This window comes from Pauljensenia sp. C0170B5 (genome assembly GCF_056590195.1).
Window position 1 is genome coordinate 1 of record NZ_JBWPVR010000013.1, and the last position, 45,967, is coordinate 45,967.

At 60.1% G+C, this 45,967-nt stretch carries 43 protein-coding genes; 17 read left to right on the forward strand and 26 right to left on the reverse strand.

Annotation, left to right across the window (positions count from 1 at the left end; all coding sequences use genetic code 11):
- From AC1EJZ_RS10470 to AC1EJZ_RS10515, 10 genes are all read left to right on the forward strand, one after another.
- The coding region (locus tag AC1EJZ_RS10470) for a hypothetical protein (RefSeq protein WP_480294858.1) at positions 1–630 on the forward strand (630 nt) is incomplete at its 5' end.
- Positions 631–712: 82 nt separating this feature from the next.
- Positions 713–1,636 carry a hypothetical protein gene (locus AC1EJZ_RS10475; protein ID WP_480294859.1) on the forward strand — a complete coding sequence of 308 codons (924 nt, stop codon included), beginning with the start codon at positions 713–715 and terminating at the stop codon, positions 1,634–1,636.
- Between the two features lie 71 nt (positions 1,637–1,707).
- On the forward strand, positions 1,708–2,139 hold the full coding sequence (locus AC1EJZ_RS10480) for a hypothetical protein (RefSeq protein WP_480294860.1): 432 nt from the start codon (positions 1,708–1,710) through the stop codon (positions 2,137–2,139).
- Positions 2,140–2,144: 5 nt separating this feature from the next.
- Positions 2,145–2,618, forward strand: coding sequence for a hypothetical protein (locus AC1EJZ_RS10485; RefSeq protein WP_480294861.1), 474 nt, complete (start codon positions 2,145–2,147; stop codon positions 2,616–2,618).
- Positions 2,619–2,641: 23 nt separating this feature from the next.
- Positions 2,642–6,247 carry a DNA polymerase III subunit alpha gene (locus tag AC1EJZ_RS10490; RefSeq protein WP_480294862.1) on the forward strand — a complete coding sequence of 1,202 codons (3,606 nt, stop codon included), beginning with the start codon at positions 2,642–2,644 and terminating at the stop codon, positions 6,245–6,247.
- Positions 6,248–6,274: 27 nt separating this feature from the next.
- Positions 6,275–6,637, forward strand: coding sequence for a hypothetical protein (locus tag AC1EJZ_RS10495; protein WP_480294863.1), 363 nt, complete (start codon positions 6,275–6,277; stop codon positions 6,635–6,637).
- Between the two features lie 255 nt (positions 6,638–6,892).
- Positions 6,893–8,179, forward strand: coding sequence for a hypothetical protein (locus AC1EJZ_RS10500; protein WP_480294864.1), 1,287 nt, complete (start codon positions 6,893–6,895; stop codon positions 8,177–8,179).
- A gap of 84 nt (positions 8,180–8,263) precedes the next feature.
- A complete protein-coding gene (locus AC1EJZ_RS10505) occupies positions 8,264–8,602 on the forward strand; it encodes a hypothetical protein (protein ID WP_480294865.1) in 339 nt (112 codons plus the stop codon).
- Between the two features lie 10 nt (positions 8,603–8,612).
- Positions 8,613–9,047, forward strand: a complete 435-nt coding sequence (locus AC1EJZ_RS10510; RefSeq protein WP_480294866.1) for a hypothetical protein — start codon at positions 8,613–8,615, stop codon at positions 9,045–9,047.
- Positions 9,040–12,189 (forward strand): hypothetical protein, encoded by a 3,150-nt coding sequence (locus AC1EJZ_RS10515; RefSeq protein WP_480294867.1) that lies wholly within the window; start codon positions 9,040–9,042, stop codon positions 12,187–12,189. The genes AC1EJZ_RS10510 and AC1EJZ_RS10515 overlap by 8 nt, the downstream gene beginning before the upstream one ends.
- On the opposite strand, the gene AC1EJZ_RS10520 is transcribed toward AC1EJZ_RS10515, so the two are convergent.
- The 3 genes from AC1EJZ_RS10520 to AC1EJZ_RS10530 all read right to left on the reverse strand — a co-directional run bounded on the left by AC1EJZ_RS10520 (position 12,186) and on the right by AC1EJZ_RS10530 (position 14,569).
- The gene (locus AC1EJZ_RS10520) at positions 12,186–13,028 is read right to left on the reverse strand and encodes a hypothetical protein (RefSeq protein ID WP_480294869.1); all 843 of its coding nucleotides are present in this window, start codon (positions 13,026–13,028) and stop codon (positions 12,186–12,188) included. The two genes, AC1EJZ_RS10515 and AC1EJZ_RS10520, sit on opposite strands and share 4 nt — an antisense overlap.
- 52 nt (positions 13,029–13,080) lie before the next feature.
- Positions 13,081–13,554, reverse strand: coding sequence for a single-stranded DNA-binding protein (gene ssb / locus AC1EJZ_RS10525; protein ID WP_480294871.1), 474 nt, complete (start codon positions 13,552–13,554; stop codon positions 13,081–13,083).
- A gap of 85 nt (positions 13,555–13,639) precedes the next feature.
- Complete coding sequence (locus tag AC1EJZ_RS10530) at positions 13,640–14,569, reverse strand: pentapeptide repeat-containing protein (RefSeq protein WP_480294872.1); 930 nt, start codon at positions 14,567–14,569, stop codon at positions 13,640–13,642.
- Between the two features lie 93 nt (positions 14,570–14,662).
- On the opposite strand from AC1EJZ_RS10530, the gene AC1EJZ_RS10535 reads away from it, so the two are divergent.
- Positions 14,663–15,196: a hypothetical protein gene (locus AC1EJZ_RS10535; protein WP_480294874.1), complete on the forward strand. Its 534-nt coding sequence runs from the start codon at positions 14,663–14,665 to the stop codon at positions 15,194–15,196.
- Positions 15,197–15,308: 112 nt separating this feature from the next.
- On the opposite strand, the gene AC1EJZ_RS10540 is transcribed toward AC1EJZ_RS10535, so the two are convergent.
- Complete coding sequence (locus tag AC1EJZ_RS10540; RefSeq protein WP_480294876.1) at positions 15,309–16,220, reverse strand: pentapeptide repeat-containing protein; 912 nt, start codon at positions 16,218–16,220, stop codon at positions 15,309–15,311.
- 105 nt (positions 16,221–16,325) lie between these two features.
- Positions 16,326–17,198, reverse strand: a complete 873-nt coding sequence (locus AC1EJZ_RS10545) for a pentapeptide repeat-containing protein (protein ID WP_480294878.1) — start codon at positions 17,196–17,198, stop codon at positions 16,326–16,328.
- 178 nt (positions 17,199–17,376) lie between these two features.
- Between AC1EJZ_RS10545 and AC1EJZ_RS10550 the strand changes: the two genes are divergently transcribed.
- From AC1EJZ_RS10550 to AC1EJZ_RS10565, 4 genes are all read left to right on the forward strand, one after another.
- Positions 17,377–18,816 (forward strand): RNA-guided endonuclease InsQ/TnpB family protein, encoded by a 1,440-nt coding sequence (locus AC1EJZ_RS10550; protein WP_480294880.1) that lies wholly within the window; start codon positions 17,377–17,379, stop codon positions 18,814–18,816.
- 72 nt (positions 18,817–18,888) lie between these two features.
- A complete protein-coding gene (locus tag AC1EJZ_RS10555; protein WP_480294882.1) occupies positions 18,889–19,164 on the forward strand; it encodes a hypothetical protein in 276 nt (91 codons plus the stop codon).
- A complete protein-coding gene (locus tag AC1EJZ_RS10560; RefSeq protein ID WP_480294884.1) occupies positions 19,161–19,922 on the forward strand; it encodes a Fic family protein in 762 nt (253 codons plus the stop codon). The genes AC1EJZ_RS10555 and AC1EJZ_RS10560 overlap by 4 nt, the downstream gene beginning before the upstream one ends.
- 20 nt (positions 19,923–19,942) lie before the next feature.
- Positions 19,943–20,248 (forward strand): hypothetical protein, encoded by a 306-nt coding sequence (locus AC1EJZ_RS10565; RefSeq protein ID WP_480294885.1) that lies wholly within the window; start codon positions 19,943–19,945, stop codon positions 20,246–20,248.
- Between the two features lie 28 nt (positions 20,249–20,276).
- Here AC1EJZ_RS10565 and AC1EJZ_RS10570 read toward each other — a convergent pair whose 3' ends face one another.
- The 3 genes from AC1EJZ_RS10570 to AC1EJZ_RS10580 all read right to left on the reverse strand — a co-directional run bounded on the left by AC1EJZ_RS10570 (position 20,277) and on the right by AC1EJZ_RS10580 (position 22,928).
- Complete coding sequence (locus tag AC1EJZ_RS10570; RefSeq protein ID WP_480294887.1) at positions 20,277–20,678, reverse strand: hypothetical protein; 402 nt, start codon at positions 20,676–20,678, stop codon at positions 20,277–20,279.
- A gap of 299 nt (positions 20,679–20,977) precedes the next feature.
- Positions 20,978–21,964, reverse strand: coding sequence for a hypothetical protein (locus AC1EJZ_RS10575; protein WP_480294888.1), 987 nt, complete (start codon positions 21,962–21,964; stop codon positions 20,978–20,980).
- Positions 21,965–22,406: 442 nt separating this feature from the next.
- Entirely contained in the window at positions 22,407–22,928 is a 522-nt protein-coding gene (locus tag AC1EJZ_RS10580) for a pentapeptide repeat-containing protein (RefSeq protein ID WP_480294889.1), read from the reverse strand.
- A 290-nt stretch (positions 22,929–23,218) separates the two neighbouring features.
- On the opposite strand from AC1EJZ_RS10580, the gene cas9 reads away from it, so the two are divergent.
- Positions 23,219–26,461 carry a type II CRISPR RNA-guided endonuclease Cas9 gene (gene cas9 / locus AC1EJZ_RS10585; protein ID WP_480294891.1) on the forward strand — a complete coding sequence of 1,081 codons (3,243 nt, stop codon included), beginning with the start codon at positions 23,219–23,221 and terminating at the stop codon, positions 26,459–26,461.
- Positions 26,462–26,597: 136 nt separating this feature from the next.
- On the opposite strand, the gene AC1EJZ_RS10590 is transcribed toward cas9, so the two are convergent.
- Positions 26,598–27,644 carry a pentapeptide repeat-containing protein gene (locus AC1EJZ_RS10590; RefSeq protein WP_480294893.1) on the reverse strand — a complete coding sequence of 349 codons (1,047 nt, stop codon included), beginning with the start codon at positions 27,642–27,644 and terminating at the stop codon, positions 26,598–26,600.
- Positions 27,645–28,228: 584 nt separating this feature from the next.
- On the reverse strand, positions 28,229–29,221 hold the full coding sequence (locus AC1EJZ_RS10595; RefSeq protein ID WP_480294894.1) for a hypothetical protein: 993 nt from the start codon (positions 29,219–29,221) through the stop codon (positions 28,229–28,231).
- Positions 29,222–29,672: 451 nt separating this feature from the next.
- Between AC1EJZ_RS10595 and AC1EJZ_RS10600 the strand changes: the two genes are divergently transcribed.
- Complete coding sequence (locus tag AC1EJZ_RS10600; RefSeq protein ID WP_480294897.1) at positions 29,673–30,257, forward strand: hypothetical protein; 585 nt, start codon at positions 29,673–29,675, stop codon at positions 30,255–30,257.
- A gap of 79 nt (positions 30,258–30,336) precedes the next feature.
- Here the strand turns inward: AC1EJZ_RS10600 and AC1EJZ_RS10605 are convergent, their stop codons facing one another.
- From AC1EJZ_RS10605 to AC1EJZ_RS10680, 16 genes are all read right to left on the reverse strand, one after another.
- Entirely contained in the window at positions 30,337–30,549 is a 213-nt protein-coding gene (locus tag AC1EJZ_RS10605) for a helix-turn-helix domain-containing protein (RefSeq protein WP_070726682.1), read from the reverse strand.
- Between the two features lie 28 nt (positions 30,550–30,577).
- Positions 30,578–31,492: a pentapeptide repeat-containing protein gene (locus AC1EJZ_RS10610; RefSeq protein WP_480294899.1), complete on the reverse strand. Its 915-nt coding sequence runs from the start codon at positions 31,490–31,492 to the stop codon at positions 30,578–30,580.
- Positions 31,493–31,913: 421 nt separating this feature from the next.
- On the reverse strand, positions 31,914–33,092 hold the full coding sequence (locus AC1EJZ_RS10615; RefSeq protein ID WP_480294901.1) for a tyrosine-type recombinase/integrase: 1,179 nt from the start codon (positions 33,090–33,092) through the stop codon (positions 31,914–31,916).
- Between the two features lie 683 nt (positions 33,093–33,775).
- Entirely contained in the window at positions 33,776–34,000 is a 225-nt protein-coding gene (locus tag AC1EJZ_RS10620; RefSeq protein ID WP_058236642.1) for a hypothetical protein, read from the reverse strand.
- A 280-nt stretch (positions 34,001–34,280) separates the two neighbouring features.
- Entirely contained in the window at positions 34,281–35,738 is a 1,458-nt protein-coding gene (gene pyk, locus AC1EJZ_RS10625) for a pyruvate kinase (RefSeq protein ID WP_092648555.1), read from the reverse strand.
- A gap of 9 nt (positions 35,739–35,747) precedes the next feature.
- Complete coding sequence (gene lgt, locus AC1EJZ_RS10630) at positions 35,748–36,782, reverse strand: prolipoprotein diacylglyceryl transferase (protein ID WP_285014121.1); 1,035 nt, start codon at positions 36,780–36,782, stop codon at positions 35,748–35,750.
- Positions 36,783–36,800: 18 nt separating this feature from the next.
- Positions 36,801–37,604 (reverse strand): tryptophan synthase subunit alpha, encoded by an 804-nt coding sequence (gene trpA / locus AC1EJZ_RS10635; protein WP_480294903.1) that lies wholly within the window; start codon positions 37,602–37,604, stop codon positions 36,801–36,803.
- Positions 37,601–38,878, reverse strand: a complete 1,278-nt coding sequence (gene trpB / locus AC1EJZ_RS10640; RefSeq protein WP_480294905.1) for a tryptophan synthase subunit beta — start codon at positions 38,876–38,878, stop codon at positions 37,601–37,603. The genes trpA and trpB overlap by 4 nt, the downstream gene beginning before the upstream one ends.
- A gap of 12 nt (positions 38,879–38,890) precedes the next feature.
- The gene (gene trpC, locus AC1EJZ_RS10645) at positions 38,891–39,745 is read right to left on the reverse strand and encodes an indole-3-glycerol phosphate synthase TrpC (protein ID WP_058236637.1); all 855 of its coding nucleotides are present in this window, start codon (positions 39,743–39,745) and stop codon (positions 38,891–38,893) included.
- 76 nt (positions 39,746–39,821) lie between these two features.
- Positions 39,822–41,375, reverse strand: coding sequence for a chorismate-binding protein (locus AC1EJZ_RS10650; RefSeq protein WP_058236636.1), 1,554 nt, complete (start codon positions 41,373–41,375; stop codon positions 39,822–39,824).
- On the reverse strand, positions 41,372–41,725 hold the full coding sequence (gene hisI / locus AC1EJZ_RS10655) for a phosphoribosyl-AMP cyclohydrolase (protein ID WP_092648551.1): 354 nt from the start codon (positions 41,723–41,725) through the stop codon (positions 41,372–41,374). Before hisI ends, AC1EJZ_RS10650 begins: the two co-directional genes overlap by 4 nt.
- Positions 41,722–42,495 carry an imidazole glycerol phosphate synthase subunit HisF gene (gene hisF / locus AC1EJZ_RS10660; RefSeq protein WP_480294907.1) on the reverse strand — a complete coding sequence of 258 codons (774 nt, stop codon included), beginning with the start codon at positions 42,493–42,495 and terminating at the stop codon, positions 41,722–41,724. The genes hisI and hisF overlap by 4 nt, the downstream gene beginning before the upstream one ends.
- Positions 42,496–42,537: 42 nt before the next feature.
- On the reverse strand, positions 42,538–43,485 hold the full coding sequence (locus tag AC1EJZ_RS10665) for an FKBP-type peptidyl-prolyl cis-trans isomerase (protein WP_480294909.1): 948 nt from the start codon (positions 43,483–43,485) through the stop codon (positions 42,538–42,540).
- 4 nt (positions 43,486–43,489) lie between these two features.
- Positions 43,490–44,878, reverse strand: a complete 1,389-nt coding sequence (gene pafA / locus AC1EJZ_RS10670) for a Pup--protein ligase (protein WP_480289202.1) — start codon at positions 44,876–44,878, stop codon at positions 43,490–43,492.
- 1 nt (position 44,879) lies between these two features.
- Positions 44,880–45,059, reverse strand: a complete 180-nt coding sequence (locus AC1EJZ_RS10675; RefSeq protein ID WP_058236631.1) for a ubiquitin-like protein Pup — start codon at positions 45,057–45,059, stop codon at positions 44,880–44,882.
- A 9-nt stretch (positions 45,060–45,068) separates the two neighbouring features.
- The coding region (locus AC1EJZ_RS10680) for a proteasome accessory factor PafA2 family protein (protein ID WP_480294910.1) at positions 45,069–45,967 on the reverse strand (899 nt) is incomplete at its 5' end.

Genomic DNA, 45,967 nt, shown 5'->3' on the forward strand with positions numbered 1-45,967 from the left:
CCTCCCACCCCACCCACTGCGCCTGTGGAAGGCGACGGAACAACACAGTTTTCAACCTCGTGGCCGACCACGATGAATCCTGATCGCCTGCCTGAAAACGGCGGGTTCGCGAGCCTGCGTCTTGTTCCCAACAATGGCGTGTATGCGGATGAGGATGTGTGGGAGGCTGCCGACGCGGCTGCGCATTTTCTGGATGCGGCCTGGAGGATTGACGAGGACTCCCCTACCCCGCTGGTGGGTGTGCAGGAGGCGTGCGCCGAGTACGGGACAGGGCGCACATGCTCGAACCTTCCCGAGCTGACTGACCTCCAGTTGGAGAACTGGCGTTACACACTGTCCATGAGCTCGAACATGTTGTATTCGGTGCGTATTTTGTACACGATTCCTGCTGTGGATGAGCAGAAAAATCCGGACAGAATCTGCTTGACGACCGCGTTTGAGATCAACGTGCGTGGCTGGGATGGCCAGGTCAATCCGCTTGGCGGTGTGAACGGGCAGGAGGCGTGCATGGTGCGCACGAGTGTGGGGTGGCGTGTGGATGAGATGCCGAAAATGATGCCGGAGGGTCCGGTGGAGTATTTTATGGAGTGGGCTCCTGACCGCGTGATTGAGGGTCAGCCTGAAGGCTGACGGTCGTGTCGCGCCAGTTGACGTATCGTCCCACAAGGAGGGTCAGCATGGGCGTGGAGCGCCCGTAACTGACTTGTAAAGGATGACTGCCATGACGGTGCGCCGCCAACTTATTACCAGCCCTGGGCAGGCTTTATTCCCCACGACTGACCCGATGTCCGTGTTGGACGCTCATAATTCGTTCGCTCAGCTGTCCGGCGTACCCGTCCCCCAGCTTGAGTACGACCCGTGCTGCGTTGTGCCCGTGCCCGTCACGCCCGCGCAGTGGCCGAACGGTCGCAAACGCTGGGAGGGTGTGAAACCGTCGTTCATGTGTCACCCGCTCATGTGGCTGCCGACAAACCTGTCGACGCTCGTGGTGGATGAGCGCTGTGGACTCAGTGAGGATCCTGCCGCGCACGTGGCTCGCGTGATGGTGGAGGTGACGCGTGCTGGACTGTACGACGTGGAGTCGGGAACGTGGGAAGACGTACTGGAACCCTACGGTTTTGACGTGCTGGACCCTGCCCACCAGGCGCGTATCGGCGTGTGGCTGGCGGGCGGTGAGGATAAGGTCCTGGACTCTGTTGACCTGACTGGCCGCTTTAATGAGGCTGACCCGTCGTGGGCGATGCGCGAACTCGTGGACTACCTGCCCTTGTTGTGGGCGTACTCCACGTATCATCATGCGGCGTATTTGGTCGATGAGACCCGGCTGATTGTCGGCGGGTTCGACGAGTATGGTGCTCGCGCGAACGCTGACGCTGTGGCGTCCCTGGCTGGCCTGGCCGACATTTGTCTGACTCACGCGTTTACTGGCGAGAATGCTCGCGACCTGTTTATTTACCCTGGCGGGTTTGACCAGATGGCCAAGGACGCACTCGTTTTGGCTGCAATGAGCGAGGTGGACATGGACGCGGTGAACACGCTTGCTGGTCAGGCGTTGCGCTCGTTCGTGGAGATCCGCAGCTTTTATGAGGATGCTGCCCGCATGGCGGAAGACTTGCTGTGGCCTGCGGCTCAGTGAGAGTGCTGGGGGTCGACCAGTCGCTGACGTGCAGCGGCCTGGCTCTGGTTTGCTCGGGCCGGGTGGAGCGCGTGTGGTCACTCAAGCCGAAGATGCGTGGCAATGAGCGTTTGCGCCTGATCGTGTCGAGCGTGCTGGAGGCGGCTCAGGGCGTGGATGTTGTGGTTGTTGAAGGCCCGTCCATGCATTCTCAGGGTCGTAGTCTCGTCCAGTTGTATGGGTTGTTCACGTTGTTGACGTACAGCTTGTGGGTTGCTGGGGTGCGTACGGTGGTGGTTCCGCCCACGGTTCGCGCCATGTATGCGACGGGGCGTGGGAACGCGAATAAGGATGCTGTTCTGCTCGCGGTTGCACGCCGCTACCCGAATGTGGACGTGCAGGACAATAATCAGGCGGACGCGTTGGCGATGGCTGCGTTGGTGTGCCGAGCGTTGGGTGAGCCGGTGGCTGGTGAGACCGTGCCGCAGGCTGCGCTTCGGGCTGTCGACCGGGTTGAGGTGTGAGCCTGGTGGACGGGTTCCATATTCCGGTTGGTAACACGCACGTTTTTGTCCCCACTGCGCACGTGATGGCTGACCTGGCGGTGGCGGACATGGTGCTCGCGTGGGTGGATGCGAACATGGATCTTCCGGTTGGTAACGCCGTGTACCTGGTGGACGCGCTGATGGGCGAACTGTCGGACGAGGTGGGTGACCTGGAGATTCAGGTGCGTGAGCCGGGCCGGTCGGAACCGAAGGTCGCGTTGGCGGACACGATGACGGGTGAGCGTGCGGGTTTTGTGGCGCGTCAGAGTTTTTTGGCGGGCGTCCTGGTGATTGCGAACGTGGCTCTCGATTTGGGGTATGGGGCTCGGTGTGTGGAGGCTGGCGCTGCCGAACTGGTGAGGTGTGCGCAGCCGTTGACAGTGTTGTCGCCTGTGCGTCGCGGGTGGTGGCGGCGCGTGTGGGATCACCGTCCCACAAGGAGGGGCAGAACGCATTAGAAACTACCGAGTAGTGAGGCGCCATGTTTGTTCATCTTCACACGCACACGGAGCATTCTCCTTTGGATGGGCTCACCCAGGTTGGTCAGTTGGCGGCGCACGAGGAGGCGGCTGGCGCTAGTGCCGTGGCTATCACGGATCACGGGTCGATCATGGGGTGGCGCGCGTTGCACCGGGCGTGCCGGGGGCGCAGCCTGTTCCCTATTTACGGTGTGGAAGCCTATCTGGCGATTGGTGGGCGTTTTGACCGTCAGGTGCTGGAGGTGCCGGGAGATTCGGGGAGTGTGGACCGTGAGGATGCGGGCACGAAAACGCGTCGCTACTACCACATCACTCTGCTCGCGGAAAACGAAGACGGGTATCGCAACATTATCCGCATGATGAACGCTGCGGAAGATTCCTACTGGTATCACCCGCAGGTTGACTATGACTTGCTTGAGCAGTTCGGGCGGGGCGTGATCGTCCTGTCGGGTTGTCTGGGCGGGCCGGTGGCAACCCACCTGTCGATGGGTGATGAGCAGGGTGCGCGCGACGCTTTGGACCGTATGATTCGCGCGGTCGGCAAGGACAACGTGTATGTGGAGGTCATGAGTCACGGTATTGCGGGCGAGGAGGAGACTGCCCCACTGTTGGCTGACTTGGCCGAGGAGTACGATCTGCCCCTGGTGGCCACGAATGACGCGCATTTTTTGGACGAGTCGCACGATGTGGCGCACGACGCGTGGCTGTGCCTGTCCACCCATAAGCGTGTGAAGGATAGTGACAGGTTCCGTTTTAACGGTCAGGGTTACCATGTGCGCAGTGAGGCTCAGATGCGGGCGCTGCGTAGTGAGGACTGGTGGGGTCGCGCGTGTGACGAGACGGTGAGGCTGGCACAGCGTATTGGGCGGGATGTGGCCCCCGAACCGTCGTCACTGTTGCCGCATTTTGACTTGCCGGACGGGTGGGAGTCGAGCGTTCGGTATTTCCACCACTTGGTCAAGCGGGGCGCGTTGGCAAAGTATGGGGAGGATGCTGCGCGACCTGGCCACCTGCCGAAAAGGGTGGCGGACCGGTTGCGTTGGGAGTCGACCGTTATTACTGGCGCGGACGTGGCGGACTACTTCCTGATCTTGCATGATCTGGTTCGGTGGTGTCATTCTACGGACCCTCTGCCTGGCGATGAGGGGGTGAAGAAGCCGATCCGTACGGGGCCGGGGCGTGGCAGTGCTGCCGGGTCGTGCGTGGCGTACTGCCTGGGGATCACGAATGTGGACCCGTTGGAGCATGGGCTGTTGTTTGAACGGTTTTTGAACCCTGAGCGCGTGGGGTTGCCGGATATTGACACGGATTTTGAGCGGGGTCGCCGCCTGGAAGTGTTGGAGTATTTGCAGCGCCGTTATGGGGTGGATCATGTGGCGCGCGTGGGGACGTTCGGTATTGACCGGTCGCGTCAGGCTCTCAAGGATGCTGCGCGCGTGTTGGACGTGCCGAGCGTGGGGGTTCAGTTGGCGGAGCAGGTTCCCGTGTTTGAGGGGGCTCCCCTGCCGATTGACGCGGTGGCTGTGGGTGATGATCCTGTGGGTGAGCCGTTCCGCCGCGTGATGAGAAAGCATGGTGAGGATGCTGCGCGCGTGTTGGATGTTGCTCGCGTGATGGAGGGGTCGGTCCGGTCGAATTCGATCCACGCGTGTGCAACGATCGTGGCGGATGCTCCGTTGGGTGAGCTGGTGCCGCTGCGTTATGAGCGCGTGAAAGGTGAGCCGGTGGAGGGCGCTCCCAGGGTTGCCGGTTGGGAGGGTGGCGACCTGGAGGAGATCGGCTTGTTGAAGCTGGATGTGCTCGGGTTGAAGACGTTGGATCTGATTGCGTTGGCGTGTGACATGGTGCGCGCGAATTATGGGGTGGATGTGGATTTCAGCGTGTTGCGTCCTGGGTCTGACACGTCTGAGGTGGGTCGTGAGCGTGATCGCCTCGCGTTTGAGTTGATTGCGCAGGGCAGGACGGCTGGCGTGTTCCAGTTGGGGTCGGATGGGATGAAGAAGTTGGCGCGTGAGGTGGGGCCGACGAACATTGCGGATGTGACTGCTCTGGTTGCCCTGTATCGTCCCGGCCCGATGGCGGCTGACATGCATCACACGTATGCGCGGCGGAAGAATGGGCGTGAGGCCGTGTCGTATGACGATTTGACGGGTCGGGCGGATGAACAGCGGGTGATTGCGTCCGTGTTGGATGAGACGTTTGGGACGTGTTGTTTCCAGGAGCAGTTGATGGCGTTGGGGTCGGCTGTTGGCGGGCTGGATGCGGCGTGGACGAACCGGTTGCGTAAGGCGTTTTCGAAGAAGAAGAAGGATTTGATGGATGAGGTGCGTGCCGTGTTTTTTGAGGGCGCGCAATCTGGGAAAGGGCCGGGGGGTGTGCGTTTTAGCCTGTCCACGTTGGAGGGGTTGTGGCGCGTGTTTGAGGGGTCGGCGTCGTATTTGTTTAACAAGTCTCACGCGGCGTGTTATGCGCATGTGGCGTGGCAGTGTGCCTATTTGAAGGCGTCGTGGCCTGCGGAGTTCGGTGCGGCGGTGTTGGCGATAACGGAGCGGTCGAAGGATCGTGAGCGTGCGGACATGTTGAGTTCTTTGACTGCTGAGGGCGTGCAGATTTGTGCGCCTGACGTGAATTCGTCTGCCGTGTCGACGACGGCGGTGGGCGGGAAAGTGTTGATGGGGTTGGGCGAGGTGAAGGGCGTGGGGAAGGCTGGTGAGGCGATTGTGGCGGAGCGGGAGGAGTCCGGGCCGTTTACGTCATTGGCGGATCTGATGCGTCGTATTGCGCCGAAAAAGATGACGATGGGGGCGGTTGAGGCGTTGGTGGATGCGGGCGCGTTGGATGCGTTTGGGTCTCGTTTGGGGGTGTTGATGGTGTGTCGGGCTGCGCGCGAGTGGGATGTGCCTGTCCCGAGGTTTTCGTTTGGCGTGTTGGAGGCGGATGCGCGTCAGCGTGCCCGTCTGGGTGCGGGCCTGGGTGTGTCCCCGTTGGTTCGTTTGTCTGGCGAGGTGGGTGAGTGGTGTGAGGCTCGCGGTTTTGATGTGGTGGACATTTCGGATGTTGGCGTGGGTGATGCGGGTGCTCGTGTGCGCGTGGTGGGCGTGTTGACGGGCTGGGATGTGCGCCAGGGGCGGAAGTCTCGGTATGTGCGCGTGGAGTTGGAAGGGTCGGATCGTCGTGTGGTGACGGGTGTGGGCTTTTCTCGCGTGGTGGAGTCTGTGGAGCGTAGTGAGGATGCGCCGCGTGTGGGTGATGTGGTGTGTGCGCTGGTGGATGTGGAGGTGACTGGTGGGGAGAGTGTGGATTCTGATGATGGTGAGGAACCGAGTGAGGCGTATGTGCAGGTGAAGGTGGCGAGCGTGGAGCGCGTGGGTGTGGTGGATTGTGGTCGCCGCCCGAATATGGGGTTGAGGGATCCTCGTCGTGTGCGCGTGGTGGAGTCGGTGTTGGATGTGACGGATCAGTGTGCTGCGTCGGCGTGGATTCACGATGATGTGCGGGATGTGAGGTTTTTTAATGCTCCCGAGGGGTGTGAGGAGCATGTGGTGGTTGTGGGTGCGGGTAACGTGTTGGCGTGGGCGAGTGCCCGGCCACGGTTTGGGTGGCGTTAGTCACATCCGCGTCCCACAAGTAGGGGCATGAATGATGCGAAAGTGGATGCCGGGTGGGTGTGGCTGGCTGTGAGTGTCCTGGTAGGCATGGCGTTGTCGTGGCTGGTAGGCGCTCATGGTGGCGGTTTTTTTGGCGTGCTAGTTGTTGTGTGCGCGGTGCCTGTCCCGTCGATGGTGGTGTTGGGTCGCTGCCTGGTTAGTGCGGGGAGTGTGGCGGACGCGTTGAGTGTGATCGCGATGCTGGTGGTGTGTGGCGCGGTGTGCCTGGTGGGGGCTGTGCTGGTGGTTCCCGTGTTGGTGGGGTTGTCGCGCGTGGGGGTGGCTGGCTGGTTGCTGTCGTGGGGCGCGGCGTTGTGGAATGCGCGTTCCCTGGTGGCGAGTTCCAACTGATGTCGATGCGGGCTGATTTTCGCTTGCTCGTGCGCTGACCCGCCCAACTTTCGCACCACTCCACTCAAGCGTGGTGATGGGGTGCGTGTTCGCTCAAGGTATCCCCCACACTCGACCAGCAACATGCGGGCAGAAGATAGGCAAATAGCTCCGGGGCTGTGCCTGACAAGGCGTGGCCGAGTCTTTGATGGGTGTCGCGGCAAGCTGGTGCGTACCTTGTGTGCCGGGTGACTTTGAGCCGCAACTAGGTCCCCCATGACTTCCTCGTTTCAGCCTCGCAAGCCTGCCGGGAGCCCTCAGGGCGGGCAGTTTGACAATAAGCCGCACGACCAGATCATGCCGGAACTGGACGAGCCGGTTCTCCAAGGGTCCATTTGGTCTCTCCCATCGTGGGACATGGTGGAGAAGGATCCGCGCGCGCTCCTGGAGTATTCGCGTGAAGCGGTGATTCGTACTCTTGGCAGATTCAACGTGTCCCGCTACCACACGCATTTTCGCGGTGAGGTTGACTTGTCGGAACTGGATGTTGAAGAACTGGCGTCTGAAGTGTGTGCCAAAGTGTATGAGCGTGAGGATAAGCAGGGCCTTCATGACGTGGGCCAGTTTGTGGGCGGTGTTGCCCGAAACGTGGTGCGTGACGCGCTCAGAGGGTCGCTGAACAGTGTGGACGTGAAGGCCGGTGCTATCTATTCGGTGGAGCGTGACAACCTGGAGCAGGTGAAAGGCCATAACTTGACGACCAGTGAGGAGGATGAGCTGGCCGAACAGATTCGTTCCACGTGGCGTGAAAAGTATGGCGGGAAGCGGAGTCCGATCAAGGGGTTCCACCGGAGGATGGCCCGTGAAATGTCGGATTCTGAGGGCGCGTTTAACACGATGGCTGCGGGTTCGGGCGCGATGGAAGACCTGATTCGTGAGCAGCAGCATTTTGAGAAGCGTGCTGAGCGCATTGTGAATGAGCGTGCGGCTGGGCAGCGGTGGCAGTCGGCTGTGCGCCAGTTGGAAAACAAGATGGGCAGGCCGTTGACTGATTCTGAGGAGGATATTGTGGCGCTGCGTGTGCGCCGGATTTTCCGTGAGTCGGATACTGCGCCGCGCGAGTTTTTCCACCGTGAACCCACGTCGTTTACGGACTCCCCGTGGGACGCGTGGTCGGCTGCTGCGGACAATTTGACGTCGAACAAGATGCGTGGCGGGGCGAGGGGTGCCCGGATGATTGCGTGGAATGCTGTTGCGGAGGCGCATGACGCTCCGATGGTGAAAGTGGGGTCGATGTCGAGCCGTGAGGCTGCTGGTGCCCGTAACGCGGTGTTGAGCAGTGAGGGTGGCGTGCTGGGTGTGGCGCGCGCGTGGGAGGACGGTGTGGACACTCCCCTTCAGGACGCGTTGTTTGCTCCGTTTGGCCGGTGTAGTACGCGACGCAAGCAGGCGATTGTGGATGAGCTGGTGCGCCTGGGTCCTACTGCGGACATGATGTGGGAGTCGAGCGTGGCGACCGCGAACAAGCGTAACGAGAAAAAGATTCATTCGTTTGGCTTGTGAGCCGCAACTGTGTGACGTAACGGTGCGATGGCGTGGTTTTGTCGCATTAGTAGAAGTGTATGGGTCGTAGAGAAAGGTACGGTCATGTTCGTGTCGAGGGTGCTGGTGAGTGCCGAAAAGGTGAATCTTGCTGGCGGGTGGAATGTGTTTTGGGCGCAGGTGAAAGGCCAGCTCGGAGGCATTACCACTCTTTTAACTGTTATTGGCGCGCTTTTGGTGGTCGTGGCGTTGGTCATGTGGCTGATGGAACGACGCCGCTCCGGTTCTGCTGGCATGGGTCAAGGCGCCCAGAAAGTCATGTGGGCCGGTATCGTGGGCGCTGTCCTGGCCGCGCCAGGGTTCATTCTGCCGATCATGCTGGGCATTATCGACTTGGTAATTAACTCGATCATGTCGGTCATGAGTATCGGCGGCGGCTCGTAGGCGCACAGGCGTGTACTGCTATGACCTGACGACCCTGATCGGTGATCGGCGTAACGAATTGCGTGAGATCACCGTGGCGACAGTAGACGTGAAGCCGAAAACGTTTGGTGTCGCTCTGGCTTCCAGTGTGGTCGGCTTGATAGTGATGGCGCTCGTGTGGCCCCTGATCGGCTACTATGCGGTTCTTGCCTTGCCGCTGGTCGTGGGGGCTGCGGAAGCGCTGTTCGTCATGCGCACGAACGATTCGCGCAGGCTCCCGCAGTACAGGGCGCTCATGGATTCGCGCAAGGCCCGCAAACAAATAGGGACGTTCGTGGTGGGCACACGCACAGTCGACCCGTCTGTCCGCACGAACGGCACACTGTCCCAACGCTGCCTCGTGGGGACGATGGGTGAGCCGGATGTGGACGTGTCGAACAAGATTGAGAGTCTGCTGAATGTATAAGACAGTGGTTCGTGAAGCGTGGTCGTACGTGCGCACCTCGTGGTGTGTCGTTCTGATTGCCGTTGTGGCGTTCATGGTGGCCGCAATGGCCGCCACCCCCGCGCAGGCTCAACCGGTTCAGCCACTCGCCTTGTCCACGGTTGAACCCACTGTTTTCCCCGCCGCCCCCGTCAAAGACCCGTACGCAGAGTTCAACTGCGAGGAGCGTTCCTGTCTGCCCCTGTACCGGTGGAAAGATGCGACAGCGCTTCTTCACCAGCGGCAGCCGTCCGGCCTGTTCAATATCCCCACCCAGATCCGCACCATCACTAAAGGCGCGTCCCACTCCATGTTCATGACGGTCGGTAACGCGTTGTGGTCGGTGACAATGGCGGTGACCGAGTGGGCGTCCAACCTGGATGTGCTCAAAGGTGCGGGCGCGAAGATTGACGGCGTGGTCGGCAAGCTGGGCAAACTGCTTCTGGACCCTTCCACGATCATTATTCCCGCGCTCATGGGGTGCGCCGTGATCTGGGTGCTGTGGCAGACGTATCGGCGTAATGCCGGAATGATGGCGTTCCGCAAGCTGGGAATGTCCATTGTGACGCTCAGCCTGATCGGCGCGATGGTGACGGGCGCCGCCCAAACCACGAAAGGCGGTGACGACGGGTTCAACCCAGGGTTCTTATCTCCCGGCTGGTTCGCCCAAACCACGTCAAACGTGATTGATGCGGGCGCGTCAAGTATCGCCCAGTTCTCTATCGTGTCGAACAGTAATGATCTGGCTGACACGAGTGGGCGCGGCAGCTTCGAGTGCGGCCAGTATGTCAACATGCTGCGTAACGCGTACACGAGCCAGACGACACGCGACAGCGGGTATAAGGGTAGTGCGACCGTTCCATTATTGTTGTCGAGCCTGTGGGAGAACACGGGGCTGAAAATCTGGCAGGACGAGCAGCTGGGGTCGAGCTATTTTGCCAGCAAGAATTACTGTCACCTGTTGGAGTGGCAGTCGAACATTCCGCCGTCCGAGCAGGCTGCGATCGCTAATCGTGGTATTGACGTGACTGAAAGTGTCAAGGCAAACGCTTCTGCCCCCGCGTGGGGTCCGGCGAACTACCCCGTGTTTGATGACAAGACACAGATCGACGTGACGAGCTACGTGATCGACCAGGCGATGGTCGGGTGGGCTGTGTGTGAGCCTGGTGGGAGCGTGAAGGCAGCGTTCGCTGAAGGAAAATGGAAACCGCTGCATGACGCGTCCGACCTGGAGGCGGGGTGCAACCTGTGGTGGAACGCGAACGGTCAAGACAAGAATGTCATGAAGCCGAACCAGAACTTCCTGTTTTTCGGCAAGAACGTGGAGGGGTCTGTCGCCAACTACGATGCGTTGGATGCTGGTGAAACACCATCGGACATCTACCACGTGACGAGTGGTGGAATGGACTCGTATCAGCGTGAAAGCATAGTGAACTACCTGGCGAAACTACATGGGGACGCTCCCGGTGGTGCGAACGCGTTCATGTACGTGCTGACCGCTTTCACAACAATGATCGTGTTTGCTGGCGCGTCACTGGTGATCGTGATTTCCAAGATTGCGATTCTGGTGTACATGCTGCTGATGCTGCTGGTCCTGGTAATTTCACTGTGGCCTGGCAAGTCGGACGACCACTTGGTGAAGAAGTTCTTCAAAGAGTTTGTGGGCGTGGTGATTGTCGGGTTCGGGTATTCACTGATCCTGGGTGCGCTCGTGTTCCTGACTATTTTGACGACGGACGGTTTGGCTGGCGTCGGGTCGACGGATGGCCCCCTGTCGATGGGTCAGATGGTGGTGGTTGCTGTCGCCCCGCTGGGTGCCGCCTTCATTTTGAAGATGTTCTTCAAGAACATGCTGCACATGCCTGACCCGCTCAGCGCGAAAGGTGCGCTCGGCTACGGCATGATGGGCGGTTTGATTGGTGCCGGTGGCATGGGCGCGATGCAGGGTGCCGCGCGTAATGGTGCGGGTGCTGCCAGAAGGCTGGCGTCAGCTGGCGCGAAGAAGCTGACGGGCGCGAAGGCTGGTGGCACGAGTACGGGTGAAAAGGTTGCGTCCAACTTGTCGAACTCGAAGATGGCGAAGAACGCTCCGTCGGGTTCGGAGCTCAAGCAGGCGCGCAGGAATCTACGCCGTGGTGGCGTGCCTGATTCTGTGGCCGTACAGTCGGACGGAACCCAGGATGTGCGTCTCGCGGATTCTCCGAAGCTTGTCGATCATGGCGGTCGCGTATCCAACCTGGCTGCTGACGTGGGTCGCGGGGCTGTGTCCAGTGCCGAAGGGTTGCGTGATAAGTGGGCTGGCGCGTCTGCCGGTGAGCGTGCACGCATGGTGGGTGGCAGCGTGGTGAAAGTGGCTGCTCTGGGTGGCGCAGGGGTTTTGGCTGCCGGGGCCCTGGGAACTCTCGCACCGTTGGCGTTACCCGCTTTGGCCGGATTCCCCGCCGTCCAGTCCGTCGCGTCGAACACGGTGAGGCATATTCGTGACCGCCGTCAGGCACCCCTGCTCGATGAGGTGAACCGGATGCGTCAGGAACGCGAGCTGGCGCAGAAGGCTGCCGATTTTGACAATAAGGTGAATGCTGAGCTGGAGCGTGACCGGGTGAAGGCTGCTGCTCAGGCTCGCCGCGAGGCGGCTACCTTGCAGGGTCAGCCTGCCGGTGGGGCTTTGTCCCCGCAGAGCCAGCCTGCCGGTGCGCCGACGGAGCCTGGTTTTGTGCGCGACGTGCCGCCCGAACCGGAGTACGTGCCCGAGGCGGAGGACCCGACGCAGTACGCTCCCCCGCCGGACTATGACGCGATGGAGGCGGAGGCTGTCAGACGCGAGGAGCGTTTCGAGCGCATCTTTGGGTCTCAGCAGGATCAGGCCGCACCCCCGCAGGCATCACGCACGGTTGACCCGCCAGCTCGCCAGGCAGAGCCCGTCGAACCACTGCCCCGCCAGGCAGAGCCCACCAGGCCGCGACACATGGCCTCCCCCAGCCAGGAGAGACGCGCAGACGTTCCAGCACCGAAACCCGTCACACCCGCGCCCGTGACTGGCACACCCGTGGAGCCGGGGAAAACGCCCGGTGAACGCCAGCAAACCCAGTCGATCGGGCGTGAAGAACGCGAACTTCGCTCCTAATAGCAGGTGGCTGCGTCGGACGACCAGGAGAACGAAATGTTCACCGACCCGTCCCCCTCGGCCACACCTGTGACCGTGCCGGACGTGGATACTGTCAGGGCTGCGAACCCGCTGCCGGACGTGGACTGTCCACCAGCACTGAGCGTGACTGTCCCGCCGCCACTCGCACTGAACGACACGCTGGCTGGTCCCGTGCACGTGACTGTGCTGGACGTGGACGCCCTGGATGGGGCAGGTGGAACGTACTCGGGTTCCGGCTCGGGGGCTGGGGCGGGCGCAGGTTCAGGCGCAGGCGCCGGTTCAGGGGCTGGGGCGGGAGCTGGCTCGGGCGCAGGTTCGGGATTCTTCGGCTTTTCCACCGGCTTTTTGAACGTGCGGACCTTCTCAATTTCGGCCTTCAAGTCGGCAAGAGTCGTGTCGTAATCGTCAATGACAGTCCCACCGAGCAGCGTGGTGGCGTCATTGACCAGCTGCGTCAGCCTCGCCGTGTCAGCCCCTTCAGGCGGTTTGGCGGCCAGGGTCGTCGCGTCGTCGATCAACAGGCGCAGCCGGGCTTTCTTTTCCAGCATCACTTCCGGTACGGACGGTTCGCGCACCACCACGGTGGACTGTGCGGATTGGGGTGCCCACGTGGGGGCGAGTTTCCACACGGCCAGGCCGACCGCGATGACAGTGAGCGTGATGAACGTGATGAGAATGGTGCGGGAGACGCGTTTGGACGACAGGTAGAACACTGCCCTGTCTTTTCGTGAGGCGCGCAGAGGTGTGGGCACCTTCTCGGGCTTCTTGCCGTGCAGCTGGTCGTACGCGTCCACCGTCGCATCCCTTTCTACGCGCACCGAACGGGGGTGCCACCACTGTGGGCGGTCACCCCCGTCAGGTCAGTGAATGTCACCACTCGTCGTCGAACTCGTCTTCTTCAACGACGGGCTCGGCTTTCGCCTTGCGGGCCGGGGCCTTGGAACGCTTACGCGGCGCATCGTCATCGTCACTGGCGCCCTTAGTGGTGCGGGTGACGTCGCACGTTGCGAAACGCAGTTCGGGGCCAATAGCGTCAGCGGTCAAAGCGAGCTTGTGACGCTTTTCGCCTTCCTTGGTTTCCCAGTTTTCCTGGCGGACGGTGCCGGTGGCGATCACGCGCATCCCCTTGCGCAGACTGTCGGCAACATTGTCGGCCAGTGGTGCCCACACGGTGACGTCCATGTACATGGTGTCCCCGTCAGCAAATTCGCCGGAATTCTTGTCGAAGTAGCGTGGTGTGGACGCGATGGTGAGGTTGCAGACGGACTTGCCGGACTTGACGGACCGCAGCTCCGGGTCGCTCGTCAGGTTTCCAACGATTGTCAGGGTGGGTTCTTGAGCCATGGTAGTAACCTAACCTTTCTTGGGAGGGGGCCTTTTCCCCTTCTAACGCCTCTTGTGGGACGCGCCTGGTGTTCGCGTACCGGGTTCAGTGCCACGAACAGTCAGTAGTATCAACACTGGTCAGGGCGCTTGTGGCGGACGTGTCGAGGCGGCAGCGAACCATGCGCACGGCAAGAAGATGCGCACCAACCCAGTCCACTCCACGCAGGTCACAGTCGGTCAGCGTCGAGTTCGCAATGGTGGCTCCCATCATGGTGGCGCCAGTTAAAGTGCAGTCGGTTATGGTGGCGTCGCGCGCAAGCATCCCGCTCAGGCAAACGTGGGTGAGGGTGGTGCCTGTCAGTGTCGCCCCGTCGAGAGTGGTTCCACTCATGAGCGCGTGTTCCAGGTTCGTGTCCGTGATGGTGGTGCCGGTCAGGTTGGATCCGTGGAGTGTGGCGCCTGGCAGGTCGCACTGGCCGACGTGCGCCCCGTTCAGGGCGGTGTGCGCCATGTCAGCGTCCTCCAGGGTGCAGTCGGCTATGACGGCACCTGACAGTGTGGCGGAGTGGGCTTTCACGTGTGTGAGGTGGCAGTGTTCGAGTATGGAGCGTGGGGCGTACAAAGTGGTGAGCGTGACGTTTGTGAGGCGCGCGCGTGTGAGAGTGCTTTCTGCCAGTGTTGAGCTGGTGAGTGTGACGCGTGTGCCTGTTACGTCGTCCAGCGTGATGCTGCCGTTGCAGTTGCGCAGGTGGAGTCCGCTGATGGTGGCGCTCGTGATGGTGAGCCCGTCCACGTTCACGCTTGTGAGTGTGCCTGTGGGTGCTGTGCCCCGATAGTGGGTGTGGGTGAGAGTGGTGCGCGAAGATGCGGGGCGGGCGTCGAGTGAGCTGGCTGGTATGAGCCACAGGGATTTCGCGGTGTTTCCGAGACGGTAAGCGCCAGGGTATCGGCCTTTTTTGAGACGCAAGTACACGGCTCCTGTGGTGATGTGTTGGCGTGCCGCGACTTGGCCGGGCGTCAGCATGGTGTCCATCGATGGCCTCCTGGTGTGGTGTTCCAGCCTTCCTTGTGGGACGGATTCAGCGTTCGCGGTGCGACTAGATGAGCAGCCGCAACTAGGTTACTCATGACTACTTCATTTCAACCTCGCAAGCCTGCCGGTTCACCCCAGGGCGGCCAGTTTGATTCCAAGCCCCACACCACGTTGCCCGACCCTGTGCCTGAAGGCATATTCGGCCCACGGGGTTTTGTTGCCGAGTGCGGTGCGGAAGACACTCTGAAGCCGTATATTGGCGAATCCTGGCAGGATCCTCGTTGTGATTTCGCACCATTTGAGAACGTGTCCTCTGAAGATGCGGGAACACTGCTGAATCAGCTGCCCCAGTCGGTGGCTGAAGTGCGGCAAAATGGTGCTCCTATGGCCGGTCAGCTCCTCGTGTTGGCTCACAAGTATGGTGGGCGTGTGGGCGGCTATGTGGTGCGACCCCCGCGCATGGACGAGCGGGTGAGCATTGACTCCGTGACCTTGCCAATGGATGGGGATTTTGACGACAGTAGTAGCGCGTTCAGTGCTGTGCGTGATCGTTACGACCTGGACGCTTTAGACGAGCCGGACGGAGTGTCGTGGGACGGGCACAACGTGGAATTGTGGTGGGACTAGACGTGAACAAGCCGCGTGGTGGCGCTTGCCAACGTACCCAGGGCGAGTGCGAGTGAGATGGCGGCGAGTGCCGCGTAGGTTCGTATCATGCTCCACCTTGTGGGACGTGCTTTCAGAACCAGCACCCGACCATGCTGCTGTTCCCCTTGCGGATCATCTGTTCCATGCTGGCCTGCATGTTTGCGGAAAAACGGCAGTTTTTGAACAGGCAGTCACGCACGTCAGCCTGCGTCAGGTCGGTTTTCGTGAAGTCACAGTCCTCAAAGTAGGAGTTGGTGACGGTGGCTCCGGTGAACTTACAGTCCTGGAACTTGCCCCCGCTCACATCCGCCATGTCCATCGTGGTGCCGCTGAAAATGCACTTGGTGAACGTCGTGTTGTCCACGTCAAGATGGTTGAGAGTGGAGTTGGTGAAGTTGGTGCGCGCGAACTTGGTTTTACTGACGGTCAGCTCGTCGGCCTCCACGTGTGTCATGTCAGTTTCAGTGAACGTGGAGTCGGTGATGGTGGCGTAGTTGGCTGTGGTGTTCCTGGCGTTGAGCTGGTTGTACAGGCCGTGCGTCGTGGTGGAAGAGGACAGGTTCGCTCCTCGAATGTCAGCAAAGTTGGACTCGCAGTGGGCGAATGTTGACGCGGTGAGAGTGGAATCCTCCAGCGAGGCATTGTCGAACGTGCAGTTCGTGAACTGGCTGTCTCGCATGTTGGCGCGCGCGGCACTGGCTGATCTGAAGGTGCAGTTGTCGAACGTGGAGAGGATGGATTGGACGCCGTCGAGTCGCGCGTTATTCAGGCTGGTTCCCGTCATGTGCGTGGTGCCGGTTGCGAGCGTGAGGTCAGCGTTGTCGAGGGTGGCGCCCAGGAAGCGTCTTTGGTGAATGTCTGCCCCTGCGAGGTTGGCGCCTCGCATGTCGGCGTGAGTGTAGTTTTCTCCGAGCGGGTCAATGTCGAGGGTGGTGTGTGGCTTGTTGTCGAATTGGCCGCCCTGGGGTGAACCGGCGGGTTTGCGGGGCTGGAATGTGCTCATGGGGGACTTAGTTGCGGCTAGCTGAGATTGCGAGAGACTGGCGGTGCTAAAGACACCGCCGATGAATCGCCCGTACTGCGTGGCCCCTCATAGTCGGCTGATCAACTACTCACGCCCACTAGGGGCGAGGATTCTTGCGCCAGACTTCATAAAGCGTTGACCCGCCTTCCGCAGCGATCGACAAGCCGTCGTGTCAGTGTCGCCGCGAAGCGAAACCAAGCCCGCATCCCGCAACCGCACAAGTGTGCGGAACGCGTCCAAGTCGAACGTGCAGGAGTCGAACACAACCCGCTTACAGTCAACCTTGTCCAACCGCCAGCCGGTAAAGTCACAGCCGGTGAACGTGGTGTCGCGAACAGTCATCCCGGTCGTATCACACGCGCGTAGCGTGAGCCGGTCTATCCACGACTTGCTGATTCGAGCCCAGTGCAGGTCGCAATTCTCCAGCAACACCCCGTCAGCGAACACGCCGTCCAGGGTTGAGCCTGTCAACTGCACGTCGCGGGCCTCCAAATCCTGGATACCATTGTCTGTCAGTTCCATCCGCCCCAGATCCACGCGGGCAAGCGTCACCTGGGTGAACGCAGCCCCCTTCGCCGTCAGTACACGCACCTGACAGTCCTCCAGACTGGTTTCACGCACGTTCGCCGATCCGAGGTCAACACGGTCGGCAGTGCAACCCCGCCACGTGGTCCTGTATATGCCCGTGTAAGACAGATCCGCGTCGGTCAGGTTCGTGTCGGCCACCTCACTGCCGTCGAATACACCTTCGACAAGACTGACACTACTCAGGTCACACTTTTTCAGTGTACTTTCACCGAAAAAGCTTTGGAACAGCGTCGCCCGGTGCAGGTCGGACTCCGTAAACGTGCACGCGTGGAACTGCGTGCAGTCCAGGATTGTTTCCCCCGCATAAGTCCTGTTGAATTCAACGTCCGTGTATTCTTTGCCGATTTTAAGCGTCATGTTCTCGTTCATACTCCTCCTTGTGGGACGGGAGGGGCAGCCAAGAACCGCACTGCGTGTTGCATTTATCGCAGCCACATGGGTTGACGTGGCCGCCACAATGCGCGCGCGGGGTGCCCCCGTCTTCAGGCGGGGTGGTGAATCGCGCAAGGCCTACCGTCATTACAGGCCAATGTGGTAAAATAGTTGCATGAGTCAGAAGGTCGTAATCACCAGGGTGAGCCTGCGCGGGGCCGCACCCTTCATCGGCCTGACCAACACCGGAACCCCCACTTACACTCGCCAGCCCGAACGCGTCATGGAATGGTTGTGCGACGGGTGGCGCTACAGGTTCAACGCCTTTCGATCACGACGCAAAAAATACGGCCCCGGAAAAGCCCTTATCCCATTGGGAACCCCCGACACGCGCACCCTCGCCCAGACACGCCAGGATGAACCCTTCATCGCTGCTATCCCTACACTCGTCGCAGAATCAGCAGAAAAAATCGAAAACACGCAGTGGTGGACGGCAATAGCGCGCCGGGAAACACTCCGCAAAAAAGGCGTCAAACCAGGAAAAACTCCAGGGTGGAAACGACGAAAAGACGGCCTCGGGTTCGTGTGCTGGTACAACGGCGGACGCAACGCTAGGCTCCACCGCACAGGCAGAAAATCAGGAATCGTCACCATCACCGGGCAAAACCCACCCCGCCACCGTGACACGGGAGTGCGCTTCACCATCCGCATCCACATCACACTCACCCAGGACATCCACCCCTACACGTCCGTCAACGTCAACTGGACCCGCCGCACACTCACCTTCACGTCACGCCCCACAGAATCCACGCGCACACCCACCGGACAGAAAACCGGAATTGACCGTGGAGCAATACACAACCTGGCCACCGCGCAAGGTGAATTTTACGACCTCCCTACATGCAGACTGGCAACAATTGACCGCAAAATCCGCACTCACCAAAAAGCAATGGCACGAGCCGTCAAAACAGCCGGATACCCTACCCAGCGCGAATACAGGAAAGCAGGAGTATCAAAACGGTTCGCCGCACACGACAAAGCCGTCCACAACCTCCACGCCAAAGCAGCCCGCATCGTCACTGACACCCAGCACAAAGCCACCACACAACTGGTCCGCACCTACGATGAAATCGCGGTAGAAGACCTGAACGTGACAGCAATGATGCGCCGACCACAGTCCATCCCCGACCCGCTTCACAAAGGCCGCTACCTCCCCAACGGCAGAGCACTCAAACGCGGACTGTCACGCTCCATCGCATCCGCACGGATCTCACAGGTCGCAACACTTCTTGAATACAAAGCCCACGCGGCGGGCGTGACCATCCATCACGTTCCCGCCTACTACACATCCCAGCGTTGCAGTGAATGTGGGGTGATCGACAGGCGAGCCCGCGAGAACCAAGCGTGCTACACGTGTCGCAACCCCCAGTGCGCCAATTACCGCGTCACTGTCAACGCTGACATTAACGCCGCCCGCAACATTGCATGGGTCGCGTTCCATAATCACGGGCGAGGACTATCGCCTGGCGTGGAGGGAATGTCAGACGGGACAGGCGAGCTATCGCACTGCCCGCAGTCCCCGCGAAGCGCAAACCTCGGGAAGCTGCCCCACTAGCAGCGCCCGGAATCCCCTCGCCTTCAGGCAGGGGAGGATGTCAACAACACGCCCTGGTTCGCTTCCGGTCCCATGGCCCTACATGCAGCCGGACTAAACGAAGTCGGCGGAGAGCACATTTTCTACACCACAAAAGTCGATCAGGTCGCAGGTGTACTGAGCGACAACGCCGAACACGGCGGACACGCCTGGGTTCTCCCCCTCACCCCACTGGCGGGAACCGGCACAACCATACTCGCCCCCCTGCAACGGTGGGTACGTCTAGGGTGGGCGCTCGTTGACACAATGGCGACCGAGTGGGGGCGCGACCATGTGGACACAATTCGAACATGGGAGGAAGCACAATGACGCGACACTCCAACTACCAGCGAGGCTCCAACCAGTACCGCAAAATCTCCAAACCGCAGCGCCAGCCAGCACAGATTAACGAGAGCCACATGGTGGGTGTTGACCGCGCCGTGTACCGTTTTCGCGCAACTTTTGACGAGCACGTGTGGACAGCGGCAAACAGGGAAGGCTCCACGTTCACCCTGTCCGAAGTGCGCACACTCATTTCCGGCATCAGTGTGGGTGGTAAAAGCACGCACGAAACGGAGGAAGTGCTGGGGCTCATCCGCGCCAACGAGTACCTGGCGAGCGTTGTCGAGAGTGGAGAGTTTCAGATGGGGCGCGAGCAGAGCGACCGCATAAATCTGATGGTCTCGCAGTATTCGGTTCTCGCTCCCGGTGTTTTCAGGGGCGAAGGCGATATTGGCGGCGACGGTGGACACGTTGCGCTTGCCCGTGGCGGCACGTACACGGCTCCACAGCCCAGCGAACTCCCCGCTGTCTACCACGAAATAGTCAAGAATTGTCAAAAAGTTCGCGACCCCGTGGAACGGGCGTGCCTGTATTTTTGCCTCGCATCCAGGGCGCAACTGTACTGGGACGGCAACAAGCGCACGAGCCTGACCATAGCGAACGGCACCCTGCTCAGCCACGGGTATGATGCGATACTCATCCCCGCCACAGACCGGCTCGAATACAACGAACTGCTCGACAGGCTGTTTGCCGATAACGACACGGACTCCATGATGGGCTTCCTGGCCGAACACGCCACATACTAGGCGGTCCCACAAGGAGGGGCATGGAACTGGAAATGATGCGCATGTTCGGGCTCAACCCGGACGACCCTTCAGACTGTGCTGCGGCACTCATGGCGGTCAACGCCTACGAGCTGTGGGACCGGCTGCGCGAAATCCGCCACACCCACCAGGTCAGCATCCAGCACGTGGCCAACACCCTAGGCTGGGACGTCGAACAGGTGGAGCTGCTGGAGAACGGCGGCATGGACGCCACACTCACCACCATCCAGCTGTATGCGTGCGCTGTGGGGGCGTGCGTACAGGCGTGGGCGGAACCTGTTGGCGACTCGGCAGCATCTCGCTCGTGATGTCCGTGCGCGGGCAGTTGGAGCACGCTTAACGTGTGCACAGCTCCCTGAAAATGAGGTCGAACCTCTTCAGGCACATCATGAATACCAGGGCGCAGTGCGTCCCTATCACGGCCACCAATACGCGGCCCCACCATACAGGCGGGACAACACTGGCCACACAGGCGCCGCATAGTGCGACCAGGACGCTGTACACCAGGTTGGCGAACAGTTCGTTGGTGTTCTTCACGATACGCTCGGGCATTACCCATTCGTCGCGCATTTTCAGTCGAAGCCAGAACACGAAGATTGCCGCCGCGAAAGACGCAAGCCCACCGTTTGACAGTCCTCCAGTCGCCCCCGCCCCCACCAGTGATGGTACGAACAGGCCAAGCGGGACGCCCACGACAACAGGCACGACGTAGAAGATGAGAATGTCTGTGGGGCTCATTCGTGAGGTTCTCGCGTCTGTGAGCGTTGCAAGGTGCTTTCGGATAATTGCCGTCATTGAGATTTTCAACTGTGCCTCCTCATCTGTCCTTGTGGGACGAGCACCCAGAACTGGCACCCGACTACAGAGTTCTTCCCGCCGCGCACCATCTTCTCCATTGCGGCCTGCGTGTTCGCGGGGCTGGAATGTGCTCATGAAGGGAGCAGTTGCGGCTAAAGTAAAACGCCTGAGTTGAGTGACGCGAGATTTGAGTGGGCCAACACCTGAGTGGGCGAATGCCGGTTGGACACCTCACGCGCCTAGTCGCCTTGCTCTCTTACCGGGATCCGGTCGACACGTTGGGCAGCCCACACATTTTCAGCGTAGTTGGAGGCTTCGATCGGATACGGGTTGTTATCGGGGTCAACACTGAGGGGAACGCTGATAGCGCCTTCCAACTCACCTACACTGCGTGGCCCCTCATAATCGGCTGTTGAAGTCATGATGATACAGGGGCGCTCGTAACGCATGGTGGCATCCTTGTTCCACGCTTCGTGGCCGTCCGAGTCAAGCAGCAGGTCAGTGGGGTCTGTTTGGCCTGACACGCTGAACGCAATGTCTTCACCGTAGTCCGTCTCGTCCATTTCGTCGACCATGGCGGCAATGGTGGCACGGTTGTGTTCAGTGTCGGGAATGCCGAGGCGCCGAAGGCTGTCCATGGTTGTGCTGAACAGGTCGGCTTTCAATTGCTCAAGGGGAACATCCTCGTCATCGGGGACGCTGACCTCACTCAGGTGGTGAGTGAAACTCACGCGGTCTGTCTGCCCGGCAAGCTTTTCGATCGCAGTCTGATCCATGTGGTTGAGGTAGAAGTCGAATGCCTGGTCGTAGAGATTTTCTTCCCCACCGCTGCGCTGAACAAGCTCGTCCCACTGGTCAGGCACCATAGTGTCACGCAGGTCGGACAGTGTTTGGCCGGTGTTGTCATGGGCCGTGTCAGTGTCGCATTCGGTGATGGCACGGTATTTTTCAGGGTTGTGACCGCCTTGCAGAAGTTCGTCGATATCTGCTTCGTTGAGGTGGTCGCGCGCATCCAGGTCGGGGCCGTACGTGTAAAAGTCGCCTCCGCGTCCGTATGAGTAGTTGTCGAACACGCGGGTGAAGTTCACTGTGCCGTCTCGGTTCATAAAGTCGGCGGCTGTAGGAGGAGCGCAGTCGATACTGTTGATCGCTGCGTGGGGTTTCGTGTCGAACTGCCCGCCCTGGGGGCTACCGGCTGGCTTACGGGGCTGGAATGAAGTGGTCATGGGTGACCTAGTTGCGGCCATGGTTGTACGCTCGGGTTGACCAGCATGAAAGTGGGGCGAGCTGATGCCCGAGTGAGTGGTGGGGCGAAGGTCGCTGGTGACAGGCAGTCAGTCTGTGGTGGTCGCGGGCAAGGCTCCAGCGCGTCAGAACACCACAGCGAAAGTCCGTGCGGCTGGAACAAAACGCTTGGGCTGAGCGGGCTATGGAGCGGGTCGTGTGGTTGTGCTCCAGTTTTTGAATCGGAACCCCGCACGGGCATGAAAAAGGGCGGCTCACCACTCATTTTTACGAGTGTCAAACCGCCACTTTTCGCTTGTATCCCGCCGAAAATTGGAAGTTCACCAGTATATCAGTGGGAAGTGTAGAGAGAACCCAACATCGCGAAAAACGATCAGGCCATAGCGCCCAGTATATCAGTGGGAAGTGTAGAGAGAACCCAACTTACACCCACGTGCAGTCTCGTAGTTCGACGGTAGGCTCATTTTCGAGCCGTTCACGCTGGTCAGCGCTCAACGTGCAGCGGCTAAACTGCGCGTAGTCAAACGTGGCCCCACTAAAGTCAGCCCCCGTGAAGTCAGTGCGTTCAGCCCTCATTTCTCCAAGGTGCGCACCATCCCACTTCGAGCCCGCCATGTCACTGTCCGTGCAGGTCAAAAATCGAGTATCACACAGCCGCATGTCAACATCACGCGCATTGGTCTCAACGAAGTGAAAACTGGTCAAGGTGGAGCCACATAGTTTCGCACCCTCCATGTTGCTTCTGATAACTTCACCGCGATCCCAGTTCACTCCCTGGAAGTCACTACCGGCGAAATTGCTCTCTTTGATGCTTGCCATTGACATGTCGGAATGGCGCAGGCGGGCATCTCGGGTCGTAACGTTAGTAATCAGGGAACCATACAGGGAGGTGCTGTCTGCCCTGATAACATCAATTCTGGTGTCGCGGATGGTGGAGCGCGGCATTCTCGCCCTCGTGGTGTCCAGGACGGCGAGCTTCGACTTGTCGATGGTAGTGAAAGCAGTGTCGCTATCATTGATTCCTCCCCACGCCCCGCCCCTCGTGGGCGTGAGTAATTAACCCACAGCGCGACACGCCAACACTCCACCCGTTGACACACCCACCCACACGCCTATACTGGACAGCGTAGAGAACTTAACAAGGCTCCTGCCAATGTTCGCGGAGCTGACTGGTCAACCGGGTACTGCGAAGTGCCCGGTTACTTTTATGACCGCCACGTCCCACAAGCAGGGGCATGAACGAAAACACGACCAGCTACCGTGTCGGCATCGACGTCGGCACCCACTCCATCGGCTTCAGCGCTATCCAAACAGACCCGACAGGCACACCCACCAACATTCTCACCTCCACCAGCTTCATCCACGACGGCGGAGTCGACCCCGACCACCACAAGGCCGGTGACACGCGCCGCGCCGTCTCGGGGACAGCCAGACGCGTCCGCAGGCTCATGCGCCGCACACGAACCCGCCTCGACAAGCTCGACACCTTTCTTAGCGACAACGGGTTCCCCATCATCGCCGACGCCACCGAAAACGACCCGCACGAACCCTGGCTCATACGCGCCACTCTCGCCACCACCCCCATCACATCCGCCACCCAACTCGACCACCACCTGTCCATCGCCGTCCGCCACATGGCCAGGCACAGAGGCTGGCGCAACCCCTACCAAAAAATCGACGCCCTCCTCGGTGACCTCCAGCCCTCCCCCAAACTCATTGAACTCAAAAACCGCGTCGAAGAACACCTTGGAGCACGCGTCGGCGAACAGTACACGCCCGCCACGCTCATCTGCGCCATCCTTGACGCCGCACCCACCACCCCCATCAGGGGGGCGGACGGGATCCTCGCCGGAACCCTCCACCAATGCGACTACGCCCTGGAACTGCGCCGCATCCAAAACGTTCAACACCTCAACCCCACACTGGTCGACCAGCTCATCCGCCTCATTTTCGCCATGAACTCTCCCATCGGGTCCGCTCGCCACCTCGTCGGCAAGGACACCCTGCCCGGCATGGAAAACGAGCCACGCTGTGAAAAAGCCCAACCCGTCTTCCAACGCTTCCGCATTATCCAAACTGTCGCCAATCTGCGCGTCCTAGACGGCGGACACGAACGCCACCTGACGCGACGAGAAATGAACCAGGCCGTCACCTTCCTGTCCACCGCCACACGCCCCACGTGGGGTGACGTGGCTGACACGCTCACCATTGACCGGCGCAACCTGACAGGAACAGCCCGCCAAACCAGCGACGGAGAATTCCTCGGGACACACCCACCCATCGACCAGACACGGGCCGTCATCCGCGCCCTGAACATCCGGCCCCTCACCGAGTGGTGGGACAAAGCGACTGACAGTGAAAAAGCCGCATTCATTGACGCCACGTCCAACGTGGGGACAGACGCCATAAACGAGGACGCGCTGGAAAGCGTCAACACGCTGTTCGCCAGCCTGGACGCCTCCCAGCGGGCAAAAATAGACGCCGCCCGGTTCCCGCTCGGAAGGGCCGCCTACAGTGCAGAATCCCTAGAAAGACTGTGCGAACGCATGATGCACGACAACGTTGACCTCCATGAGGCGCGCGCCAGAGAATTCAACGTGCCCGACGGGTGGCAGCCGCCCGCAGACCCCATCGGCACGCCCACAGGCAACCCGAAAGTGGATCGCGTGCTCAAACAGGTGGCACGGTGGCTCGCCGCCGTCACGCAACGCTACGGCACCCCCATCAGCATCACCATTGAAACCGCCAGGGGTGGACTCAACTCCGAAAAGGTCGCTCGCCAAATCAGCCGCGACAATCAGAAAGCCGCCGACCGTAACAGGCAGCTCGCTGACCGCGTGCGTCAACTGACGGGGCAAGACGGCACTATCTCGCACGCCGACATAACGCGCATGAGGATCTGGGACCGTCAGGGTGGAGCCTGCCTGTACTGCGGAACCCCTATTGCTTTCACCGCTTTCGAGCTGGATCATATTGTCCCCAGGTCGGGGCCCGCATCCACCAACCGGCTTGTCAACCTGGCCGCAGTGTGCCGCACCTGCAACCATGAGAAGGGTGCCACCCCGTTTGCCGCGTGGGCAGACGGATCATCGCGCACCAGCCTGGGTGAGACGGTCAATCGCGTCAAAGCGTGGAAGAACACCGACCGGATGCCAGTCAAAGCATTCGCCACTGTGAAACGTGACGTGATCGCCCGACTGAAGCGCCGCACGCCCGACGAGCCGCTGGACGACCGGTCATTGGAATCCGTCGCGTGGATGGCAGTCGAACTGCGACACCGCATCGACTCTCACTACGGTGGGACAGTGGATGTGCGTGTTTGTGCCGGTCACGTGACTGCGAGCGCGAGGCGTGCGAGCGGCCTGGAACGTGATATTCGCATGATTGGTGGTGGCGGGAAAACGCGCCTGGACCGCAGGCATCACGCGGTTGATGCTGCCGTGCTCGCCATGATGAGACCCAGCATTGCACACACGCTCACGATCCGCGACAACATGCGCAGGGCCCACCAGTTGACCGGCGTGGACAATCAGTGGTGGGAGTTTGATGGGGTGACGACGGGTGATCGTCTGGTGTGGCATGAGTGGCGTGACCACATGCGGGTGTTGACCGGATTGTTAAACGAGAAACTGGACAACATGACGATACCAGTCACGACGAACGTGCGGTTGAGCGTGCCGAACGCTGCTGCTCACGACGCGACAATCCGTCCCCTCGACCGCCATCGGGTGGGGGCCGCATGGACTGTTGACGAGGTTGACAGGGCGTCCACTCCGGCATTGTGGTGCGCGTTGACGCGGCAGGATGATTTCACGCCGGGCGTGGGGCTTCCAGCCAACCAGAACCGGCGCATCATGGTGAATGGCACCCCGTTTGAGGCGGGCGATGAGGTGGGCGTGTTTCCCGCCCTGGTGTCTGCTGTTGCGGTGCGTGGCGGGTGGGCGTCCATTGGCGGGACGGTCCATCACTCTCGCATTTACCGGGTGGGTAAGCGTTTCTACCAGTTGCGCGTGTTCGCGGTTGATGTGGCGCGCCACGGTGGGCGTGACGTGTTCAGCATAGAGCTGCCGCCCAAGTCTATTTCGGTTCGCACGGCCAACGAGAAACTGCGTGAAGCGTTGGCGCGTGGGGATGCCGAGTACGTGGGGTGGGTGGTTCGCGGCGATACGCTCCGCCTGGAGTCGACAGATTTCAAGGCCGCGAGGATCCGCACGTTTTTCGACACGTACCCTGTGCGCGAGTGGACGGTAACGGGGTTCGAGTCGGCTGGCACGATGAATTTACGCCCCACTCTTCTATCCAGTGAAGGACTGCCTGATGATGCCTCCGACGATGTGCGGGTTGTGCTGAAACGGTGCTGGAGGGTGAGCGTGAATGACTTGATGACGGTGGGGCATCCGAGTGTGGTGCGCCGTAACACGCTGGGCGAGGTTCGCATGAAGGACACGAAATTGCCTGCCACGGTTCGGCTGGCGTGAAACGCTGTTGGCGCGTGGGCACGAAAAAGGCGGCTCAACACTCACTTTTGCGAGTATTAAACCGCCACTTTTCGCTTGTATCCCGCCGAAAACCGGTGCCAGTATATCAGTGGGAACTGTAGAGAGAACCCAACCCCTAGTTGATGGTGACGCCGTGTGTCTTTTGGAGTGCGCTTAGGGTGTCCTCGTCGAACTGGCAGTCGGTGAATGTGACATTCTGAAAGTCGATGCCCTGGAGGTTTGCCCCATGCAGGTCGCACTTTTTCATCTCACAGTCCTCCATGGTTGCGCCCGACAGGTCAGCGCTGCGAAAACTCGAATTCGTTGCCCGCAGCTCACACAGGTGCGACTTCGCGAGACGTGACTTGCTGAAGTTGGTGTTTCGCACCGATGTGTTGAGAAACCGTGCGCCCATCATGTCGGCCAGCATAAAATTCGCATGGTCAGCCTGACTGTTCAGCATGGAGAAGTTTTTCAGCGCGGAACCACTGAACGCCGTGTCGGTAAGCGAACTGTCCTCCACCGCGATTGAGTCACTGCTCATTCGGTACATGTCCATCGCGTCAGCGTGCACGCGGTTAAACGACAGTCCCTCAACGTTCGCCCTGGTCATGTCAACCGCTTCGAGTGACCCGCCATTGAAAGTAATGTCCAGCAGTGTGGAGTCGCGCATTTCCACATTACTCACGCGCCCACCGCTCAAGTCGAGAGTGTTCAGGGTTGCGTTATTAAACTCGCACCGCTTCATGGCGTAGTCACGGAACTCACTGTTGGACAGCGTGGAGCAGTCAGCACTCAGATTAATCATCCGCACGCCCCGACCATGCACCTTGTTGATGTAGGCGCGCTCCATTGTGCAGTCGGCAACATGCGCGCCGTCGGCTTGCAGGTGGGTCAGTGACGCTTTGTTCAAGGTTGAAGACGAAACCGTTGCGCCGTCCAGTGTCGAATCGGAAACATACACGCCGTCCAGGGCTGTCCCGCCAATATGTGTGCAGTCTAGAATAGTCTTGGTGACAATCTGAGACGAGTGGTCTCCCTGAATGTCCTCGCCGGTGAAATCCTTCGCGTGAGGCTTGTCAGTGTCGCCCATGTTCACGTCCACGGCGACGTGGGGCTTGGAATCGAACTGGCCGCCCTGGGGTGAACCGGCAGGCTTGCGAGGCTGAAACGAGTTGGTCATGGGTGACTTAGTTGCGGCTAAGACAGCACGCCTAGGTTGGCCAGCACGAAGGTGGAGCGAGCTGATGCCCGAGTGAGCGGTGGGGCGAAGGTCGCTGGTGACAGGCAGTCAGTCTGTGGTGGCCGTGGGTTGAGCTCCAGCGTGCCAAAACACCACGGCGAAAGTCCGTGCGGCTGGAACAAGGGTGCTTAGGTCGGGCGGCGCGAGAGTTGAGTGGGGTTAATGCCCGAGTGAGTAATGAGGCGAAGGCTGGTTTTCACGCGCCACTGGTAGACAGTCCGTGGTGGGCGCGGGTCAGGCTCCGGCGTGTCAGAACACTAGGACGCAGGTCATGCGGCTGGGGCAGCGCGGGCTGTGTGGTCGTGCGCCGGTTTTGGGATCGAATCGCCCGTGCGGGCACGAAAAAGGCGGCTCAACACTCACTTTTGCGAGTATTAAACCGCCACTTTTCGCTTGTATCCCGCCGAAAACTGGACGTTCACCAGTATATCAGTGGGAAGTGTAGAGAGAACCCAACCGAACTTTGCGAACTCGTCCTGAATGTCCCAGTATATCAGTGGGAAGTGTAGAGAGAACCCAACCAACTAATGACTGGCGTCTGGCGAGTCAACCTTCCTGCGCGTCACACTGCTCGCAGCCTTCTCCCCCATGATGTTCGTATCCACGTGAATACAGTCCTCCTCCACCATCAAAGGCGCGCTCAGCGTGCCGGACACATACCCGCTCCCCACGGGTCCATACTCATACGAATAGGAATCGGACCGCATTTCCACGTAAGGCCGCTCATAATCCACAGTGGAATCCCACCACCACACCTGGTTCCCCTCCTCGTCACACAGAAGGTCGGAGGCGTCCGCCCTGCCCGCCACACTAAGCGTCAGCCCCCCACCCAGGTCATCGTCGTCAATCTTGTCGACCATCGTGCGAACCGCTGCCCTGTTCTCAGCCGTGTCATCGACACCTTTCGCCACAAGCTCGCTCATCACACGATCCGTGATAGCCTCACGCATAGCTTCCGGCTCCATGTCCAGCCACTCGTCCGTGTCAATAGTGACAACATCATGGCGAAAATCGACGTTCCTGGTGAGGCGAACCAGCTGGGACATCGCGTCCTCGTCCATGTTGTCCATGTAGTATTCGCGGGCTTCGTCCTCCAGGAGCGTCCTGTCGCCGTCGAAGTGCCTGTCGAGTAGCGCGTCCCACTCTTCCCACCCCATGGATTCTTCCCACGCCTCAAGCGTTTCAGTGACCTTCTCATACACTTGCGGGTAGGTCATGCTGGTGAAAATCTCATAATCCACCGTGCTATCAGGATCACCCTGGAGGAGAGCTTCCACCTGTTCGCTGCGTAGCTGATCATCGTAATCAACGTAGACGCCGAACAGCCTGCGGTTATCGTCCGGCCCGTAGGTCTCCTCGGCAAAGATTTTGGCGAAGTTCACGGTGCCGTCGGGGTTTTCCAGGTCGGATGCGGTCACGCCCGTATCAAGCGCGCTTCCGATCTGGTCGTGAGGTTTCGTGTCAAACTGGCCGCCCTGGGGTGAACCGGCGGGCTTACGGGGTTGAAATGTGCTCATGAGTGACCTAGTTGCGGCTGAAAAAAAAGACGCGCTCAGGTCTGGTAGCACGAGCATTGAGTGGGCTGAAATCGGGTAACAACTTTGGCGCAGGTCGGCGATTACCAGCACTCGCAGGCGGTCCACAGAGGGCGTCAGCTGGGCTCCAGCCCATTAAAAGCACGGGTCGAGGTGGACTAGCATAACCCGCACTTGACCCGCTGTTGGTATGCCGTTTACTCGCGTGGGTGGTTTTTACTCAAACCCGTTGGTTACGGTGTGTTTGTTTTATCCGCAGGGACTTTTGCCCTGTCCTGCTGGGGCGCTCCACTCTCAAGCTCGGCGGTTATGAACTGGCTTCCGGTTCCGGTCTGCCGATGACCTACACCAGGGTGGTGGCACGGGTTGAAGCTCGCTCCACTTTCGTGCCGGTCAACCCGAGCATTTTGCCTCAGCCGCAACTAGAACCTCCATGACTACTTCATTTCAACCACGCAAACCCGCAGGCAGCCCACAAGGCGGACAGTTCGACACCAAGCCGCACGACCAGATCGAAGGCGACCCGCTGAACGCCCCCTACGACACGTACGACCACGGCACCGCCACCTACACTGAACCGCCCTACGTCGCCAAAAGCGGCAGAAACCTCGGACTCGAATTCGGTGTCAAATTCATCCCTCTGCCCGACCTGGACCAGGAAGCCACACACGACCACGCCGACCAGGCGCGCGAACTCAGCTACGCGTTCGACACCGACCGCGCAACCAAGACCGGCGACAACAGTGGCGTCATCACCTACACGAGCGAAGCAACCGACGCCCACTACACCATCGCCTACGACCCAGAAGGCGTTGACCTGACGATCCGCGACGACGGGTACGCTGAAGAACACCACATTCGCATCAACGGAGACCCTGAAACAATCATCCGCTCTATGGAAGACGTGACCTCCACGTACGCTGACAACCTCGATGAGTGGAGCAGTGAATACGACGACCAGGAAACATACGAACAGGCCGCATACAGGAACGCGGTTCTGGGACGCTCAGGTTTCTAGGGCGCAGCGCGCACAAAAATCCGGCCCACTCTTAAAAGGCCACGCGGAAAAAGAGTGGGCCGGACGACTATGCGTGCCACTAAACGCTGGGGAAAGCCTCCACGGCAAAATTCACCAGAGCATCACGCGTCACGCGGAGCGTTTGGGAGCCAAGACGCAGTGCGGGTAGCTTATGGGCGTAGATCCACTTGTACACGCCCTGCTCACTCACGCCCAGGATGGACGCTACTTCGGACACGGAAAACAGCACCTGGTCGGGCTTGTAGCCGGATAGGAAATTCATCTCACTCATATTCCCGCTTGTGGGACGAGGCGCACTCTCACGCACCAACCCACGTCACTCCCTCCGTGCTGTAGGCAACCTGCTCAATCTTGCGGCGGTACGTCTCATCAATCGTCGCCCCACTCACGTCCGCGTCATCAAACAGGGCACGGTCCAGTTTCGCACCCTTCAGGTTCACGCCCCGCAGGTTCGCACTGCGAAAATCCGCGCGGATCGCGTTTGCGCCACCCATGTTCGCGCCTTGAGCATCCACCCCGACCATGCGGGTACTAATCATGTCCGCCTCACGCAAGTCAGCACCGGCCAAAGTGGTGGTTTCCGTGATGGAAGCCTGGTTAAGGATAGCGCCGCGAGCCTGCACGCCCCTCAGGTCGCAGTTGTCCAGGTGGGCATCCGACAGATCGATGTATTCGAGGTGCCCGCTGATTGTTGAATCATAGAACTGTGCGGACCGTGCACTCACGCCGGAAGCACTGACGTTGAGGAACCGGCTTTCGCGGATGGTGGAGCCCTCCATATCACTGTTGACGAGGCGACAGTTTTCGAGTGTCGTGTAGTCGATGTCCATGCGGCGCATCATGGAGCGCGCCAGGGACACGTCGGCAAGGGAGCAACTGGTGACCGTGGATCCGTCGAGTTCAGAGAAGGGGAAGATGGAGTTGGTTGCGTCCACTTCGTTGAAGGAGCATTGGCGGGCGCGCATGGCTGTCTCAATGACGTCATTGACGGTGACGGAATCAAAGCCGGAGCGGTCATAGTCGTAGCCGGTTCGCGTGGTGTGCGCGTATTCGAGGTCGCTGAACGCGCGGTCACACTGGTTGGTCGGGTTGATGTCGTCGGCTGCGCCCTCTTCTTCTTCGCCTAGTACGAGGTCGGAGGGGACGTGCGGCTTGGTGTCGAACTGGCCGCCCTTCGGTGATCCGGCGGGCTTTCGGGGTTGAAATGTGCTCATGGGTGACCTAGTTGCGGCTGGGATAAAAGAACGCGTGAGTCGGAGGTGTGAAAGTTAAGCGGGTCGTGTGTTCGTGCGCCAGTTTTTGAATCGGAGCCCCGCACGGGCATGAAAAAGGGCGGCTCACCACTCACTTTTACGAGTGTTAAACCGCCACTTTTCGCTTGTATCCCGCCGAAAAACCGGTGTTCACCAGTATATCAGTGGGAAGTGTAGAGAGAACCCAACTATAGCAAAAAATCTCCCCGAGACTTTTCCAGTATATCAGTGGGAAGTGTAGAGAGAACCCAACTTGAAGCGCGCTGGCGAAGCTTGAGCCGCCCAGTATATCAGTGGGAAGTGTAGAGAGAACCCAGCTCGCCGCGTGGGGGGTGCGCGTCGACCAGCGTCAATCCTCCGTATTCGGTGTGTCACACGTTCGTCAAGACTTGGTATAGTTTTGGTCACTCCCGTAGAACAGGTCACTCATGGCTTGGGCGAGCTTTTGCTGTGTGTCCTCATCGGTGTGCGTGTACCGCATGGTGATGTCCGCTCCCCTGGCGTGCCCCACGTAGCGTTTGACGTCCATCTCGTTGAATCCCGGCAGTCGTAGCGCCAGTGTGATCGCGGTGTGGCGCAAGCTGTGGGGTGTGGCGTGTTCCAGTCCGGCTCTGTCCATCACGCGTTTCATGGAATCGCGCAGCGTGTTGTCGGGCAGTGGGTGTCCGGGTTTCATTTTGGATTGGAACACGTAGTCATCGGGGGCGTATGAGTGGTTGTTCACGTGGTCGCGGAGTGTGGCAGCCAGCCCCGTACCGAGGTGGACGTCTCTGACTCCTGCGTCGGTTTTGGCACCCATGTGTGCGTCTTGGTTTTTTCCGCTGCCAGTGACAACGTGGCGGATGTGTATGACGTTGTTTTTCAGGTCGAGGTCTTTGAAACGTAGGCCGCGTACTTCTTCGGTGCGCATTCCTGTGACGGCCATGAGGTGGAAGGCGGGGCGCTGGTAGTCGGGGACGGTGGTGGCGATGAGGCGGGCTTCGTCCAGGGTGAGGGCTCGTCGTTCGGTGATTTCTTCGTAGCGGAGGGCTTTTTTGTCGAGGTTTTTGACCAGTGCGCGTAGGTATCGCAGGTTGGTGGGCGCTTTGGTGATGGTGCCGTCTCCTTCGGCGGCGCGCATGATTTGGACGAAGATGGCGTAGACGTGGCGGCGGTTGGTGACGGAGAGTGTGGCAAGTGTGTGGGTGATCCAGTGTTCGATGTCGGGCGCGGTGATGGTGGTGATGGTGCGTGTGGCCCAGTGGGGGTGGATGTGGTTGGCGTAGCGGTTGAGAACGGTGCGTGCCGATGCTTTCGTCCAGCCGCAGGTTGCGAAGTAGCGTTGGGCGTATTGGTCGAATGTAGGGTCGGGTGTGGTGGCGGACAGTTGTTCGGGGCTTTTCCATCTGCCGGTTTCGATGAGGGCTTGTTGGGTGCGCAGCCATTGGTCGGCGTCGGACCTGCGCGCGTAGGTGGTGGGTGCTGTGACGCGCGTGGCGGGGTTGTGTGGGTGAGGGAAGGTTGCTTGGTATTTTCCTGACGGGAGGCGTCGGATGTTTCCGAATTGTCGTCTGGCTGGCATGGTTCCCCTTTTTTCGTGCAATCTACGTGCAATAAGGTTTTAGAAAACTATCGTAACGTGGGGTAGGCAGTCTAATGTGCGCGACGCACACTTTCGCGGAATATGGCGGGTAAAAGTCGACTTTTCGGCGCGGTGGTGGGGATGGCTGAAACGGTGGTGCTGTGGGTTCGAATCCCACCCGGGGTACAGAAGTATTCGGCATTATTCGGCTGAAAACTCCCTCGACGAGGGCGTTTAGGGTCCGTTTATCACACCAGTTGGAATCACCCGTCTGAGCTGTGTTTCACTGCAGTATCCGCTCGTAATGGGATGGAAAATGTCCTGCAGCAGGCTACGACAATGTGAATGTCTTTTCACCCCCGAAGCAAAAAAGATCTCGCTCGATACGGCCGAGAAGCAGGGCAGCGCCGTGGACCAATGGAACACAACCGCTGCGCCTGGTCTCATTCCCAGCAAACTGACAGGTGGAATGAAGTATCTCCCAAGAATCGTTTCTTATGCTCAAGCTATCCGAGCCGGACAGAACATGAAGCACGACACGTGCTGGTGCGACTGGCCGTTACGCTCGGGGATCTGAAGGAAGGGGCTCTGTTTTCGAAGGACTCGCACTGTGTTGATGGGATAGTGTTGGGGGTCGGCCACATGTGGCCGACCCCCAACACTGCGTCTGTGGTAGCTTTCCCTTATGCAGCTTCAATGAGTTCAAGACCCAGAAAGTCTGCTGCAGCGATGCGGCTGGCAGGCACACGCAGAGCCTCGATGGCGCGACGCACGTCGCCGTTCGTGAAATCAGCAAACCACGGGCGTACCGCATTGGAAAGTTGATCAAGCAGAACGTTGTTTGCCTGCCGATCCGAATTCCGGTCATGGACTGACACGGTCTTTGCATTGCGATCTTCAATTGTCATATTTCTATCCTCTTCTTCTTCCTCACGCCATAACGGGGTATGTACTCTTTGCGCACAGGCCGCCCCGTCAGGCATTCAGTTCTCAATCACACTCGCCCACCCCTCATCAGGTGGAAAGTGTGAAGTCATATCAGCGCAACTCTCAACACCAGGTTGACAGTTTGCATCCACGTCAACGATAACACATCATCGGGTCGCGTGAGAATAAGCCTCGGCGGCCGTTAGAGAAAACGTCCTCCCCGCAGCATCGCCGTTGATGCTGACGGCTCGACGCGGTCATCTACTGTCTGCCAAGCATTCCGACTCGGCCACCAATGGAGTAATCAATATCGTCACCCACTGAGTGAACACGAATCAGGTTCGACGAGCCCGACACGCCCGGCGGCATACCGGCCACGATGACCAGCTGGTCACCCTGCTTACACAGCCCGGCTGTCTGTGAGATTTGATCGACCTGCCAGACCATGTCATCGGTGTGCATCACCGAGGGCACACGGTAGGTCTGCACTCCCCACGTCAGTGCCAACTGCCTGCGTGTCTCTTCGAGCGGCGTGAAAGCCAGCATTGGGATAGGGCTACGCAGACGCGCCATATAGCGCGCCGTCATTCCTGCCTGCGTGAAGGTCACCAGGAACTTCGTATCGAGCTTCTCTCCCACTGACACGGCGGCCTGGGAGATCACGGCCGAGCGGTCTGCGATGAAACCACCCAACGGCGCGATGCGCTCACCACCGTTTTCTTCGATGTTCTCCACAATGCGTGCCATCGTGCGTACAGCCTCGATCGGATACTGACCAATCGACGTTTCACCCGACAGCATGACGGCATCAGCACCGTCAAGGATCGCGTTCGCACAGTCCGATGCCTCAGCCCTGGTCGGACGCGGGTTCTTGATCATCGACTCCAGTACCTGGGTCGCAACGATAACCGGCTTGGCTGCCCGGCGTGCCAGCTCAATGGCGCGTTTTTGAACCAGCGGCACAGCTTCAAGCGGCATTTCCACACCCAGGTCACCGCGCGCCACCATGATGCCATCGAAGGCGTCGACGACCTCCTCGAGCACCTCCACCGCCTGCGGCTTTTCAATCTTCGCGATGACAGGGCGCCTGCGGCCTTCCTCGTCCATGATCGCGTGCACTTCGTCAATGTCGCGGGCGTTGCGCACAAAGGACAATGCAATAAAGTCCGCACCGATCCTCAGTGCCCACCGCAGGTCATCGCGGTCCTTTTCCGACAGCGCCGGCACTGACACCGCAACACCCGGAAGGTTCAGGCCCTTGTGATCGGACACAAATCCGGGGACCTCTACCTTGGTGGTTACGTCGGTGTCCGTTACTTCCATGACACGCACGGCGACGTTTCCATCGTCGATCAGGAGACGGTCACCAGGACGACAATCCCCCGGCAGGCCTTTGAACGTCGTGCCGACGCGTTCCTTGGTGCCCTCGACATCTTCAGTCGTGATCGTGAAGGTGTCTCCCATCTCAAGGAACTGCGGGCCGTCCTTGAATGTCTGCAGACGAATCTTCGGGCCCTGGAGGTCCGCAAGAACAGCTACGGCCCGGCCCGACGTCATCGCTGCACGACGCACACGCTCAATGACACGTTCGTGTCCTTCGTGAGTTCCGTGTGAGCAGTTGATACGGGCCACATCCATGCCCGCGTCCACGAGTGCCTGTACTTGTTCGGCAGATTCAGTGGCTGGGCCTAACGTACACACGATTTTTGCTCGACGCATACTCTTACTCTACAGTGCCGATCTCGATTCAGGGGAACCCTCACCGGCTTCGGCGCTATCAAAGACGTTTTTCGCGCCCTGCACGCTGCCCGATTCGTCCGCGAGTTTCGATACATCCTCTTCATCTAAAGATTCGTCAGCCTCATTATCTGCGCCATCCGACTTGTCGAGGCCCAGGTGTGCCCGCAGGCGCTCATGCTCGTCTTCGCTGACAGTCGTTGACCTGCCGAGGCGTCCTGCCACGCAGAAAACGGCCAGGCCCGCGAGGAAGACCGCGATCGATGTCCACACGTTCAGACGCAGCCCCAGAATGTGCTGCGCTTCGTCAACGCGGAGCATCTCGATCCACACACGCCCGAGCGTGTATCCCATCAGATACAGCCCGAAGACCTGACCTGAAGCGAACCGTGCGCGTCGATCCACCCACACGATCAGTGCGGCAATAACCAAATTCCACAGGCATTCATAGAGAAATGTCGGGTGAAAGAGCGTGCCGGCGGCATACTGGGCAGGCATGTGAGCCGCGTCGACCTGCAGCCCCCACGGTAGTGTCGTCGGCGCGCCGAACAGTTCCTGGTTAAACCAATTCCCCCACCGGCCTATTGCCTGTGCCACCAGGAGGGCCGGTGCAATGGAGTCAGCCAGAGGTCCCATTCGTTGGCCGGCGCGTCGCAGCGCAATGTAGGCACCAACAGCGCCCAGAGCTACGCCGCCCCAGATTCCAAGACCGCCATTCCAGATTTTGAACGCGTCAATGGGATTGCCGTTGGGGCCGAAGTAGGCATCAGGTGAGGACACCACGTGGTAGATTCGCGCTCCGATGATTCCCAGCGGGATCGCCCACAACGCAATTTCGTACATGAAGTCGGCCACGCCACCGCGCCGCTCGTACCGCCGGCCGGTGATCCACACTGCAGCGACCATCCCCACCATAATGAGGATGCCGTACATATGGATGGTCAGTGGACCAATGTTCCACGCTCCCTGCGGCGGAGACGGTATCGCTGAGCCAATCAGTGAGCTTGCCACAGTCAGATCGTTCATCGTCACCGCGCCTTCCGGTTAGACAGTTCGTGAGTTCTTAACGCCATCACTGAGTTCACGGGCCAAAGTTCCGAGCGCTTCGAAAGCCTGTTCCCTGTCCTCGTCAAAAAGTGTGCGCACAAGTGCAGAACCCACAATAACGCCATCGGCGTAGGAGCCTATTTCATGTGCCTGCGTGCCGCTGGAAACGCCCAGACCCACGCACACGCGCTTTGCACCGGCTTCACGCGTGCGTGCGACCAGTTCGCGCGCGTGAGTGCCGACCGAGGATCGTGCCCCTGTCACGCCCATCGTTGACGCGGCGTACACCCATCCGCGTGCGTGGGAACTGATCAGTTCCAAACGCGTGCGAGTTGACGACGGTGCCACCAGGTAGATGCATTCCAGGTCATTTTCGCGAGCGGCATTTTCCCATTGCTCGCCTTCTTCGGGTGGCAGGTCCGGCGTGATCAGGCCTGATCCGCCGGCCTGGGCAAAGTCGCGGGCAAAATGGTCCACGCCGTACCATTCGACCGGGTTCCAGTACGTCATGCACACGGTGGCCAGACCATAGTCCACAACTTCCCTGGTCGCTTCCAGCAGGTCCTCCAGGTGTGTTCCATGTTCGAGGGCGGCCACGGTTGCGCGCTGGATCGTGGGGCCATCCATTCCAGGGTCGGAATACGGGAAACCAAATTCAAGGACATCAACGCCGTTATCTGCCAGAACTTTCGCTGCACGCACCGAGTCTTCCACAGTGGGGAAACCGACGGGCAAATATCCGATCAGGGCGGCGTGCCCGGCATTATTGGCGCGATCAATCGCATCTGCGCTGTGCATCATTTGTCGGCCTCCCTGCTCGGATCAATGTTCTGGTATGTGGGTTCACCCAGGCCGAACCACTTCGAAGCGGTTGTCACGTCCTTATCGCCGCGCCCAGACAGGCACACCACGATAATGGGTTCCTTGCCTTTTTCGATCGGTCCTGCTTCGAGTCGCTCGTGGGCCCACTGAATTGCCCCTGCAAGTGCGTGTGCCGATTCAATGGCGGGAATGATACCTTCGGTGCGACACAGGCGCACGAATGCGTTCATGGCGTGCGTGTCGTCAATCGCAATGTAGCGTGCTCGTCCGGAACGGGCCAGCCATGCATGTTCGGGTCCCACACCCGGGTAGTCCAGGCCCGCAGAAATCGAATGGGAGGCCTTGGTCTGCCCGTCGCGTTCCTGCAGCACGAATGTGCGCGCACCGTGCAGAACACCGACTTCGTTCGCTGAAATCGATGCAGCGTGGCGACCGGTCTCGATGCCGTCGCCTCCGGCTTCACATCCGATCAGCTCGACGTCCTCATCATCGATAAAAGCAGTGAAGGATCCAATCGCATTTGAACCACCGCCCACGCACGCGGTCACGGCATCCGGCAGGCGCCCCTCGCGCTCCAGGATCTGCTCGCGGGCTTCGTCACCAATGACGCGTTGGAGGTCACGGACGAGGCTGGGGAACGGGTGCGGACCTGCAGCAGTGCCGAAAATGTAGTTCGTGGTCTCCACATTCGTCACCCAGTCACGGAACGCTTCGTTAATGGCGTCCTTGAGCGTTTGAGACCCCTGAGTCACACCAATGACTTCCGCGCCGAGCATCTGCATGCGGGCTACGTTGAGTGCCTGACGTTCGGTGTCTTCCGCGCCCATATAGATCGTGCAGTCCAGGCCCAGCAGCGCCGCGGCCGTTGCGGTGGCAACGCCATGCTGTCCGGCTCCGGTCTCAGCGATGATACGGGTCTTGCCCAGTTCCTGTGTGAGCAACGCCTGTCCCAGCACGTTGTTGATCTTGTGGGATCCGGTATGGTTAAGGTCCTCGCGCTTGAGGAAGACTCGGATTCCCCCCAGATCGGCAGCAAAGCGCGATGCTTCGGTCAACAATGAGGGGCGTCCGGCATAGTTGACGAACAGGTCATGGAGTCGTTTCTGGAAACCGTCATCATGCCACAGACGCTGCCACGTTTCATCAAGTTCTTCCAGTGCAGCCATCAGCGATTCGGCCACGAAACGACCACCGAAGGCTCCAAAATACGGGCCTCTCAGGTCGTCCGAGCGCGGCGATGCGGTACTCGACATGCCGACTCCTCCTTACTCGTCAGATGATTCATTGCGTGCCATGCGCACGCGAGCTTTTCTATCGGTGAGCAGTGCCGGATGCTGGCCGGCGCTGACGATATCGCTGACGGCGGTCGCTGGATCACCGGACGTTACCAGTGCTTCTCCGACCAGCACAGCATCAGCGCCCCAGTTGGCGTACTGGATGACGTCGTGGCGATCGCGCACACCGGATTCGGCTACAGCGATCACGTCGGGCGGGATGACATCGATCACCTGCTCGACAACAGTTGGATCGACATCCAGGGTGGTCAGGTCGCGTGCGTTCACGCCAATGACGCGCGCTCCGGCATCGAGCGCCCGCAGCACTTCCAGACGCGAATGCGCCTCGACCAGCGCCGTCATTCCCAGTGATTCCGTTCGTTCCAGCAGCGACACCAACGCCGGCTGTTCAAGTGCGGCAACAATCAGCAGCACAATGTCAGCGCCGTGAGCGCGCGCTTCATGGACCTGATACGGGGTGACAATGAAATCCTTGCGCAGCACAGGGATATCGACTGCTGCGCGCACTGAGTCAAGATCGGACAGTGACCCCGAGAAGCGACGCTGTTCAGTAAGCACCGAGATTGCAGCCGCACCGTTCGCCTCGTAGATGTGGGCCAGTGCTGCCGGATCGTCGATATGCGCCAGCGCGCCCTTCGAGGGCGAGGACCGCTTGACCTCCGCGATCAGCGAGACGGCACCACTGCTGCGCAGTGCTGACACCGCGTTCTTCGCGTCGGCGCAGCGTTGCGCACGCTTCTTGATGTCATCCATCGGCACGCGTGCTTCCCGCTCACGCAGATCTTCCAGCACTCCCGCGATGATCCCATCGAGGACTGTTGCCATCGCTCCTCCTCACCGTTGCCTACTGTGATGCTAACCAAAGTCAGGGTGTTTTCCCCAATTGGCTCACATGATGGGCTCAGTCCAGGTCCCCCGTCAGCTTCGCTGCGGTCAGTACGGATGCCAGTGCCGCGGCCGCTTTATTACGGGTCTCCACATACTCCGTGTGTTCAACCGAATCAGCCACAATTCCAGCTCCCGCCTGCACGCTGGCGCGGCCGTCTTTCAGGCATGCCGTGCGGATCGCGATCGCAAAATCTGTGTCGCCGCCCAGGTCAAAATAGCCGACCACTCCCCCGTACACGCCGCGCGCACACGGTTCAAGCTCGTCGATCAGTTGAATGGCGCGCGTCTTGGGCGCACCTGACAGTGTTCCGGCCGGGAACGTTGCCACCAAGCAATCCAGCGCGTCCACCCCCTCGTTCACGATGCCCGTAACGGTGGAGGAAATGTGTTGAATATGGGAGTAGCGCTTGATTTCCATCAGCGTAGACACTTCCACCGATTCAGGCCTGCAGACTCTCGACAGGTCGTTGCGCGCCAGGTCCACCAGCATGGCGTGTTCGGCCAGCTCCTTCGGATCCTTCAGCAGGTCTACGGCCAGGTCGTGGTCCTCGCTCCCGTTCGCTCCGCGTGGGCGTGACCCGGCAATCGGATAGGTCCACACGCGCTGTCCCTGCGTACGCACCAGTGTTTCAGGCGAGGAACCCACCACGTCGAAGTCACCGCCCACGCCATCGGGCAGGCGCAGCAGGTACAGATACGGCGAAGGATTGAGGGTGCGCAGCACCGAGTACACGTCCAGCGCATCCGCCTGGGTGGACACATCCATGCGTTGCGACAGCACAATCTGGAAAGCGTCGCCTCGCCCGATCGCCTCTTTCGCATCCCTGACGGATTGTTCAAAATCGTCCTGCGGTGTGCGGTGCTGGATCGCCAGATCATCCGACGAGGGGGATGCACTGACCCATACAGCTGGATTCATGCTGGATTCCAGGCGATGACACATGTCGCCCACTCGACGGCACGCTTCGTCATACGCCCAGTCGACTCGTTCATCGGTACCGTCCATGTTCCACGCATTCGACACCAGCCACAGTGAGCCGTCACTGTGATCGATAGCAGCCACGTCGCGCGCCAAAATGAGCGATGCATCCGGTACGTCCATCTCGCGCGGAGCCGACATCGTGATGCTCGGCTCCCATTCGCGGGCCATTGCCCAGCCAATCGAGCCGACAAAAGCGCCCGTCAAGGGTGGCAGACCTTCGATGGGATCAGCTCGCAGCACCTCGAGAGCCGAGTGCATCACCTCGCGAAATGATCCGGTCTCCATTGCGCCCCTCGGGCACACCCCCTGCCAGGACGTGACGCCATCACGGGTGATCACTGACGAGGCGGAATCCACTCCAATGAATGACCAGCGTCCCCACCTGCCGTCGTGTTCGGCTGATTCAAACAGGTACGTCCCCGGCTTCGAGCCGCACAGGTGGCGGTACAGGCCCACCGGTGTAATATCGGGCGCCAGGACTTTCCGTGCCACGGGAATGAGCCGTCGGTTGGCCGCCAGCTCATGGAACTCTTCGCGCGATGGCCATATCTGTCCCAGAGGCAGGTCAGTGGCGTGACGTGTCATTGAATTGTTCCCCCCGCTTCAAAACATGAATGTGTCCCCGTATGGCACGCAGCACCGATCTGATCGACTTTCATCAACAGGGCATCCCCGTCGCAGTCAATCTGAATGCTCTTGACGTGCTGCACGTGTCCTGACGTGTCGCCTTTGCGCCAGTACTCCTGACGGGAACGTGACCAGTAGGTCGCACGCCTGCTTTCCAGTGTGCGTCGCAGTGCTTCGTCGTCCATCCATGCCAGCATCAGAACTTCGTCAGTGTCGTATTGCTGGACGATGACTGCCACGAGACCTTGCTCATTTCGCTTCAGTCGCTGCGCGATGCGCGGGTCGAGGTTCTCAGCCGACCGTTTCACAGTCGCACCGCGATTCCGGCACGCGCCATCGCATCCTTGACCTGCGTGATCGTCAAGGTACCGAAGTGGAACACTGAGGCAGCCAGAACTGCGTCCGCACCTGCCTGAGCTGCCTGAACGAAATCGTCAGTTGTGCCGGCCCCGCCCGAAGCGATCAGAGGAATGGACACTGTGGATCGAATCGCGCCGAGCATTTCCAGGTCGAATCCGCCCTGAACCCCGTCTGCGTCCATCGAGTTCAACAGGATTTCGCCTGCTCCCAGTTCAGCGACCCGGTTTGCCCACTCGACCGCGTCGATGCCGGATGAGCGCGTTCCACCGTGTGTCGTGACTTCGAATCCGGAGGTCGTTGAGACACCCTCGGGCGTGCGCCGTGCGTCCAGGGACAGCACGATGATCTGGTCGCCATAGCGTGAGGCGACCCGTTCGATCAGGCTCGGGTCAGCGATCGCCGCCGTATTGACTGATACTTTGTCGGCTCCGCAGTCCAGAAGGCGTGACACGTCGTCCACACTGCGTACACCGCCACCGACAGTGAGCGGCACAAAAATCTGACTCGCAGCGGCAGAGACGACATCGAGCATTGTCGAGCGCTGCTCGGTCGAGGCGGATACGTCGAGCAAAGTGATTTCATCAGCGCCCTCGTCGCTGTAGTGACGGGCACGTTCAACAGGATCGCCCGCATCTTTCAAATCTGCGAAGTTGACACCTTTAACGACGCGTCCGGCGTTGACGTCCAGGCATGGAATGATTCGGCAGGTCACTGACATGCTTCCATCGTAGCCATGTGCACGCACTTGGTTGACACCGGCTCAGGAAGTGGATGACGACGGCGGGTAGGTGGCAAGGATATCGACCAGGACGCACAGCGTGTCGTCGCCTTCGGCCAGATCAGGAGGAATGGTGATCGCCAGGCGTGAGCCGACTCTTTGATCGACCAGCCCCTGCTGCAGGCCCGGCATGATGGTCGCCATGTCCAACCGTTCCGGCATTCCGTCGTTCCACGTTGATCGACGCTTGTCCGGATTGTTCCACCCCGCAATCACGTATTGCACCAGGACCCGGTCATCGGGCCCGACCTGAGGACCGTCGCCTTTGATATGTGGGGCGATGACGATCTGGCTGGGGGCCTCCCCCGTGTGAGTGACCTTGAAGCCATCTTCTGCGAATTCGACGCTGAATGGCTGGGTTGGTTCGGGATCAATCGGTGTGCCAGTAGCAGTCGAGGAGATCACATCGACGACGTCAATTTCAATGCGCGGCTGCGCAGGGGTCGTTCCGGCAAGTGTCTCCCCGTCCTTATCCGCCGCCGGTGTCAGTGGTCTGACGAACAGGAGGCGCGTCCCTTCGCGAGACCCGATCAGGGCCTGAACCAGCGTGGCATCCAGTTCGTCACTCGTTGCACGCTCCGTAAAGATCGCGGGCTGCCCGTCGGCCGTGATGACTTCCCCCGTGTCTCCGTCAAACGGTGTGATCGCGGCGATCACGGGCGACCCCTCGGTAATTTCCCGTCCTTGCCCCTCGATAATCGTTCTCACGAAAGGTGCCGTCACCGTCAAGGTACCGTGAATGGTCACAGTCGGTATGGCGCCGTGGTTACCGAATACTTCAACCTGATTGCCCACTGACTGTGCGTCATCAGCGCTTTGCACCACGTCAGGTGAGCTGCGGCGCCCCAGGGTCCACCACCCGACCATGATGAGGACGACGACCACCAGCACAGTCACTGTGGCAACCGTTCTGCGCGAAGACAGTGTCATGTGATCACGCCGGCAAGTCAGGAGCTGACTGGTTAATGTGCTCGATCAGCGCATCCACTCGCGCATCCTCGTTCGAGAGCGGGTCATTGAGTGTCAGTGGTGTGGCTGAAATATCTCCGAGCCGCACGTGCACCCAGTCGACCGACAGATCCCGGCGCGCGTCCTGTGCTGCACCGATGATCCGACCGCGCAGGGACGCCCTCGTTGTGGCAGGAGGCGTGGTGACTGCGCCTGACACCTGGTCGGCCGCGATAAGCCGGCGCATCAATCCGCCGCCTTCCATGCGGTCACGCAGGCCTGTCGCCGTGATGTCGTGGTAGCTGAGCTCCAGGCGCGCCACGCGCGTGTCGGACAGCGGCACTGAGCGGCGTTCACAGTACTGGCGCAGCAGGCGGCGCTTGATTGCCACATCCAGTTCGGTCTCGACGCCGGACCAGTCTCCTGATTCGATCGCATCCAGTCCACGCTTCCACAGGTCCAGAACGTAGGTGTGCATGGGATCGAGGGCGCTGGTGTCCGTGTGGTCGAGGATCCTGCGCCGGATTTCCCGCTGGATTGCCACAGGTGACATGGATGTTCCCGAGGCCAATGGGATAGGTGCCTGTCCCGTCAGGTCCGCGTTGATGGAGCGAATAGCCGACATGGGATCGGCCAGCGCCAGGTCTGCCAGCTTCACACCATCTTCGACCGCGCTCAGCAGCAGCTCGGTTGCCCCGACCTTCAGGGCGGTTGTCGGCTCGGACACGTTCGTATCCCCCACGATCACATGCATGCGCCGGTAGGAGCCTGAATCTGCCAGTGGTTCGTCGCGCGTGTTGATGATTGGGCGCGAACGAGTGGTTGCTGCCGAAACTGCGTCCCACATCTGGTCTGCACGTTGGGAAAAGACGTACGTGCTGCGTCCTGAAATGGTGCGGATATGTCCAGCTCCGACGACGATTTGTCGGGTGATGAAGAATGCGACGAGGGCGTCCGCGACTTCTCTGAAGTCACGTCGGCGGTGCAGCAGATAGTTCTCGTGGCAGCCGTAGGAGTTTCCCTGGGAGTCCACGTTGTTGCGAAACAGGTGGAGTCGGGCTGGGACGCCCTCGGACTCGAGCTGCTCGTCTGCGCGAGAGGCGAGGTCAGCCAGTAGAAGGTCACCTGCACGATTTTGGGCCAGGAGGTCCTCCAGCAGGTCGCATTCGGCTGTCGCATATTCAGGGTGTGAGCCGACGTCGAGGTACAGGCGCCCGCCGTTGCGCAGGAACAGGTTCGAAGAACGTCCCTGGTCAATGAGCGGGGCGAACAGGTACCGCGCCGCCTGATCCGCATCCACTGGTGAGGGCGCGGAGGTGGTGGAAGCTGCGGTCAGCCCGTATTCCGTTTCGATTCCGACGACTCGGCGCCTCACTTTATTGGCCGCCCTTCTGCACGAAGCCCTGAACGAAGCTTTGCGCGTTTTCTTCCAGGACGGTGTCGATGTCATCCAGCAGGTCATCGAGGGAATCGGTGTTCGCCTGAACCTGCCCGGCCTGGGCGTCGTCCTCGTCGAGCGGGTCTGAGTGAGGTGAATGTGTGTGTGACTGAACCATGGATGCTCCTTAGACAAGGTCAGAGATGTCGGTTGTGGTATCAGATGCGTCAGGCAGTGAGATGCGGACCAGGCGGTTGTGTTCGGGGTCGTCGACTACCACTGATGTCCATGATGCCCGAACGACGTTCGGCATCGAGGCAACAGCGTGTCCGCGTACTCTGGCGCGGGTTGACTGCGGCGGCGTATCGGCCGCACGGATCACGTCGTCAGGTGTGAAGAGTCTGCGGACTCGTCCCGCACGGTCGAGGCGGTTCACCAGGGAGCGTTCTTCTCGCAGGTCCGCCCATTGCAGATCCATTGCCGCCAGACGTGGGTCGGCCCAGTCGGTGTTCAGCCGCTCACGCTGGCGATCGAAAAGCTGGTATTTTGCCACCCATTCAACGTCGCTGGCCACCGAGAACATGTCGGTGCGCAGACCGTCCAGGACTCGCTGCCAGGTGTCAAGCAGGTCGCGTGTGTCCTCATCCGGATTCTGGCCAGTCTCGTCGAGTGTTTCGAGCACCAGATCCAGGTAGATCTGCTGAATATCAACGGCATTCAGTGCGCGTCCGGCAGCGATCGGAACTTTGTGGCTCAGCGTCGGGTCGTGACTGACGTTCCATGTTTCCTGCACCGGGTCGTCAATGCTCAGTCCATCCCAGTGCATCGACGTGCCCTGTTCAATGGCCCACAGGACAATCGAGGTCGTCCCCATCTTGAGGTAGGCCGAGATGTCGAAGAGGCTGGCATCGCCTCCGATGACATGCAGGCGACGGAACCGTGCGGGATTGGCATGAGGTTCGTCGCGCGTATTGATGATCGGGCGATTGAAAGTGGTTTCCAGGCCGACCTCGTTTTCCACGAAGTCAGCGCGCTGCGAGAGCTGGAAGCCGGGAGCCTGTGACTTTTGACCCAGCCCGACCCGAC

What these genes read in the sequence shown, in the direction of transcription:
- AC1EJZ_RS10475 (WP_480294859.1), top strand. Translation starts at nt 713, where the DNA reads ATGACTGCCATGACGGTGCGCCGCCAACTTATTACCAGCCCTGGGCAG.
- AC1EJZ_RS10490 (WP_480294862.1), top strand. Translation starts at nt 2,642, where the DNA reads ATGTTTGTTCATCTTCACACGCACACGGAGCATTCTCCTTTGGATGGG.
- AC1EJZ_RS10495 (WP_480294863.1), top strand. Translation starts at nt 6,275, where the DNA reads ATGAATGATGCGAAAGTGGATGCCGGGTGGGTGTGGCTGGCTGTGAGT.
- AC1EJZ_RS10500 (WP_480294864.1), top strand. Translation starts at nt 6,893, where the DNA reads ATGACTTCCTCGTTTCAGCCTCGCAAGCCTGCCGGGAGCCCTCAGGGC.
- AC1EJZ_RS10505 (WP_480294865.1), top strand. Translation starts at nt 8,264, where the DNA reads ATGTTCGTGTCGAGGGTGCTGGTGAGTGCCGAAAAGGTGAATCTTGCT.
- AC1EJZ_RS10515 (WP_480294867.1), top strand. Translation starts at nt 9,040, where the DNA reads ATGTATAAGACAGTGGTTCGTGAAGCGTGGTCGTACGTGCGCACCTCG.
- ssb (WP_480294871.1), bottom strand. Translation starts at nt 13,554, where the DNA reads ATGGCTCAAGAACCCACCCTGACAATCGTTGGAAACCTGACGAGCGAC.
- AC1EJZ_RS10530 (WP_480294872.1), bottom strand. Translation starts at nt 14,569, where the DNA reads ATGGACACCATGCTGACGCCCGGCCAAGTCGCGGCACGCCAACACATC.
- AC1EJZ_RS10535 (WP_480294874.1), top strand. Translation starts at nt 14,663, where the DNA reads ATGACTACTTCATTTCAACCTCGCAAGCCTGCCGGTTCACCCCAGGGC.
- AC1EJZ_RS10540 (WP_480294876.1), bottom strand. Translation starts at nt 16,220, where the DNA reads ATGAGCACATTCCAGCCCCGCAAACCCGCCGGTTCACCCCAGGGCGGC.
- AC1EJZ_RS10545 (WP_480294878.1), bottom strand. Translation starts at nt 17,198, where the DNA reads ATGAACGAGAACATGACGCTTAAAATCGGCAAAGAATACACGGACGTT.
- AC1EJZ_RS10550 (WP_480294880.1), top strand. Translation starts at nt 17,377, where the DNA reads ATGAGTCAGAAGGTCGTAATCACCAGGGTGAGCCTGCGCGGGGCCGCA.
- AC1EJZ_RS10555 (WP_480294882.1), top strand. Translation starts at nt 18,889, where the DNA reads ATGGCCCTACATGCAGCCGGACTAAACGAAGTCGGCGGAGAGCACATT.
- AC1EJZ_RS10560 (WP_480294884.1), top strand. Translation starts at nt 19,161, where the DNA reads ATGACGCGACACTCCAACTACCAGCGAGGCTCCAACCAGTACCGCAAA.
- AC1EJZ_RS10565 (WP_480294885.1), top strand. Translation starts at nt 19,943, where the DNA reads ATGGAACTGGAAATGATGCGCATGTTCGGGCTCAACCCGGACGACCCT.
- AC1EJZ_RS10570 (WP_480294887.1), bottom strand. Translation starts at nt 20,678, where the DNA reads ATGAGCCCCACAGACATTCTCATCTTCTACGTCGTGCCTGTTGTCGTG.
- AC1EJZ_RS10575 (WP_480294888.1), bottom strand. Translation starts at nt 21,964, where the DNA reads ATGACCACTTCATTCCAGCCCCGTAAGCCAGCCGGTAGCCCCCAGGGC.
- AC1EJZ_RS10580 (WP_480294889.1), bottom strand. Translation starts at nt 22,928, where the DNA reads ATGCCGCGCTCCACCATCCGCGACACCAGAATTGATGTTATCAGGGCA.
- cas9 (WP_480294891.1), top strand. Translation starts at nt 23,219, where the DNA reads ATGAACGAAAACACGACCAGCTACCGTGTCGGCATCGACGTCGGCACC.
- AC1EJZ_RS10590 (WP_480294893.1), bottom strand. Translation starts at nt 27,644, where the DNA reads ATGACCAACTCGTTTCAGCCTCGCAAGCCTGCCGGTTCACCCCAGGGC.
- AC1EJZ_RS10595 (WP_480294894.1), bottom strand. Translation starts at nt 29,221, where the DNA reads ATGAGCACATTTCAACCCCGTAAGCCCGCCGGTTCACCCCAGGGCGGC.
- AC1EJZ_RS10600 (WP_480294897.1), top strand. Translation starts at nt 29,673, where the DNA reads ATGACTACTTCATTTCAACCACGCAAACCCGCAGGCAGCCCACAAGGC.
- AC1EJZ_RS10605 (WP_070726682.1), bottom strand. Translation starts at nt 30,549, where the DNA reads ATGAGTGAGATGAATTTCCTATCCGGCTACAAGCCCGACCAGGTGCTG.
- AC1EJZ_RS10610 (WP_480294899.1), bottom strand. Translation starts at nt 31,492, where the DNA reads ATGAGCACATTTCAACCCCGAAAGCCCGCCGGATCACCGAAGGGCGGC.
- AC1EJZ_RS10615 (WP_480294901.1), bottom strand. Translation starts at nt 33,092, where the DNA reads ATGCCAGCCAGACGACAATTCGGAAACATCCGACGCCTCCCGTCAGGA.
- AC1EJZ_RS10620 (WP_058236642.1), bottom strand. Translation starts at nt 34,000, where the DNA reads ATGACAATTGAAGATCGCAATGCAAAGACCGTGTCAGTCCATGACCGG.
- pyk (WP_092648555.1), bottom strand. Translation starts at nt 35,738, where the DNA reads ATGCGTCGAGCAAAAATCGTGTGTACGTTAGGCCCAGCCACTGAATCT.
- lgt (WP_285014121.1), bottom strand. Translation starts at nt 36,782, where the DNA reads ATGAACGATCTGACTGTGGCAAGCTCACTGATTGGCTCAGCGATACCG.
- trpA (WP_480294903.1), bottom strand. Translation starts at nt 37,604, where the DNA reads ATGATGCACAGCGCAGATGCGATTGATCGCGCCAATAATGCCGGGCAC.
- trpB (WP_480294905.1), bottom strand. Translation starts at nt 38,878, where the DNA reads ATGTCGAGTACCGCATCGCCGCGCTCGGACGACCTGAGAGGCCCGTAT.
- trpC (WP_058236637.1), bottom strand. Translation starts at nt 39,745, where the DNA reads ATGGCAACAGTCCTCGATGGGATCATCGCGGGAGTGCTGGAAGATCTG.
- AC1EJZ_RS10650 (WP_058236636.1), bottom strand. Translation starts at nt 41,375, where the DNA reads ATGACACGTCACGCCACTGACCTGCCTCTGGGACAGATATGGCCATCG.
- hisF (WP_480294907.1), bottom strand. Translation starts at nt 42,495, where the DNA reads ATGTCAGTGACCTGCCGAATCATTCCATGCCTGGACGTCAACGCCGGA.
- AC1EJZ_RS10665 (WP_480294909.1), bottom strand. Translation starts at nt 43,485, where the DNA reads ATGACACTGTCTTCGCGCAGAACGGTTGCCACAGTGACTGTGCTGGTG.
- AC1EJZ_RS10675 (WP_058236631.1), bottom strand. Translation starts at nt 45,059, where the DNA reads ATGGTTCAGTCACACACACATTCACCTCACTCAGACCCGCTCGACGAG.